Annotated in this window: 58 protein-coding genes and 1 tRNA gene (1 of these 59 only partly in view); 25 read left to right on the top strand and 34 right to left on the bottom strand. The window is 40.7% G+C overall.

The window, feature by feature from the left end:
• Positions 1–1,091, top strand: partial view of a WGR domain-containing protein gene (locus tag PseudUWO311_RS15165; protein ID WP_142656085.1) — the 3' portion only. 331 nt of this gene lie to the left of the window's left edge; the window shows 1,091 of its 1,422 coding nt (coding positions 332–1,422); the start codon falls outside the window, past its left edge; it ends in the stop codon at positions 1,089–1,091.
• A 315-nt stretch (positions 1,092–1,406) separates the two neighbouring features.
• On the opposite strand, the gene menE is transcribed toward PseudUWO311_RS15165, so the two are convergent.
• On the bottom strand, positions 1,407–2,897 hold the full coding sequence (menE, locus tag PseudUWO311_RS15155; RefSeq protein WP_142656084.1) for an o-succinylbenzoate--CoA ligase: 1,491 nt from the start codon (positions 2,895–2,897) through the stop codon (positions 1,407–1,409).
• Positions 2,898–2,946: 49 nt separating this feature from the next.
• Between menE and PseudUWO311_RS15150 the strand changes: the two genes are divergently transcribed.
• Both PseudUWO311_RS15150 and PseudUWO311_RS15145 read left to right on the top strand, forming a co-directional pair.
• Complete coding sequence (locus PseudUWO311_RS15150) at positions 2,947–3,348, top strand: phasin family protein (protein ID WP_223807596.1); 402 nt, start codon at positions 2,947–2,949, stop codon at positions 3,346–3,348.
• Positions 3,349–3,385: 37 nt separating this feature from the next.
• A complete protein-coding gene (locus tag PseudUWO311_RS15145) occupies positions 3,386–5,044 on the top strand; it encodes a tetratricopeptide repeat protein (protein ID WP_142656083.1) in 1,659 nt (552 codons plus the stop codon).
• A 122-nt stretch (positions 5,045–5,166) separates the two neighbouring features.
• On the opposite strand, the gene PseudUWO311_RS15140 is transcribed toward PseudUWO311_RS15145, so the two are convergent.
• Both PseudUWO311_RS15140 and PseudUWO311_RS24060 read right to left on the bottom strand, forming a co-directional pair.
• On the bottom strand, positions 5,167–5,904 hold the full coding sequence (locus tag PseudUWO311_RS15140; RefSeq protein WP_190303517.1) for a P63C domain-containing protein: 738 nt from the start codon (positions 5,902–5,904) through the stop codon (positions 5,167–5,169).
• Complete coding sequence (locus tag PseudUWO311_RS24060) at positions 5,870–6,082, bottom strand: hypothetical protein (protein ID WP_190303516.1); 213 nt, start codon at positions 6,080–6,082, stop codon at positions 5,870–5,872. Before PseudUWO311_RS24060 ends, PseudUWO311_RS15140 begins: the two co-directional genes overlap by 35 nt.
• 131 nt (positions 6,083–6,213) lie before the next feature.
• Between PseudUWO311_RS24060 and PseudUWO311_RS15135 the strand changes: the two genes are divergently transcribed.
• The gene (locus PseudUWO311_RS15135) at positions 6,214–7,146 is read left to right on the top strand and encodes an IS1595 family transposase (protein WP_142656081.1); all 933 of its coding nucleotides are present in this window, start codon (positions 6,214–6,216) and stop codon (positions 7,144–7,146) included.
• An 11-nt stretch (positions 7,147–7,157) separates the two neighbouring features.
• Here the strand turns inward: PseudUWO311_RS15135 and PseudUWO311_RS24055 are convergent, their stop codons facing one another.
• The 8 genes from PseudUWO311_RS24055 to PseudUWO311_RS15100 all read right to left on the bottom strand — a co-directional run bounded on the left by PseudUWO311_RS24055 (position 7,158) and on the right by PseudUWO311_RS15100 (position 11,568).
• Positions 7,158–7,298 carry a hypothetical protein gene (locus tag PseudUWO311_RS24055; protein WP_190303515.1) on the bottom strand — a complete coding sequence of 47 codons (141 nt, stop codon included), beginning with the start codon at positions 7,296–7,298 and terminating at the stop codon, positions 7,158–7,160.
• A 70-nt stretch (positions 7,299–7,368) separates the two neighbouring features.
• Positions 7,369–7,722: a hypothetical protein gene (locus tag PseudUWO311_RS15130; RefSeq protein WP_142656080.1), complete on the bottom strand. Its 354-nt coding sequence runs from the start codon at positions 7,720–7,722 to the stop codon at positions 7,369–7,371.
• Between the two features lies 1 nt (position 7,723).
• The gene (locus tag PseudUWO311_RS15125; RefSeq protein WP_142656079.1) at positions 7,724–8,239 is read right to left on the bottom strand and encodes a hypothetical protein; all 516 of its coding nucleotides are present in this window, start codon (positions 8,237–8,239) and stop codon (positions 7,724–7,726) included.
• A gap of 1 nt (position 8,240) precedes the next feature.
• A complete protein-coding gene (locus tag PseudUWO311_RS15120; protein WP_142656078.1) occupies positions 8,241–8,714 on the bottom strand; it encodes a hypothetical protein in 474 nt (157 codons plus the stop codon).
• Positions 8,715–8,803: 89 nt separating this feature from the next.
• On the bottom strand, positions 8,804–9,049 hold the full coding sequence (locus PseudUWO311_RS15115; RefSeq protein ID WP_142656077.1) for a hypothetical protein: 246 nt from the start codon (positions 9,047–9,049) through the stop codon (positions 8,804–8,806).
• Between the two features lie 2 nt (positions 9,050–9,051).
• Entirely contained in the window at positions 9,052–9,372 is a 321-nt protein-coding gene (locus PseudUWO311_RS15110; protein WP_223807595.1) for a hypothetical protein, read from the bottom strand.
• Positions 9,373–9,451: 79 nt separating this feature from the next.
• Positions 9,452–9,640, bottom strand: a complete 189-nt coding sequence (locus PseudUWO311_RS15105) for a hypothetical protein (RefSeq protein WP_142656075.1) — start codon at positions 9,638–9,640, stop codon at positions 9,452–9,454.
• Positions 9,641–9,882: 242 nt separating this feature from the next.
• The gene (locus PseudUWO311_RS15100; RefSeq protein ID WP_142656074.1) at positions 9,883–11,568 is read right to left on the bottom strand and encodes an alpha/beta hydrolase; all 1,686 of its coding nucleotides are present in this window, start codon (positions 11,566–11,568) and stop codon (positions 9,883–9,885) included.
• 275 nt (positions 11,569–11,843) lie between these two features.
• Here PseudUWO311_RS15100 and PseudUWO311_RS15095 point away from each other — a divergent pair.
• A tRNA-Thr gene (locus PseudUWO311_RS15095) sits at positions 11,844–11,915 on the top strand.
• Positions 11,916–11,958: 43 nt separating this feature from the next.
• Here PseudUWO311_RS15095 and PseudUWO311_RS15090 read toward each other — a convergent pair.
• Positions 11,959–12,414 (bottom strand): single-stranded DNA-binding protein, encoded by a 456-nt coding sequence (locus PseudUWO311_RS15090; RefSeq protein ID WP_142656073.1) that lies wholly within the window; start codon positions 12,412–12,414, stop codon positions 11,959–11,961.
• 407 nt (positions 12,415–12,821) lie between these two features.
• Here PseudUWO311_RS15090 and PseudUWO311_RS15085 point away from each other — a divergent pair, with 407 nt between their 5' ends.
• Both PseudUWO311_RS15085 and PseudUWO311_RS15080 read left to right on the top strand, forming a co-directional pair.
• On the top strand, positions 12,822–13,403 hold the full coding sequence (locus PseudUWO311_RS15085) for a hypothetical protein (RefSeq protein ID WP_142656072.1): 582 nt from the start codon (positions 12,822–12,824) through the stop codon (positions 13,401–13,403).
• 291 nt (positions 13,404–13,694) lie between these two features.
• On the top strand, positions 13,695–14,699 hold the full coding sequence (locus tag PseudUWO311_RS15080; RefSeq protein WP_142656071.1) for a zinc-dependent alcohol dehydrogenase family protein: 1,005 nt from the start codon (positions 13,695–13,697) through the stop codon (positions 14,697–14,699).
• A gap of 50 nt (positions 14,700–14,749) precedes the next feature.
• Here PseudUWO311_RS15080 and PseudUWO311_RS15075 read toward each other — a convergent pair whose 3' ends face one another.
• The 6 genes from PseudUWO311_RS15075 to PseudUWO311_RS15050 form a co-directional block, all read right to left on the bottom strand.
• The gene (locus PseudUWO311_RS15075; RefSeq protein WP_142656070.1) at positions 14,750–15,433 is read right to left on the bottom strand and encodes a Crp/Fnr family transcriptional regulator; all 684 of its coding nucleotides are present in this window, start codon (positions 15,431–15,433) and stop codon (positions 14,750–14,752) included.
• Between the two features lie 67 nt (positions 15,434–15,500).
• A complete protein-coding gene (gene fabI / locus PseudUWO311_RS15070) occupies positions 15,501–16,277 on the bottom strand; it encodes an enoyl-ACP reductase FabI (protein WP_142656120.1) in 777 nt (258 codons plus the stop codon).
• A 69-nt stretch (positions 16,278–16,346) separates the two neighbouring features.
• Positions 16,347–16,622, bottom strand: coding sequence for a YggT family protein (locus PseudUWO311_RS15065; protein WP_142656069.1), 276 nt, complete (start codon positions 16,620–16,622; stop codon positions 16,347–16,349).
• Between the two features lie 84 nt (positions 16,623–16,706).
• Positions 16,707–17,024, bottom strand: coding sequence for a hypothetical protein (locus tag PseudUWO311_RS15060; RefSeq protein ID WP_190303514.1), 318 nt, complete (start codon positions 17,022–17,024; stop codon positions 16,707–16,709).
• Between the two features lie 298 nt (positions 17,025–17,322).
• Positions 17,323–18,165 (bottom strand): DUF928 domain-containing protein, encoded by an 843-nt coding sequence (locus tag PseudUWO311_RS15055; protein ID WP_190303513.1) that lies wholly within the window; start codon positions 18,163–18,165, stop codon positions 17,323–17,325.
• 99 nt (positions 18,166–18,264) lie between these two features.
• Positions 18,265–19,128, bottom strand: coding sequence for a DUF928 domain-containing protein (locus PseudUWO311_RS15050; protein ID WP_190303512.1), 864 nt, complete (start codon positions 19,126–19,128; stop codon positions 18,265–18,267).
• Between the two features lie 1,416 nt (positions 19,129–20,544).
• On the opposite strand from PseudUWO311_RS15050, the gene PseudUWO311_RS15045 reads away from it, so the two are divergent.
• The 3 genes from PseudUWO311_RS15045 to PseudUWO311_RS15035 all read left to right on the top strand — a co-directional run bounded on the left by PseudUWO311_RS15045 (position 20,545) and on the right by PseudUWO311_RS15035 (position 22,718).
• Positions 20,545–21,555 carry an RNA polymerase sigma factor, RpoD/SigA family gene (locus PseudUWO311_RS15045; RefSeq protein WP_142656066.1) on the top strand — a complete coding sequence of 337 codons (1,011 nt, stop codon included), beginning with the start codon at positions 20,545–20,547 and terminating at the stop codon, positions 21,553–21,555.
• 338 nt (positions 21,556–21,893) lie between these two features.
• Complete coding sequence (locus tag PseudUWO311_RS15040) at positions 21,894–22,244, top strand: NAD(P)H-quinone oxidoreductase subunit M (RefSeq protein WP_103667867.1); 351 nt, start codon at positions 21,894–21,896, stop codon at positions 22,242–22,244.
• Between the two features lie 63 nt (positions 22,245–22,307).
• Positions 22,308–22,718: a DUF2996 domain-containing protein gene (locus PseudUWO311_RS15035; protein WP_142656065.1), complete on the top strand. Its 411-nt coding sequence runs from the start codon at positions 22,308–22,310 to the stop codon at positions 22,716–22,718.
• Positions 22,719–22,745: 27 nt separating this feature from the next.
• On the opposite strand, the gene PseudUWO311_RS15030 is transcribed toward PseudUWO311_RS15035, so the two are convergent.
• The 6 genes from PseudUWO311_RS15030 to PseudUWO311_RS15005 form a co-directional block, all read right to left on the bottom strand.
• Positions 22,746–23,537: a hypothetical protein gene (locus tag PseudUWO311_RS15030; protein WP_142656064.1), complete on the bottom strand. Its 792-nt coding sequence runs from the start codon at positions 23,535–23,537 to the stop codon at positions 22,746–22,748.
• A 5-nt stretch (positions 23,538–23,542) separates the two neighbouring features.
• Positions 23,543–25,327: a peptidoglycan-binding domain-containing protein gene (locus PseudUWO311_RS15025; RefSeq protein ID WP_142656063.1), complete on the bottom strand. Its 1,785-nt coding sequence runs from the start codon at positions 25,325–25,327 to the stop codon at positions 23,543–23,545.
• A gap of 83 nt (positions 25,328–25,410) precedes the next feature.
• Entirely contained in the window at positions 25,411–26,607 is a 1,197-nt protein-coding gene (locus PseudUWO311_RS15020) for a peptidoglycan-binding domain-containing protein (protein ID WP_142656062.1), read from the bottom strand.
• Positions 26,608–26,787: 180 nt separating this feature from the next.
• Positions 26,788–28,272 (bottom strand): DEAD/DEAH box helicase family protein, encoded by a 1,485-nt coding sequence (locus PseudUWO311_RS15015; protein WP_142656061.1) that lies wholly within the window; start codon positions 28,270–28,272, stop codon positions 26,788–26,790.
• A 393-nt stretch (positions 28,273–28,665) separates the two neighbouring features.
• Positions 28,666–30,240 carry a family 10 glycosylhydrolase gene (locus PseudUWO311_RS15010; RefSeq protein WP_223807594.1) on the bottom strand — a complete coding sequence of 525 codons (1,575 nt, stop codon included), beginning with the start codon at positions 30,238–30,240 and terminating at the stop codon, positions 28,666–28,668.
• On the bottom strand, positions 30,227–30,868 hold the full coding sequence (locus tag PseudUWO311_RS15005; protein WP_142656060.1) for a M23 family metallopeptidase: 642 nt from the start codon (positions 30,866–30,868) through the stop codon (positions 30,227–30,229). The genes PseudUWO311_RS15010 and PseudUWO311_RS15005 overlap by 14 nt, the downstream gene beginning before the upstream one ends.
• Positions 30,869–31,007: 139 nt before the next feature.
• Here PseudUWO311_RS15005 and PseudUWO311_RS15000 point away from each other — a divergent pair, with 139 nt between their 5' ends.
• The 3 genes from PseudUWO311_RS15000 (at position 31,008) to PseudUWO311_RS24915 (ending at position 32,544) form a co-directional block, all read left to right on the top strand.
• Positions 31,008–31,952 (top strand): tetratricopeptide repeat protein, encoded by a 945-nt coding sequence (locus PseudUWO311_RS15000; protein ID WP_142656059.1) that lies wholly within the window; start codon positions 31,008–31,010, stop codon positions 31,950–31,952.
• Positions 31,953–32,140: 188 nt separating this feature from the next.
• Positions 32,141–32,401 carry a hypothetical protein gene (locus PseudUWO311_RS14995; RefSeq protein ID WP_142656058.1) on the top strand — a complete coding sequence of 87 codons (261 nt, stop codon included), beginning with the start codon at positions 32,141–32,143 and terminating at the stop codon, positions 32,399–32,401.
• Positions 32,398–32,544, top strand: coding sequence for a putative toxin-antitoxin system toxin component, PIN family (locus PseudUWO311_RS24915; protein WP_142656118.1), 147 nt, complete (start codon positions 32,398–32,400; stop codon positions 32,542–32,544). The genes PseudUWO311_RS14995 and PseudUWO311_RS24915 overlap by 4 nt, the downstream gene beginning before the upstream one ends.
• 302 nt (positions 32,545–32,846) lie before the next feature.
• On the opposite strand, the gene PseudUWO311_RS14985 is transcribed toward PseudUWO311_RS24915, so the two are convergent.
• The gene (locus tag PseudUWO311_RS14985) at positions 32,847–34,463 is read right to left on the bottom strand and encodes an RluA family pseudouridine synthase (protein WP_142656117.1); all 1,617 of its coding nucleotides are present in this window, start codon (positions 34,461–34,463) and stop codon (positions 32,847–32,849) included.
• Between the two features lie 39 nt (positions 34,464–34,502).
• On the opposite strand from PseudUWO311_RS14985, the gene PseudUWO311_RS14980 reads away from it, so the two are divergent.
• Positions 34,503–35,930: a protein adenylyltransferase SelO gene (locus tag PseudUWO311_RS14980; protein ID WP_142656057.1), complete on the top strand. Its 1,428-nt coding sequence runs from the start codon at positions 34,503–34,505 to the stop codon at positions 35,928–35,930.
• Between the two features lie 31 nt (positions 35,931–35,961).
• On the opposite strand, the gene PseudUWO311_RS14975 is transcribed toward PseudUWO311_RS14980, so the two are convergent.
• Entirely contained in the window at positions 35,962–36,678 is a 717-nt protein-coding gene (locus PseudUWO311_RS14975; RefSeq protein ID WP_142656056.1) for a hypothetical protein, read from the bottom strand.
• Positions 36,679–37,256: 578 nt separating this feature from the next.
• Here PseudUWO311_RS14975 and PseudUWO311_RS14970 point away from each other — a divergent pair.
• From PseudUWO311_RS14970 to PseudUWO311_RS24420, 6 genes are all read left to right on the top strand, one after another.
• Positions 37,257–37,754, top strand: a complete 498-nt coding sequence (locus tag PseudUWO311_RS14970) for a GNAT family N-acetyltransferase (protein WP_142656055.1) — start codon at positions 37,257–37,259, stop codon at positions 37,752–37,754.
• Between the two features lie 99 nt (positions 37,755–37,853).
• Complete coding sequence (rpmE, locus tag PseudUWO311_RS14965) at positions 37,854–38,090, top strand: 50S ribosomal protein L31 (RefSeq protein WP_094535981.1); 237 nt, start codon at positions 37,854–37,856, stop codon at positions 38,088–38,090.
• A gap of 72 nt (positions 38,091–38,162) precedes the next feature.
• Complete coding sequence (gene prfA / locus PseudUWO311_RS14960) at positions 38,163–39,269, top strand: peptide chain release factor 1 (RefSeq protein ID WP_142656054.1); 1,107 nt, start codon at positions 38,163–38,165, stop codon at positions 39,267–39,269.
• A gap of 82 nt (positions 39,270–39,351) precedes the next feature.
• Entirely contained in the window at positions 39,352–40,851 is a 1,500-nt protein-coding gene (locus tag PseudUWO311_RS14955) for an isochorismate synthase MenF (protein ID WP_142656053.1), read from the top strand.
• Between the two features lie 16 nt (positions 40,852–40,867).
• Positions 40,868–41,275 (top strand): Fic family protein, encoded by a 408-nt coding sequence (locus tag PseudUWO311_RS24425; RefSeq protein ID WP_223807592.1) that lies wholly within the window; start codon positions 40,868–40,870, stop codon positions 41,273–41,275.
• A gap of 21 nt (positions 41,276–41,296) precedes the next feature.
• Positions 41,297–41,653 (top strand): Fic family protein, encoded by a 357-nt coding sequence (locus PseudUWO311_RS24420; protein WP_223807591.1) that lies wholly within the window; start codon positions 41,297–41,299, stop codon positions 41,651–41,653.
• Here PseudUWO311_RS24420 and PseudUWO311_RS14945 read toward each other — a convergent pair.
• Together PseudUWO311_RS14945 and PseudUWO311_RS14940 are read right to left on the bottom strand one after the other, a co-directional pair.
• Positions 41,633–42,160, bottom strand: a complete 528-nt coding sequence (locus PseudUWO311_RS14945; RefSeq protein ID WP_142656052.1) for a hypothetical protein — start codon at positions 42,158–42,160, stop codon at positions 41,633–41,635. The two genes, PseudUWO311_RS24420 and PseudUWO311_RS14945, sit on opposite strands and share 21 nt — an antisense overlap.
• Positions 42,147–43,262, bottom strand: a complete 1,116-nt coding sequence (locus tag PseudUWO311_RS14940) for an AAA family ATPase (RefSeq protein WP_142656051.1) — start codon at positions 43,260–43,262, stop codon at positions 42,147–42,149. Before PseudUWO311_RS14940 ends, PseudUWO311_RS14945 begins: the two co-directional genes overlap by 14 nt.
• A 409-nt stretch (positions 43,263–43,671) precedes the next feature.
• On the opposite strand from PseudUWO311_RS14940, the gene PseudUWO311_RS14935 reads away from it, so the two are divergent.
• On the top strand, positions 43,672–44,406 hold the full coding sequence (locus tag PseudUWO311_RS14935; protein ID WP_142656050.1) for an SIR2 family NAD-dependent protein deacylase: 735 nt from the start codon (positions 43,672–43,674) through the stop codon (positions 44,404–44,406).
• A 393-nt stretch (positions 44,407–44,799) separates the two neighbouring features.
• Positions 44,800–46,005: a hypothetical protein gene (locus tag PseudUWO311_RS14930; protein ID WP_142656049.1), complete on the top strand. Its 1,206-nt coding sequence runs from the start codon at positions 44,800–44,802 to the stop codon at positions 46,003–46,005.
• Between the two features lie 208 nt (positions 46,006–46,213).
• On the opposite strand, the gene PseudUWO311_RS14925 is transcribed toward PseudUWO311_RS14930, so the two are convergent.
• Positions 46,214–48,631 carry a PAS domain S-box protein gene (locus PseudUWO311_RS14925; protein WP_190303510.1) on the bottom strand — a complete coding sequence of 806 codons (2,418 nt, stop codon included), beginning with the start codon at positions 48,629–48,631 and terminating at the stop codon, positions 46,214–46,216.
• 36 nt (positions 48,632–48,667) lie between these two features.
• Between PseudUWO311_RS14925 and PseudUWO311_RS14920 the strand changes: the two genes are divergently transcribed.
• Positions 48,668–49,951 carry an FAD-dependent oxidoreductase gene (locus tag PseudUWO311_RS14920; RefSeq protein ID WP_142656047.1) on the top strand — a complete coding sequence of 428 codons (1,284 nt, stop codon included), beginning with the start codon at positions 48,668–48,670 and terminating at the stop codon, positions 49,949–49,951.
• A gap of 33 nt (positions 49,952–49,984) precedes the next feature.
• On the opposite strand, the gene PseudUWO311_RS14915 is transcribed toward PseudUWO311_RS14920, so the two are convergent.
• The 4 genes from PseudUWO311_RS14915 to PseudUWO311_RS24050 all read right to left on the bottom strand — a co-directional run bounded on the left by PseudUWO311_RS14915 (position 49,985) and on the right by PseudUWO311_RS24050 (position 53,750).
• Entirely contained in the window at positions 49,985–51,163 is a 1,179-nt protein-coding gene (locus PseudUWO311_RS14915) for an Era-like GTP-binding protein (RefSeq protein ID WP_142656046.1), read from the bottom strand.
• A gap of 7 nt (positions 51,164–51,170) precedes the next feature.
• On the bottom strand, positions 51,171–51,752 hold the full coding sequence (locus PseudUWO311_RS14910) for a Uma2 family endonuclease (protein ID WP_142656045.1): 582 nt from the start codon (positions 51,750–51,752) through the stop codon (positions 51,171–51,173).
• A gap of 79 nt (positions 51,753–51,831) precedes the next feature.
• Positions 51,832–53,454 (bottom strand): photosystem II high light acclimation radical SAM protein, encoded by a 1,623-nt coding sequence (locus PseudUWO311_RS14905; protein WP_223807590.1) that lies wholly within the window; start codon positions 53,452–53,454, stop codon positions 51,832–51,834.
• Positions 53,455–53,594: 140 nt separating this feature from the next.
• Complete coding sequence (locus tag PseudUWO311_RS24050; RefSeq protein WP_190303509.1) at positions 53,595–53,750, bottom strand: hypothetical protein; 156 nt, start codon at positions 53,748–53,750, stop codon at positions 53,595–53,597.
• Between the two features lie 129 nt (positions 53,751–53,879).
• Here PseudUWO311_RS24050 and PseudUWO311_RS14900 point away from each other — a divergent pair, with 129 nt between their 5' ends.
• Entirely contained in the window at positions 53,880–54,242 is a 363-nt protein-coding gene (locus PseudUWO311_RS14900; RefSeq protein ID WP_142656044.1) for a DUF1830 domain-containing protein, read from the top strand.
• Positions 54,243–54,301: 59 nt separating this feature from the next.
• Positions 54,302–55,747, top strand: coding sequence for an MBOAT family O-acyltransferase (locus tag PseudUWO311_RS14895; RefSeq protein ID WP_142656043.1), 1,446 nt, complete (start codon positions 54,302–54,304; stop codon positions 55,745–55,747).
• A 273-nt stretch (positions 55,748–56,020) separates the two neighbouring features.
• Here PseudUWO311_RS14895 and PseudUWO311_RS14885 read toward each other — a convergent pair whose 3' ends face one another.
• Complete coding sequence (locus PseudUWO311_RS14885) at positions 56,021–56,941, bottom strand: Rpn family recombination-promoting nuclease/putative transposase (protein WP_142656042.1); 921 nt, start codon at positions 56,939–56,941, stop codon at positions 56,021–56,023.
• Between the last annotated feature and the right edge of the window lie 179 nt (positions 56,942–57,120).

Below are 57,120 nucleotides of genomic sequence, written 5' to 3'. Positions count from 1 at the left end.
TTGGTGTCTCTGTCGATGAAATGGGCTGCTGGGTTGGTAATCAAGATGGGCGGATCTATACTCTCACTCACGATGGTCAAGTTACGAATCAGTTCAAACTACCTGATGGCGTGAAGTGTATTGTTAGCGATCGCGATTGGCTATATGCGGGATGTGATGACGGCAAGGTCTATGATTTGGGTGGAAAAGTGCCGCGTGTTGCCTATGAGATTGCGCGTGATGTTGATATTTTTTGGCTGGATATTAGCGATGGTATTTTAGGGGTCTCAGATCGAGATGGCGGAATTACCACGATCAATCATGAGGATGAATCGAAATGGACAAAGCGCAGCAGTGGCAATGCTGGCTGGATGGTGCGTTGCGATGAGATTGGCATCTATCACGGGCATAGTCAAGGCGTAACGATGTATGACTGGGAAGATGGACAAGTGATCTGGAATCAGCCCACCCAAGGCGATGTCCTATTTGGTTGGCAAGAGGAGTCCATGATTTATGTTGGTACTTATAACAAGTTAGTCCAAAGCTTCACCAAAAAAGGCGAAATCGGCACTGCCTATCAATGTGATGCTGCCATCTATTCCTGTGCTACCGCAGGCGATGGTGAGTATGTATTTGCTGGTGATAACTGTTCTTCGATCTATTGTTTTAATCGTAATGGCGATCGCCTCTGGAAATTGGGAACTGGTTGCGGCTCTGCTTATTCAATGCAGTTCTTTAATGGGAGGTTATACATCGTCACAACTGACGGCTCTTTTGCTTGTATTGATGCTAGTGAATCTGCAATTCAAGCTGCTCAAGCAGGGACATTCACTCAAGCCGTTAATATCAAGTCTCCGAAATTAGAGGACATTTTACCATCTACGACATTGGAAACTACTTCAGATAGTAGCCGTGGTGTATTGTTAGAATGTTTCCAAGAAGGAAGCAAGTTAAGAATTCGAGTCATCTCTGATGGCTATGACCAAAATTGGAAGGTGCAATTCCCTAAAGATATTCGCGAAGCTGGCGCACGTTACCTCGTTGACGAAATTCGCGAATCTTCCAACGGCAGCTTTTATCGCACCTTTGGCGATATCAAAAAGCTAGTTTAACCACACATAGTAATTTGTACTAATGAACTTTATCGCACTACCGAATTGGCGTAAAGAATGGAACCGTGGCTCAGCTTCTCATCGACGATCTTTAATGGAAACGACGATGTTTTGTTTCAAGAACATCTTTGGTGGTACTTTGTGTTCTTTTATAGCTGTCGCCAAGTGTACTAGGACATAAAACCCAATTCTTGGGTGGCGGCGCTAAGCGCCGCCACCCAAGAATTGGGTTTTAATATGACAAGTATTAGCCATAAATTTGACAATCAGGCTGTCGAGTTGATCATTGTAGCGCATCGCTATAATTTGTGGATTTTATGCAGGCTCTAGGCGATCTCGAATTTCTTGACGCAATAATTTGCCAGAAGCAGTTTTGGGCAAAGACTCCCAAATATATATAGACTTGGGTAATTTATATCGTGCTAAAGATTTTTGCTCACAAAAGCTTCTAATTTCTGTTAGTGATAATTGCACATTACTCACGATTATGGCTGTAACTGTTTCCCCCCATTCGCGATCGCATATGCCTACAACACAAACCTCTGCGATCGCAGGATGTTCTAGTAAAATCGCCTCAATTTCCGTCGGATAAATATTTTCACCACCACTAATAATCAAATCAGAACGACGACTGACCACATAGAGATAGCCATCGCGATCGAGATAGCCTAAATCACCTGTATGCAGCCAACCATCTTGAATAGAATCATTCGGCTGATTGAGATAACCATTCATCACGCTTGCACCTTGAATGAGAATTTGCCCGATCACACCAACATCAAGATCTTGCTGTTGATCATCGACAATCCGCAGTCGATTGCCAAAAAGTGGTAAGCCCGATGATCCTCTTTTTTGAGGTACTTCATGGGATGAAAGCGTAGTTATTTGCGAAGCTGTTTCAGTCATGCCATAGGTAGGACTTATTGGTAAATTCAATTGCAGGCATTGTTCAACTAGTTCTGGACTCGCTGGTGCGCCACCCAATAAAATCACACGTAATTTCTGAAGGCTTTGCCATTGGGGATGTGTCAGCAAACGGCTCAGCATCGTTGGTACCAGAGAAATGATTGTCACTTTCTCAATGGCGATCGCATCTAAAACTTCCTGCTCATCAAATTTTGGTAAAAGCGTAATCGTCGTTCCATTAATCACACTTCGCCATGCGATCGCCAATCCGCCTACATGAAACAATGGCATACAGAGCAACCAATTATCATTTGGCTCTATACCTAAATTTAACGCCGATGCGATCGCGCTATGGAAATGATTGTTATAAGTTAAGGGAACTCCCTTGGGCTTACCCGTTGTTCCCGATGTATAGAAAATACCCTGTGTATTTTCCAGATCTATACTTTCGCTGCAAGGTTTACAGCCATTTAATTGAAAATTTAGCAGAGAAAAACTAGATATTTCAGAAATGATTAAACGATCGATTTGTTTATCCAGATTGTTTACAGTTGATTTAGTAAGCTCATCACAAAGCAAATATTTAGCTTGACTATCTTCTATCTGCCAACGCAATTCTTCAGTAGTGAGGCGAATATTGAGGAAAACTGCGATCGCTTCACACTTCACTAATGCATGAACAAGTATGATATATCTCGGATGATTGGTAAGTAACAATCCAATGAGATCGCCAGATTTTATCCCCAATGTTTGCAAGTGTTCTACCCAGCGATTAACCTTGGCTTCCAATTCCGCATATGTCCAGCGTTCTACTTCTTGATCAAAAGGCGCTCTAAAGATGAGCGCGATCGCATCTTTCTTTTGCACCGCTCGTTGTGATAGCCAGTTGGGAAATTTCATAATATCGAGATATGATAGTCATTATGGAGATTGCTTTGCAATCTCCATAATGACTATCATAAAATTTTATGGAGTAATGGCAATGAATCCATTTGGTGGCATCGTCCAAAAAGCATTTTATCTAGGTCTAGGCTTGGCGACTGTCGCAGGTGAAAAGGCTGGTGAGACTCTCGGTGAACTTCGCACACAGGCTAGTAAATTAGCTGACGACCTAGTTGAACGTGGCGAGATGACAACCGAAGAAGCGAAAAAGTTTGTAGATGACCTAGTCCGTAACTCTCAAAAGCCGATTGGGGAGAGTGCTCCAAATCCTAGCAGCAAAGATGCCCCACGCACAATCTCAATTGATGATGAGGAAGATGGTGATTCTAATCAAACTGTAAGCGATGTGGATTCTCTCAAAAGCAAAGTTCAAGCCTTACAAGATGAACTCAAAAGGTTACAGAAATAAAATCTCATTTTTTTAGCCTAGAAACAAACAAATTGCTATGTATAAAAATTTAACTTCGCCGATCGCATTTTCATTGCTACTGTTGGTTTCTTTACCGAGTACATCCATGCTAATTCTTGAGAGCAAAAGTGCAGCATGGGCGCAATCAGTAGCAACAATTCAAGATCAGAAATCTCTGGCAGATAACTTACTCAAGCAAGCGAAGCAAAATCTTGAGGTTAGTCAAAATCTGGAAGCCTTTAAAGCCTATCAAAAGGCTTTAAAGATTTATCGGCAGGTGGGAGATCTTCAGGGGGAAGCTGAGTCTCTGAATGGAATGAGCACGGCTTACTATAATCAGGATGCATTGGAAATAGGTTTGTATAGGTATAAGCCTGTTTATTTTGAGGGTTTTGGTTTTACAGAGAGAGAAAACCATTTCAAGCAAGCTCTAGCGATCGCTAAAAAAATTGGTAATCCAAAACTAGAAGCTGAAGCTTTAATTGGATTAGGTCGTCATGTTGATAGAACGAGTTTTTATGATCGAGCAATAAAATATTACGAGCAAGCTTTAGCGATCGCTAAAAAAATTGGCGATCTTCCATTAGAAGGTAGAGTTCTTAAATATCTTGGTGTTACTCATAGTAACGGATCGTATTTTCAAAAAGTCTTAGACTTATATCAGCAATCTTTAGTGATCGCTAAAAAAACTAGCGATCATCAATTAGAAGCATCTGTATTAAAGGAACTCTGTAGTTTGTATCATAAAGATGACTCAAGTTATATCGATAAACTATCTCTGAGCAAGATAGAAATGTGGCAAAAATCGATTAACTACTGTCAAAAATCTTTAGATGTTTTCTCTCAGATTAAGGATGTCCCAAATACAATTAAGCTTTTACATTTTTTGTCTAGCAGCTATGAAGATGTAATTAGTAAAGAGCAAGTAATCAAATACTATCAACAAACATTATTGATCGCACAACAAACTAATGATCGCGATTTACAAAAGGGAACAATCGCTAGTTTAGGTAATACCTATCATGAATTGGGACAATATCAAAAAGCAATTGATTTTTATTTTCAAGCTTTAAAATTTGAGTCGCCAGTTTTAGAGACAGCTATCCATTCAGAAAATCTCGGACTATATTATTTGTTTAAAGATATTGCTCGATCCTATGGCGAATTAAAGCAGTATCCACTAGCAATTGATTACTATACCCGCTCTTTAGCCATTGCAAAACTATACAATAAGAATAATAGAGATAATGTTAAATCTGTTTCCTTTACTGAAGAAGATGTACTTTGGAGCTTAGGTGATGCCTACTATGATAGTAAGAATTATCAGAAGGCAATTGATAACTATCAAGAAAGTCTTTCTATTTATGGAAAAATTAAGCGTGATCGAAGGAGTGCAGGAGCGATTCTCTGGAATCTAGGAAATTCTTACTTCGCGCTAGATAATTATCAACAGGCGATCGCTAGCTATCAAGAAAGTCTATCTATCTTTAAAGAATTTAAAAATTTTGCAAGTCAAGCTAGTTTATTATCTAATCTAGGTAATTCTTTTTTTGCAATTAAGCAATATCAAAAAGCAATCGATGCTTATCAGCAAGCTTTGACGATTAAAAAGAATTTAGATGATCGTCAAGATGTACCAGAATTAATACAAAATCTGCTTGACGCAAAGGAAGCTTTAATGAACCAAAAAACTTAGAAGCAATTCATGAATTGCTTCTAAGAAACCATTTAAGAATTGTCTAGATCCACCCAGCCGCCTTTATAAAGGCGTTAATATACTTGACACACCAAGCTTAAAATTTTAGTCTTTTTTCGTTTTTACTTGTCCTCTGGGAAATCTTCTGGTTTTAATTCAAGTTTTAAATCCAACTGATGATATCCCTGCCTTCTTGCTACAACTTTGTTGAAGTTTTTTATAAATTCATCCCATGTGTCAGATGCTTCCATGAGTGTAATAACGGAATCTAATTGGGATTTTAAATGAGGCTCTCCAATATCACTCGTTAAACTTTGATGCAATCTTGCGGTATAGTTGCCACTTTCACTTTTAGGAGTCTTTTTCTTCAGCTCATCTACAACTCCTTTTGGAAGCTGATCATAAATCAGCTTAGTTGTCCATGTGCCAACAACTCCTGGTCGTTTTTTTATACCTGATACGGTAAAATCCCATCCTCTCAATCGAAATATTTCTTTGTAGTAAGTATCTTTAAAGGTATGGCTCCATGGTCTTAACTCTTCAACAACGTAGATATTGATCAACCTTTGAAGTTCATCTTTCTCCCTGTCGTATTGATAGCCTGTAGCTTCATCAATAAGAGCTATCAAACCTAGTTTCGCAAATCCCATTACAAGGACTTCACATTGATCGGCTATTATTTGCTGCCTAGAAGAAAGCTCAATAGTTCTTCGTGCTTCTAGAAAAGCATCACAAATATCAATAAGGATCGTAGCTTCAAAACCATTGATTTTTTGATTACCTTTATAGCAATCAATCGGGCTGAAGTGGTCTACCTTTTTATCCTTATATATAAAGGGTTCTAGCGTTTTTTGATTCAAATATCGGTCTAAATCTGGCCCCCGACGTTTTCTTGTTTTCTGGTGTCTCATCAACCATTTTCAAGGCTGATTGCATCCCTCTACCAGACAAAACCCGTTTACCATCTTCAAGGACATAGCAAGGAATTGAAAAATCACCTAGCTTTATTTCACCTTCATGCGTAATTTTGTTTTTCATTAGATTTACCGCTAAAAAAAATATTTTGATAATTTTAGCAATAATTTAGGATTTTTCTATGTAAACTTATTGTATTTAATACCACTATCGTATATAATTAATTATATTAAACGAGGGGTTAAAAGAATTAAATGAGCGAATTACCACAAACATTACAAGAAGCAGTTTTATACTTTGCAGATCCAGAGAAAGCTTTTGAAACTGTTGTTAATCTTCGTTGGTCTGATGGTGTTACTTGCCCCCATTGCGGCTCTAAGGAAGTTGGATATACTTGTACTCGTAAAATCTGGAAGTGCAAAAACAAAGAATGTCGCAAGCAGTTCTCTATTAAGACTGGTACTGTTATGGAAGATAGCCCTTTAGGGCTTGATAAGTGGTTAATCGCTATCTGGATGATCGCTAATTGTAAGAATGGTGTTAGCTCCTATGAAATCCATAGAGCGATCGGTATTACTCAAAAAACAGCTTGGTTTCTACTGTCAAGAATTAGATTAGCGATGCAAAATGGTAGTTTTGAAAAGATGTCTGGTGCTGTAGAAATTGATGAAACCTATGTAGGCGGTAAAGCTAGATTTATGCACAGAGCTAAACGCGCTAAGCTTGGAGGTCGTGGTACTTCTGGCAAAACTATCGTTTTAGGTGTTTTAGATAGAACTACTCGCAAGGTAAAAGCTAAAGTTATCTCTAGCACCAAAAGAGAAGTATTAACAGAAGAAGTTAAGGAAGTTGTAGAAACAGGCTCTACCGTCTATACAGATGCTCATTCTGGCTATGATTTGCTAACTGATGAGCAATACATCCATATGATTATTGACCACGCTAAAGCTTATGTAGATGGTCATATTTCTACCAATGGAATTGAGAACTTTTGGAGCTTGCTGAAACGTGCTTTAAAGGGTACTTACATCAGCGTAGAACCTTTTCACTTATTCCGCTATTTAGATGAGCAATGCTTTCGCTTTAACTATCGCAAAGCTAATGATGGCGAAAGATTTGTTTTTGCTGCTAGCTCTTTGAGTGGTAAAAGACTCACTTATAAAAACTTGACTGGTAAAAACGACTAAGAATTTATGCCTTAGTTGGTTTTGCGCTTAACTACTCTTATTGCCTTTGCTTGGACTTCTGGCTTTGGTACTGCTAGTAATTTTTTGGCAAAATCAGCAAATTTGTTAAATTCAGATAATGGCTTATCTAAGTTTTTATCTTGGTTATCCATATCCTTCCCTGCCTTTTGTAGGTGTATCTAAAAGTAAATATTCTATAACCCATCTATAATAATTAGCTACTCAAACAACTTTTGCTTTTTTAGCTAATTTTCTTGCGGTATCTGTGGCGGTTTTAAGATCTTGTTGTATTCCTATAATACTTAAATGAGTTTTAGAATCTCGAATTACATCAAGACCTAAAGCACGAATATCTTTTACTTGAATTTCAATAAATCCATAAGTAGTGAAATTAGAAGGCTTTTCAGGAGATATCAAAACAGAAAGTTTTAGTTCTGGAGGGTCTCTGCTAAGACGCAACTCGAAAGCTGCATAGGTAACATCATTTGTTTCAGGATCTATCCATCCTTTCTTTCTAGCAATTGCACGATAAACTTTTTCCTCATCTGATAATGGGGGAAATTCTTGGTTAATCACATTATTGATATAAAAATTGCAAAACTGTAACTAATACTTGAATTGAAGGATTGATCCAAAGATTACTTTTTTTGTCTGATAAATCTCCAATATATAAGGATATATTTTCATTTTCTGTTGAAGGGATAAATACTATAACTTCATTTTCTGTTTTGCGATTTTTCCATATTAGATCAATACCACCAGTACTCGCCAAATTAGCAAATCCTAATGGGAAATTGGATTTCATATATTTTTCTATTTCCTGTAGAAGCTCTAGGCTTTTTTGCCATGCAAAGTGAGTTGGACGAGTAGCACCCCAGTCGTCTTCATTATCTTCACAGCTTGTATCATCAATATCAAGAAGACGCTGTTTAGTTATTTGATAACTACTATTTATATTAGAGGAGTTACTAACAACACTAGGCATACTTACAGCCACAAACAATTTAATGGATTTACCACTATTATAAGAAGGTTTTGCGTTAGTCGGCAGATAAGATATGTTTTTTTGATTAGCAGATAAAATAGTATTCATATTATTTATTGTCCAATAATTTAAATTTAACTCTTACTGGCATTACAACTCTTCCCAATTCTTGCTCTTTTAATCTGTAAATAACTTCAAAGTTATACTCAGAAATATCTAATGAAGTAGTCAAAAGTAAATTCCCTAGATTAAGGTTTAGAAAAGTAGAAGACTCTATACTTTTTATTAGAATATCAACCTGCATAGATACGGACGGCAATCCAGTTTGCAATAATTCAATATTTAATTTTTCATTAATTTCATCGTCTGAACAATCTACTTTTTCAAATAAAGCAGCTACATAAACTTGTCCTAAAGACGCAATAATCTTTTGGTTGTCATTTTCTAGCTTAATTTGGGAAACTTGCTCCACATTTAATGCTGGAATAATATCAATTAAAGATACTTCTTCTGTATCTTTATCTATAATTACCCTGCGGCAGAATGTACCCCAAGAGAACTTGATTTGTAAATTATTATCCATATATATTTCTAGATTTAAATCTCCTTAATTAATAATTTAAATACAATATCTTATAACACAACAACGATCCTAGTAATCACCCGATACGCCTAACCCTCAGAAGAGCGCGATCGCCTAGCGTATTCCTTACGCTGGACATTGCGCTCTTCTCTATTTTCCTCCTCATAGCGTTGTTTGGCTAGTCTTGCAGCATCACTAGCATTAGTCTTAGCGATCGCCTCAGCTGTCAATTTTGACTTGTTATAACAGGATTTACACATACCTTTTGAGTAAGCTACGCGATCGGTGTGAGGGCAAGCGCTAGCAAAAGCCTTTTCTTTCTTTGGACGTGCCATAGCTACCTCTCTACCTCACGCTTACCAATACCTAGATCTAGCAAGGTTTCTTGAACGTCTTGCCAATTAGAACCACAGTAGTGATATTTTTTGTCGCGCAAGTTAGCCAGATAGTAGCCAGACTTACCGCCGTGCAAGCGAAACAGTTCAACTACGACTTTTGAAGCAGTTAGCCTAAACCGATGAAATAAGTCGTCTACTGTCTTTGGAGTAGGACAATTGCGTGAATTATAAAAAACTTCAGATTCATCAAATTTAAAATACCAAGTTATTCCTTGCCTCTCTACTACTAAATAATGTAGAGGGTGAACAATACTTTGCATTAAGATATACTCCTATTAAGCTACAAAGGAAGAAACCCCTAGTTGCTAGCTAGGGGCGGTAAATTGAGTTAGTTAGAGGTTAGTCTTCAGATTCGGATTCTTCATCTTCATCTAGGGCTTCTAGAACCTCTTCGGTATAAGCGACGCTCTTGCCAGCTTCGCTACTTTTGACCCAAACATCGGCATCTAGGTATTCAAATTCGACTTCAGGGTTATATTCCTTTTGTCCATTCCCGTTACCTTTGCCGTTGTTTTTGGATTCATTCATTTAATCACCTCCTTTTGTATTTATTTTGTAAGGCGTTTTCCTTACCTCTCTAATATATACGATAGTGGTATTAAATGCAATAGGGAATTAAAAAATAATTTCTAATTACGAGAAATATCTAAAATTTTAAGCTTGGTGTGTCAAGTATATTAACGCCTTTATAAAGGGGTGATTTCTTAGATTTTTTGACTTCAGAACGTAATTCTTAAATGGTTTCTAAGTTCTGAAGTGTAATCCCTAAACTATTTTGACGACATGTCCAGAGATTGCAAAAGTTGTGCTTCTGAGAAGTTAGTTGTCAATGAGGCAGGAAAACGAGGGGATGCGATCGCTTGCACATAAGCATTATTGAGATAAGCCCCAAATTCAGGGCGGTTATTGAGATGAGTTTGAAAAAAAGCTAGGCTTAACGCTTTTGTATAGGGATGTGTAAATTCGGGCTTTTCACCTAATATGGTTGCTGGAACTACCAATACTCCGCGATCGCTTCTTTCTAAAAAAGAGAAATGCGTTCCTTTAGGAAAAGTTACTAGATACTTATGGGGACTAGTTGACCATACAAAAGGGAAAAACTGTTCAGGAACAGCAGGCGTAAATAAGTCATCTCCACTAGCAAAAATCGCTACAGGAATCTTGATATTTTGAATTCCTTCTTTACCCAGTAGCGTACTGCCACCGAGCGGATTGAGAGCTAATATTGCTTTCACTCGGCGATCTCTAAGATTAATATTATTTACATCTAATGAACTAAAGCGGCATTGGAGAATCTTAGACACATTAAAAGAAGAGACATTGGGTTCGGGAATACTGCATTCTTTATTGATTTGATTGAAATTAAGTTGAGCACCTCCCAAAGTCAAAACAGTATAGCCACCGAGTGAGTGCCCTATTAAGCCTACTTGCTCTGGGTTGAAGCGATCGCGCCATTGGGGATCAGTTTTAACCTTTTGCGCCAATGCATCTAGTAAATATTTCACATCATAGGGGCGTTGCACTGCTTCTTCAGTCTGGGGCGCTTTGCTGAAGCCAGATAGGAACGCCGCAAAGTCGCGACTACCTGTTTTGGGATGCTCTAATGCGGCTACAGCAAATCCATGAGAAGCAAGGTGCTGCGATAAATATTGCAAAGTATCAGGATTAGAAGCCAATCCATGGGAAATCACAATTAGCGGTGCTGGAGTTGCTAATCCTTGGGGTATATATACATCAGCCGATATTTTGACATTGCGATCGCGTTGCAAATAGGTAAATTGCTCTTTTGTCCATTTTACATCCCCCGCAACCCGTAGCTCTTTTTGAGGGTTTACTAGAGCTTTATTCTCGTTCTGATTCTGAGATTCAGACATTGCTTGTTTTTCGATGGCGGCGATCGCTTGTTCTTTTTTGTAGAGCAATTGTGAGACTTCTGCATAAGCCTGAAGTCCGCGAGATAAGTCTAAATAGATAACTGGGACGGGATATCGTCGCAATAGATTAAGAATGCTGAGCCCTTCCTCACTTTGTGCAGAAAGAATCAACGAAGCTCGCAATGCCGAGAACCCATTTAGCTCAGGAGTCATCTGCAAAATCTTACCTAAGCGCCGTAATAAAATCTCGCCAATGGGAGAATAGGAAAATTGCGCTGCTGTAGTATGGCTGAGGCTATAGCGGGTTGTTAGAGCTTCACGAAGTTGAGTTTGTTGTTGAGGTGATAATCTTTCTAGATAGAACTCTAAACGCTTGGTTAGTTTCCCCTCTTTCGCAAATTTTTCTAAATCACTAACATAGATTGTAAATTCACCAAAAGGGGCATACCAAAAGCGAATTTGTTCAGCACTATGCACTGGTACTGGATTAGCAAAAATATTGCCAATGGCGATCACAATTCCAAAACCTAGGGATGCAATCACCGCTCTGCGATCAATCAACTTTAGTCGTAGTCTCCCCATAACAATCCAGTAAATATTAATTTTACAAAATTATCTGGCACTTAAGAATAGGCGGCGCGAAGCGCCGCTTATCCCTAGAACAGCAATTCTCATTATGAAACCAATTTTGGCTCTGGAAATGCATTTTTTTTGAAAGTCCGCCTACGGCGGACTTTCAAAAAAAATGATTTTTATAATGAGAATTGCTGCCTTGGCAATACTGAATTATGTAATATGTGCGATGATGCTATAATAGCAATCGCAAAAAATTTGTATTTGACCAAATTAGCTAACTTGCCGATGTAGCACAGGGGTAGTGCAGCTGATTCGTAATCAGCAGGCCGTGAGTTCAAATCTCATCATCGGCTTAATAAAAAACAAGAGAGAGTGCCTTGCACTCTCTCTTGTTTTTTAAAATGGAATATCGTCATAATCAGGTGCATCGGCTGCGGGTGCTGATACAGGCACATATGTTGACATTGGGACAACGTTTGCAGCGGGAGTAGGATTATTGGCAATTCTTTCTGTGCGTGCAGGAGCAGAAGCATTGTTAGCTGTACTACCACCAACTCCAAAACTGTGGACACGCTGAGCAATTAGTTCTGTACGCTTTTCTTTGTAAGTACCGCGATCAACTGTATCTAGACGCAACCGACCTTCTACGACAACTTGATCACCCTTATGATATTTCTCAACCATCTCATCGGCTAAACTATTCCAGCCAACAACTTTGATCCGATAAGGAGAGTCTTCAGCACGTCCACCTGCAAACTGAACCAGAAATGAAGCGATCGAGCTTTGATTGTCAGGAGTGCGGCGTAGCTCAGGATCGGTCAGGACTTCAGCCATTAGGACAATAGAATTCATAGGTTTGTATCAAAAGCTTACGGCTTATTTTTATTAATCATCATAATATCGCGATCGCAAAGGATCGTAAATTAAATAAAAGCCAAAACTGTGGTGAAGAGCAAAGCTCTTCACCACAGTTTTGGCTTTTCAATTGCACAAATTATTTAGTTAGCACTCGCTATCCCCTTCCTAGTTTAAGAAATAGCCAGTGAAGCCCAATAGTTAATGGTGCGGCGCTCCGCGCCGCACCATTAACTATTGGGCGGGAAAGGAAGTAAGCAATCATCCAAAATTCTGATCTAAAACTACCAAAAAGCTAGGTATGTTATTTCAGGCAAAATCTTGAGTGCAATAGTCTGCATCAACATGTATACTTTTGCTGATTATCAAGCTGCTATGCTGCTATTAGGATTAGTCACGCACATATGCTGACCGTCAATGCAATCATCATCAGTACAATCATTCTCGATGTTGGGATTCAGTCCGTGATTATCGACAGAATATTTCGAGCAAAACAAGGTAATAGACGGCGGGAAGAAGTGGAAGAAGAAAACCTTACTCGCTACGAGTCCAACACATCTAGCGATCAGCCTAAGGGCTGGGAATTTAAAATCTTGCGTACCAGTAGCGGCGGGTTTCGTGGGCGCAAGGTATTGAACAAAGTCTGCACCGAAGAGTCCCAAGCAGGCTGGATTTTATTAGAAAAGCTGGACGATCATCGATTAAGGTTTCGCCGTCCCATAACTGCTCGCGATCGCGACACTAATTGTAAAATCGATCCCTATCGCACCCGTTATGGCATCGCTGAGAGTGTGGAAACTTTGACAACGATCATTGTGTTATTAGCGATCATGAGCGGTGCAGCAGCCTTAGGTTTTACAACATTAAATCGATTTTTTGGAGATTGGCAAACGCACTCTGTGCAGAACGCTCCCCGTTCTGGCGACAATAACACCATGCGTCAGCCACCTAGTCCGATCGCCAAACCTACTACGCCCCCACAATAAACTCATTCAAGATTGGAGGTAGTGTGAAGCGCTTCATCGCATCTTTATAGCTAATGTCACTTGTCTTTGGACTAATCAAAACCCAATTCTTTGATGGCGGCGCGGAGCGCCGCCATCAAAGAATTGGGTTTCATGTCTTATACCAATTCACAAAAGTGTGGCAACACTTCTGTGAATTAAAACCCAAACCCCATAAGGGTTTTAAAAACACAAAATGGCTACGCCATTTTGTGTTTTGGTATTAGTACACTTGGCGACAGCTATAAAATGGGTGATTATGAGGATAAACCTATGAAAGCAATTTTAATGACCGCAGCAGGTGAACCCAATGTGCTGCAACTTGCCGATATCCCAGAACCAACTATTCAATCTCCGACGGAGATTTTGGTACGCCTCAAAGCCGCAGGCATTAATCCCATTGACACAAAACTACGGAGCCGTGGCACATTTCAGCCCGATCGCTTGCCATCGATTCTCGGTTGTGACGGTGCAGGAATCGTAGAAGCGATCGGCTCAGAGGTTACTAAGTTTAAAGTAGGCGATCAGGTTTATTTTTGTAATGGTGGGTTAGGTTTTCATCAAGGTAACTATGCCGAACTAACTACGATAGACGAAAAATTTGCCGCCCATAAGCCCAAATCTCTCAGTTTTGAAGAAGCTGCTGCTGCTCCTCTTGTATTGATTACTGCATGGGAAGCCCTATACGATCGCGGCAATCTACAATCAGCATCACCCAGTCGCAATGTCTTAATTCATGCAGGAGCAGGCGGTGTGGGTCATGTGGCGATTCAGTTAGCAAAACTTAGAAACGCAAAGGTCTGCACGACCGTTGGATCGGAGGCTAAAGGACGATTTGTAAGGGATTTGGGAACAGATTTAGCGATCGCCTATAAGCAAACTAATTTTGTAGAAGCAGCGATCGCGTGGACGAACAGCGAAGGTGTAGATATTGCCTTTGATACTGTCGGGGGGAAACTGATCGAGCAGACTTTTCCTGCCGTCAAAATCTATGGGGATCTTGTCACCATTCTTGAACCACCTACCGATATTAGCTGGAAAGTTGCCCGTACCCGCAACTTGAGATTTAGCTTTGAACTAATGCTCACGCCGATGTTACTCGGAAAGGCTGATCTGCAAATTCAACAAGCCAAAATTCTTAGTGAATGTGCAGATTTATTTGACTCAGGCAAGCTCAAAATCCATGTCAGTGAAGTGTTTCAGCTTGCGGATGCAGCTAAAGCCCATGAATTATTAGAGACAGGATCAATGACCGGGAAAATTGCGATCTCCATCTAAACCCAAAAGACGAGTGGCGGCGCAAAGCGCCGCCACTCGTCTTTTGGGTTTTAGCGAAATGTTGCTAGTTGCAACATTTGTTTTTCGTTGGCGATACTCATCACCTGACGTTTAGGATCGATCGTAATCCAACCCTTTTCTTTAAGTTTTTCTAAAACCTTGGTAGTGTCGTCTGGACTTACCTCTGTGAGATCCGCAATATCTTGAACAGGTATATTGAAAATATCAATCCCTACCTCAGTCTTACTGCCATAAGCCTGAGCCAAACTAGTCAGAATAGTGGCAATCCTCACCGCAGGAACTTGTTGGCGTAACTGGATGCGCTGATTGGTTTTGCGCAACCGTCGCACCATCAACTGCAACATACGGTGATGCAATTGCGGATCTTTAAATAAAAACTGGATAAATTTTTGAGCAGGAACACTCAGAACACGTACTGGTGTAAAAGCAACTACATCAGTAGATCTTGGAGACTCATCCAGAATCGCCATTTCTCCAAAAAAGTCACCATTACCAAGTATTGCAAGGGTTGTTGCATCCTGACTTCTCAAAAATCTAACTTTTAACCAGCCAGAAAGAATGAAATATACAGCATTGCCCCAAGCATCTTCCATTAGCACGGCTCGCCCAGGAGGGTAGTCACGTTCTACTGCTTCAGCGAGGAGCCACTCCAAAGTTTCAACGCTAGCAGCATCGAATAGTGGAAATAGCTCTTTGAAGATATCCGTTTGCATGGGAATTTTTTAAAAAACTTATCTGGTGAGCAAGAATTTTGGCGATCGCAAGAGACAAGGGAGTTTATTAAGCACCCATGACTTCATAACCAGCATCCACATAGATAATTTGCCCAGTTACAGCACTTGACAGATCGCTACCCAAGAAAGTTGCCACATTACCCACATCATCAGGGGTAACTAAGCGACGTAAAGGCGCTGTTTCTTCATAATGGTGCAACATTTTGTGGAAGTCACCGATCGCAGCTGAAGCAAGGGTGCGAATTGGACCTGCAGAGATGGCATTGATCCGAATATTATCGGGTCCCATATCTGAAGCTAGGTAGCGCACATTCATTTCCAATGCGGCCTTAGCGATCCCCATCACATTATAGTTAGGGACAACTTTTGCACCACCGATATAAGTGAGGGTAATCACACTACCACCATCTTTTAATAGAGGTCTTGCGGCACGACATAAATGGATCAGAGAGTAAGCACTCACATCAAGGGCAAGTTGAAAGCCTGAGCGAGATATATCGGTAAAGTTGCCAGATAAATCTTCCTTGTTTGCAAATGCTAGACAATGCACCAAAATATCAATTTTTTCCCACTGCTCAGCAACTGAGGCAAACAGTGAATCTACTTGTGCATCATCCTGAACATTGCAAGGCAACAGAAAGCTCGGTGTCAAGGAATCAGTCAACTCAGCAACTTTACCTTTGTTGCGATCGCGATCGTCTGGTAAATAAGTAATACCAAGCTTAGCGCCAGCCTGATGTAACTTTTGGGCAATACCCCAAGCGATCGAACGATTGTTGGCAATCCCAGTCACAAGAGCAGTTTTCCCGCTCAAATCTAACAAACCCGTCATGTATATTTCCTAACGTGAACGCAGCGTAATTCGTAATTTGTAATTAGAAATAAGCTTACCCTAAAAGCCCATACTCGCGCTTGTAGCGAATGGAGCAAGGGCACGTTGCAGAAAACTAAGTGCAAGGAAAGCAAGCATGGGCGATAAATCCATGCCTCCTAGAGGAGGAATAATCGAACGAAATATATTGAGATAAGGATCGGTAATCTGAGCAAGGGCAGCAAAGGGTTGGTTGTACCAATCAATGTTTGGGAACCAAGTCAGTAAGACCCGAATAAATAGCAAACCCAAATAGATCGTGATAAATGAGCTGACTGTGCCAAGAATAACTGCCATAGTAGTTTGTGAGGTTATAGAACAATTAGAATAATTATAGATGCCACTATTCTACTGAATACAGCAGAAATCAGGATTTTATCATCACTTATCATCAACGGTCATGTCTCGTAATGATTCAACTGATATTTGCTTGCTGCCATTTTTCCCTTCAGCCGAAGCCAATTCTTGACTAACTGAATCGATCGCAGCGTTAAGTTGAGCAATTTTCTTTTCGAGGTTACGACGAGCAAATTCATTAGAGGTTTGAGGTTTATCAATAAGGCGATCAAGATCGGATGGCTGATCGATCAAACCATCTTCAGGCTCACTGAGCTTAATTGCTACCAATGCGCCAACTACGCCGCCCACAGCAGCACCGAAGAGAAAACCTCCCCAAAAATTACCTGAATTATCTGCCATAGATTTGCCCTAACGATCTCATCAACAACATTGACATAATGCTTAAGCGTTACTTACAACAAATTCCGATAGAACTAAACCTATATTCTTTATTTGGATCAAGCAAAGTATGTCTTTCATAAAAAATATAGTAGTTTTTATGTTCGCGATTTGCTGTAAACAGTATGAATTTTTGCACATCATATCATTTTGGTTTACGTTGATGCATAGCGATTCTATAAGCTCCAAAAAAGTTATAGTTGGTGCGAAGCACCAACTATAACTTTTTTGGAGCTTGGAGAACCTCAAAGCGCTGTAATTAACGAAGAGGTTTATGCTGCAATGCAATTGATATTGCACCTTTGCTTTCATCAAATTTGCTCAGGAATTTGGCGAATTTTGCTGGGTCAAATTCTTCAGTATTCACCTTCGCAAATGCTCGATGATTTTGCAAACCTACCTTTAATAAATTACTGCGCTCAGCATTAGCGACCTCGTCTTTAGGATTTTTGGATAACCAACTGGTATAAGCATCGATCGCATCATACCAATATGCTTTCTTCGCATAGATTTTGGCTTTTTCTAAATCATTTTTGGCTGTAGCGATCTCTTTTACAAGCACAGGATCATCATCGTAACGGATGGCAGCGTTAACATCAACCTGCGCTGTACCACCATTACCTTGCCAACGAATTTGCCAACGCTGTACTTTTCCTTTAACTAGCTCAGGCGCATTTTCGGGCAGCGTAAATTTATAGAGTCCCGACTGTTCTCCTTTACCTTCAGCCATAAAGATAGGCTTTGACTCTCTCCCGTTACTATCACGCAAAATGAAAGTTACTTGAAATGGGCTTTTGCCATTATCAATCTGAGGAACTGTCGTTGAGTCAGTTGGCGTAACATCGGGAGGCGCAATATACCAATAAAATGTTGGACGAGATGATAAAGTCTTTCCGCCGTCGTCAGGCACAAGAATCGTCAGTAGAGGTAAGTCTCCCCTAGTTGCACCACCCAAACCTGCGGATTTGGGGAGACCTAAACCATATTGCGCAAAAGTAGAAGGCACAAAGATCGACGAACTAGCAATAGTGGCTATACAGACCGTACTAATGGAGATCGCATTTTTAATGCTGTTTTTAATTCGAGTCTTAGTTGAAGTCATGGTTGTCATCTTCCCAGTGTTCCTAGTTTGTTTTTACTAGCTTCAGCAGAGCACAACTTGGGTTGTGAGAAAGAGTAAAATTTATAGTCTCTGACTTTGTTAGTTTTTTTTAGGCTCTAATGCAATAGATAGGGCACTCTTGCTTTTATCTAATGTAGTCAGAAAGTTTGTGAACCTAGCTGGAACAAATTCCTCAGTTACACGCCCATTCTCATCTTTATTTACATTTATAAAAGCTGGATTATTCGGCAATCCTGCCTTTAATAGATTACTGCGCTCAGCAATAGCTACATTGTCCTTAGGATTTTTGGATATCCAACTAGTGTAAGCATCGATCGCATCATACCAATATGCCTTTTTCGCATAGATTCTTGCTTTTTCTAAATCGTTTTTGGCTGAGGCAATCTCTTCGGCGACTAGAGGATCATCATCGCGACGGATGAGAGCGTTAACATCAACTTGCACTGCACCATTAGTACCTTCCCAACGAATTTGCCAACGCTGAACTTTTCCTTTCTTTAGCTCAGGAGCATTTTCGGGCAGGGTAAACTTATACAGTCCTGCACCTTGGGCTTTACCTTCAGCCTTAAAAATGGATCTTGAAGCTCTTTCATTACCATCACGCAAAAAGAAAGTCACTTTAAATGGGCTTTTCCCATCATCAGCTTGAAGAACCGTTGTTGGGTTAGTTGAGGTAGTTGCGGCAATATCTTGAGGAGCGATATACCAGTAAAATGTCGGACGAGATGCCAAGGTTCTTGCCCCATCACCAGGTACAAGAATCGTAACATGAGGCAAAGAATCGACGCTTCTAGTTGCACCACCCGAACCTGCTGATTTTGGTAGACCTAAGCCATATTGGGCAAAAGCAGAAGGTGCAATGATTGTCGGACTAGCGACAGTGGCTATACAGAGCGTACTAAGGGCGATCGCATTTTTGATACTGTTTTTAATTTGAGTCATAGTTAAAGTCATTGAAATCATCCCAGTTTTTTCTAGTTTGTTGTTACTAGCTTCAGCACAACATCACTTTATCAAAGCCTAAATTTTCTATAGATTTAAGGTCGAGAGTTGGGGATAACAAGTTCCTTAAAATACAAATTTTTTTGTTTTTATATGAACTAACAACCAAATTTTTTGTTGAAAGAGCCCCTCCGTAGCAATTTTAACAAAAAACTTGTGGCTCTCTAGAGCTTAAACAGCTCTTATGTAATAAAACTAAATTTGCAATTGTAAACGCTATCGTTACCGACAATTGCGAATTCAACAATATTATGGGGCAGAAATGGATGAGATCGCCTCAGCCATTTCTTGAGTACCAACAGACTCAATAGTAGTAGGCGCAAAATCATAAAAAATTTTACTTTGAGATGCTAGTTTTGATGTTTTACTTCACCCAGATGAGTGATTGCATTTTATCGATTTTATCTAACAATAAAGGTTATTAAATTACGTGATCGCACAAATGAATCGTTTGTGACAATTAATCATAAGGGGAGTGACTAGAGTTTATTCTTCAGGTTATTGAGACTTGCAAGCAAATTTATACCGCTTTCTTAAGCAAAATTAAAGATAAGTAAAGGTGAATGCAGGGAATAATTAATGCAAAGTTCACATCATGTTAATTATTATCGAGACACTTTAGATTTAACAAGCTTATACGGTTAATTCCAGAAGCCTAAGCATTGGGAACCTCTAGTTTGCTAAACCCGTCCCATGTAATTTAGCAGTCAGTACGATAGTTTCAATATCCTAATTATTGCTCAGAACTTGTGTAAGGAATTCCTACTATGTACTTTGAGTTTGTCAATTCGGGTTTCAGTTTTCCCTATATCTAGATTTTGATGTCTCAACAATTGCCCTAAGCACCTAAACAATTGTAACTATTACTTACTTATTAAATCTAAATAAGTAGTTACATACGTAACTTTATTTGTATTTGATTATATTTAATTTTTAGAACAACATTGTGGCTCCTTAGCTGCTTCTGACATCAAGGCTTTCTGATTTCATTAACAACAATAAATGTAAGTTCTGAATACCATAGGATCCCCCAATCCAATGAGTGTAAATACTTATTCAAACCTTGTCAAATCTTTAGAGAGATAGTGGTAGCCGTCCTTTGACTTTTCTAGTTGATTCGTAATAATATGTAACTCTAGACGCAAGATAAAAAAAGGTTAATCCTGTATTATACAAATCAACTTTGGAGCAAATGACGTATTAGTACATCAACTTTATAAAACTTAAAGATTGCGATTTTAATATACTGGACTAATAAATTTAATTTTTAAAGTTATGAAGTCCCCTTTGTCTCAGTCTTCTGGTCTTGGAGAAGCACTCTTGAAAAACGCTTAGTTTAAAAAAATGAGGAGCGATATGTCTGAAGAACCATTGATCCAACCCACACCAAAGACAGTGGATAGGCAAGCTAACAAGCAGGTCGGCCTGTCTGCTGACATGGTTCGCACGTACTTGCATGAAATCGGGAAAATCCCCTTACTCAGTAATGAAGAGGAGATTATCTATGGAAAGCAAGTACAACAGATGATGGCGCTGTTTGAAGTACAAGAAAAGATCGCTCAAAATAGCGATCGCCTACCAACTGAGCAAGAATGGGCTGAAGCTGTTGGTCTAGAGCGAGAGATTTTGCTTAGCCTTATTCGCGTAGGCACACGTGCTAAACGCAAAATGATCGAGGCAAACCTCCGCTTAGTAGTATCTGTGGCTAAGAAATATCAAAAAAGAAACTTAGAGCTTCTAGATTTAGTACAGGAAGGAACGCTCGGATTAGAGCGTGCGGTAGACAAGTTTGACCCTACCAAAGGCTTTAAGTTTTCAACTTACGCTTATTGGTGGATTCGTCAGGCGATTACGAGAGCGATCGCTCAACAAGCACGCACTATTCGCTTACCAGTTCACATCACTGAGAAGCTCAACAAAATCAAAAAAGCTCAACGCCAACTCTCTCAGGATCTTGGTCGAGTTGCCACGGTAGCAGAGATTGCCTATGAGCTAAATATCAAGACCGATCAAGTGCGTGAATGTTTGTCGCTATCGCGTCAGCCAATTTCCCTTGATTTACGTATTGGTGATAACCAAGATACTGAACTTGCTGAACTTCTAGAAGATACAGGACGTTCTCCTGATAACTACGTAGAAAGGGAATCTTTGCGAACAGATATCCAGAGCTTACTCAAGGAGCTACCCGAAAAGCAACGTCAAGTGATGATTTTGCGCTATGGACTAGAAGATGGACAGGAAATGTCGTTAGCTAGTATTAGCAAGCGTATGGATCTTAGCCGTGAGCAAGTAAGGCAATTAGAGCGTCAAGCTATGGATTATCTTCGCAAGCGCAAAGCCCGTATGCAAGAATATTTGGCTAGCTAAAACAAATAGGAGGTGCTTTTGCACCTCCTATTTGTTTATATGCAACTCCTCACATAAAAAATCGATTTCACTATTAAAATTGCTGGGGGTATAGCTGCCGCACCCAAAATCTGTACTGCATGTCTAGCGGGCGGTACAGATTTTGGGTTTGTTTTTTGAATTTTGCTGAGTTACTTAAAACCTAAAGAGTGTGAGGCAGCGCGAAGCGCTACCTTACACTCTTTAGGTTTTGATAGAATTGATGTATACACATAGAGAAATTGTTTGGTTAGGAATCTCTAAAAATTTGCAATAATCTAAAGTTAGTTCTTCGATACTTACCCAAGTCACATATCTTTATGCCGCTCAAATCTACAACCCGTCATATTCAGATCTATGCTGCCATTGTTGAGGAGCAGAATGATGAGCTGATCGACAGTGAAAATACTTTGACTATAGATGTTGATCCTGACAATGAACTGAACTGGACAGATGGTGCTTTGCAAAAGGTTTATCGCAAGTTCGATGAGCTGGTAGCAGACTACAAAGGAGCTGATTTGACAGATTACAACTTGCGTCGCATTGGTTCAGATTTAGAGCATTTTGTGCGATCGCTATTGCAGCAAGGCGAAGTTACCTACAACCTCAATCATCGATCGCTTAACTACAGTATGGGACTACCCCAGATTGTTAATACCGAAGCCAAATAGAGACATAGACAACGCTGCGCGTTGTGTATTCTTGTTATAAAATTTAGCAATATTTTAAAAATTATGTCTGAAACCACTGCACCAACTTCTGAAGAGCCAAAGGCTAAACCTGCCGCAAAGCCCAAAGCCGAAAAGCCACCTGCGATCGAAGAGTTACCCTTTGACGAATTTATTAACAAGCATTATCTACCCGCCCTAACCAAAGCCTTTGGCAAGCAAGGCGTTGATGATTTGCAATTAGAGTTTGGCAACTCGCAAGTGCGTGGGATCTGGGCGCAAGGTTCACGCCAGTTTACAGTTTATTTTTCTAAATCTGATCTCAATGCTCAGAAGGCTTTTTCCTGTGCTGATGCTGGGCGATCGCCTAGTACGATTGAGCCATTTTTGATCGATGAGCGCAAAGCACCTCTCGACTTACTCGTATTCGGTGTAATTCAACGGTTAAATGCCCAGAAGTGGCTAACAGCAAACTAAATAAAAAAGGGCGCGTTGCGCCCTTTTTTATTTAGCAACCACAACTTGTTGACCATTTTTAATCTCAATTTTCATGCCCAGCTTATCTAGCTCTTGAGCAACAATTTGGACAGTTTTTTTGTCTGTAGCATTTTGCAAAACTAGTGACCAAGCGCCAACTTGAGCCTTAGTCAGATCCCGAGCTTCTTCGAGCCATTGTGCCGATTGGCGAGATAATTCGGCAGATACTTTCGGGTCTTCAACAAGTGTTTTTCCTGACAAACTCGCTTTATCAGCCCATTCAGCAGATCTCAAATAGGACTCCCTAGCACCTTTAGCATCCCCTAAAAACAATAGTTGATCGGTTGCTTTATATCTCCAAACCGTATATGCAAGTGGTTGTTGATCAGGATTTAAAAAATTTAGACCCTTATTATAGATTTCAATTGCTTTACTAGGAACTCCTGCAAACAGGGAAACACTAGCAGACATATATATGTAACTACGAGTAAATCTGGGATCACGCTCAATAATGTTGTCAAAATAAAGCGGACTGAGGCTATATCCAGTTTGAAAGTCATTTCTGGCAATATCATCACCAAAATATTGCAAAAATTGTAAAAAAGCAAAGTTGGCAATCATATTGTTAAAGCCAAATCCGCGTGGCGGTAATTGCCGAATTAGCTTAAGACGAGCCTCTTCGTCTCTAACTGCTTTACGAGTTTCTTCTTGAGTTTGCCCACTTAATCTTTGATTGAGCTTGGGCAACTGTAAACTGAGGGTGATCGCTCCCAAAATCGCGATCGCCCCCAAATTAATGGCAAGGTTTCGGAACCGCATCTGACTTAATTGCCTTCAGAAATAAATGTATCTTTGCTAAGACTATCAATCAGTTTATTGCTTGGTGAGCCATCGGCAGGGCTAATCGTGTAAAAGTTTTGTGCTCTGATGATCGCATTTCGAGTTTCACCACTCAATACACCATCGACTTTACCAGTGTAGAAACCTCTCTGAGCCAGTAATCTCTGCAATTCTGAGACTTGTGTGTTGGCAGTTGCGGCTGGAGTCGTGGGCTGTGCTACTGGTGCGGTTGTGGGCTGGACTGCTGGAGTTGTCGGTTTAGGAGTAGGAGTTGATTGGAGCGTTGGTTGAGGTGTGACTGCGGCTTGCGGTTGCGGTGCAGGTGTTACCTGTGATTTTGGTTCAACCCGAATAGCTGGTGTAACATTAGCTGGCGCTGGCGTGGTATTAGCGGCAGCAATTGGTTGTTTTGGAGCACCTGCTTCTAGCGCGGCAATCGTTCTTGCTCCCGCCACACCATCCGCAGTTAAACCATAGGCTTTTTGTGCAGCAATGATTGCTTCCCTAGTACGTGTACCTAAAAATCCTGTAATCGGCCCATTATAAAATCCGCGATCAGTTAGCAAATTTTGTAAGTTGGCTACTCCACCGTCAATAGCTGGAATCACAGTATTCGCAGCTTGATTACTTGTGGTTGGCTTAGGGGATGCTGCCGATGGTTTTGCATCGGTTTGCAACGCAGCTATGGTTTGAGCGCCTGCAATGCCATCGACTGTTAAGCCGTAGTTTTTCTGAGCAGCAGCGATCGCGGCATTAGTCTGAGCTCCCTTGACTCCATCAATCGCACCATTGTAAAAACCGCGTTTGGCTAGTAACTGTTGCAATGCAGCAACATCCTTGTCACTGGTCTTTGCCGCGACGGTTGCAGATGTAGTTGTAGGATTTTTGGCGGCAATAGTGACGGGACTAGCTCCCGATTCCAGAGCCGCAAGGGTTTGACTACCTGCAATACCATCAGTGACTAAGCCATAGTTTTTTTGAGCCGCGATGATCGCATTACGAGTCTGTGATCCCATGATGCCATCCACCGCACCATTGTAAAAACCGCGCTTGCTTAGCAACTCTTGTAGGCTGGAAACCTGTTCACTTTTGGTGCTAGTTGTAGAGCTGCTAGTTGCTGTGGATGCTTTAGCTCCATCCGACTCTAGAGCTGCCAAAGTCTGTGGCCCTGCAACACCATCGGTAGTGAGGTTATAAGCTTTTTGAGCCGCGATGATTGCTGAGCGAGTCTGCGATCCCATGATGCCATCAACAGCACCGTTGTAAAAGCCACGATCTGCAAGTAGTTTCTGGAGATTCATCACAGTTGATGAAGCACTACTCGTAGTTTCGCTGACATTAACTTTGGTATCAACGACATCGACTTTTGTAGCACTTTCATCTACGGATTTGCCATCTTCGAGAGCAGCGATCGTGCGACTACCAACAATTCCGTCGGGAGTGAGTCCAAAGGCTTTTTGAGCGCGAAGAATAGCATTTTTAGTTGATGCTCCAGCGACACCATCGATCGCCCCGGGATCAAAGCCGTTTTTTGCTAGTAGCGATTGCACATACTTCACATCCGATGATGGGGCTTCGGCGGCTAAAGTATTTAAAGTCGATCCTAACCCAATCAGCAGGGTTGTACCTGTTAAGAGTATGTTTAAGCTGAGTTTGGCGGAATTAGTAGTGAATTTCTTGAACCATGTTTGGAAGGTTTCAGGTATTTCACTAGCGATCGCATCGTCAGCATGGATAAATTCTTCTTGGATATATGCTAAGAGTTCCATAATTAGACCTTGTTGAGATTGAAAATTAAGATTTGCGATTGAGAAAAATTCGGTGGAATTGACGAGATTTGTTCAGCTTTTATTTAGGAAGAATTAGCATTTTTGGCTGCTGGTGCATTTTGACTAGAGGTTGGCACTTGGGTTCCATTACCTAACGGAGTACCGCTAGGACTGCTAGGAATTGGCTGAATAGTTTGATTTGGGCTACTGGAAGGGATTTGAGCAATATTCTGAGCAGGATTTTGCGATTTAAGGGCTGTCAGCAAATCTGATGTCAAATCACCTGTGGCAGTCTGTCCGTAAGCAAGTTGAGCTTTCAAAATACTTGCCTTAGTCTGAATGTTGTATAAACCACTAAGATCTGCATCATAAAAGCCTCGTTCCTTCAGTAATGTTTGGATTGCCAAAACATCTTGTGTTGTCGGCAGTCGGGGCAAAGCAGGCTGAGTGAAGGACAGATTGTTGCCACCAGCCAACAACGATCTCATTGTCAATGGTCCAACGAAGCCATCTTGAGATAGAGCATAGGCTTGTTGTGCTTTCAATATGGCGTTAGTCGTGGTTTGCCCTAGCTGTCCATCAATTTCGCCTTGATAAAATCCCCTTTGTTTCAGAAGCATTTGTAAATTCCCGATCTCGCTTATCACTGGCTGCTGAGAGCTGCTGACTTGAGCATTATTTGATCGCACAATCACAATTGTCTGGTTTGGTGACTGGCTTGATGATGGATTTGGGCGATCGCTCGTAATTGCCCCTGTTGGTTTTCCTGTAGTTTGATTTGGGCGCTGAGATGCTAAGGGCTGCCCCCCTGATGAATTTCGCAACAATGCTAAGGTTTTTTCCCCAGGAATCCCATCGGCAACCAGATTAGCTTGAGTTTTCTGAAAATCAATTACAGCTTGCTTGGTATATCTGCCATAAACCCCATCAATTTCTCCGACCGCAAATCCACGTTGAGCTAGTAAAGTTTGCACCTCTAACATATAGCTGGTATTGCAGAGATATAACTGATTGCACCAAGGCGCAACATTGACCGAAGGCTCTAACATATGAGCAGCGACCGCAGGAGCTAAATTCCAGCTCAACCCACTGAGACTAGTAAAGGCGATCGCTGATAGTAAATAGGCTTGCTGTTTCATTGCAGCAAAATTCCAGTCAAGCTTATTTAACTGATGCTCATCAGCATCAAGCACATCACAAGTAGGCAGATTGCGATCTGTCGCTCCTTGATTGGCTTGTTCATATGCCCATGCATCATATATATATGCTGCAAGTTCCATAATGGCTACCAAATGATTGCGGTCTAACTTATTTTAAACGATTTTTTCTGGTTTCTTACGTCAAAAAATGTATACATTTTTTTGTTACAGCGCTTTGCGCTGAAATAAAAACCAATATTTTTGTTGAGAGTGTTGCAAAGCAACACTCTCAACAAAAATATTGGTTTTTATTTTTTGGGTTTAGATATCGTAATCATTTGGATTTTCGGCGGCGATCGCCTGTTTCTTATGGAGATCTTTGTTGTACTTAATTCCTATTTGCACGACATTGTCCTGAGGAAGCTCTGAACGAGATCGCTCGATGCCTCTGCGTCGCTCTGAAGTTCGTATTTCGCTAGTATCTTCAGTTACCACTTCATAGAGAATTGCTTGCTTATTTGCCTCAGTCCCCCGCCGCAACACTCGCCCTAAGCGCTGAATATATTCACGGGCTGAGCCTGTACCTGATAGCAGGATGGCAATTCTTGCATCAGGTACATCGACACCTTCATTTAAAACATGGGAAGCAGCTAGGGTTTTATATTTGCCTTCACGAAAGAACGTTAAGATTTCGTGGCGTTCCTTCACAGGAGTTTGATGCGTGAGTGCTGGAATTAATAAATCTTGCGAAATACGATAAACCGTGGCATTGTCGTTCGTGAAAATTAGAATCCTCTCACCGAAGTGTTGAGCCAATAAATCTGACAAAACCCGTAATTTCGCTTCTGTTCCTAAAGATATATCCTTTGATTCTCGATGGGCAAGCATTGCTCTTCTACCTGCTTGTGATCGCGCACTCGCCTGCACAAATCTTTGCCATCCTTCGAGACTGCCAAGGGAAATTTTTGATTCCTTGAGAAACATATTACGACTTTGAATTAGAGAATCATAGCGATCGCGTTCTTGCGTTGAAAGAGAAACTTTAATCTGGACAATTTTATGTTCTGCTAAGGCTTGTCCTGCCAAATCTTCGGAGGATTTGCGATAAACTTCTTCGCCAATTAGAAATTCTAAATCTGAGTGTTTACCATCACTACGTTCAGGCGTAGCGGTTAAGCCCAGTCGATAGGGCGCGATCGCATATTCCGCAATCACACGAAAAAAATCCGTGGGTAAATGATGGCATTCATCGAACACGATCAAGCCATAGAGATTACCTAGAGATTCTGCTTGAATGGCTGCACTATCATAAGTTGCTACTAAAATCGAGGTGTGATCGCGAGAACCTCCTCCCAATAAACCAATTTCCACATCAGGGAAAGCTGCTAATAAATGGGCATACCACTGATGCATCAAATCAAGGGTGGGCACGACAACTAAGGTGCTGCGATTTGTAACTTGCATCGCTAGCTGTGCTAGATAAGTTTTACCTGCGGCAGTCGGTAAAACAACCACACCACATTTCCCGACTCGCTGCCATGCTACAAGAGCTTCGCTCTGGTGCGGATAAGGCTCCATTTTGGTATGAGAAATCAACTTAACTTCTTGATATCCCCGTGACTTATCTTCGATCGCAATTCCTTCTGATCTCAAAGTCAAAATCAACTCGCGATAGCAATTAGCAGGAATCCGAAATTTCTCAATGCGATCATCCCATGTGGCAAATTCAATCCATGCTTTACCCTTGGGTGGTGGATGAAGAATTAAGGTTCCGCGATCATAAGTTAGTTGAGGAATGCGGGGCATATTTTGTTGTTTTGTTGTTTTACCTAGTCGTCTAAGGTTTTGAGTTGATCTTACAGCGCTGTGCGTTTGAACGGAAATTTCTTTGTAGTTTGGGACTACTGCGTAAGTCCTAAACTCAAGTGCGATGCTCAAAGCTCAAAACAATTGGAACGGGTTGATTAACAGTTAGGACTTACGCATCTGCCCTGCAATAAATTGCGGGCTAAAAGCTTAAACCAGTTGAAACAGGTTAGCTTGAGGTTTTCTTTAGTCAGTTTTAACTGACTTGAGCTTTGAGCCAAGAACTTTAGTTCTTGGTTGATTTGCATAAGTCCTAACAGTATTCTGTAGTCCACTGAAGTGGACTTGAGCTTTTAGCCAAGAACTTCAGTTCTTGGGTTGTTTGCGTAAATCCTATAGCTTACATATTTGGCGCGATCGCGAAAATTCAATTTCTTGTGTTTGCCAACCAAAGGCAAAATGGCTAATAGAAGTAATCGCAGGTACGGCTGATCGAATTGCTTGCATTTGCACTTCCAAGGATGGACGATTTGTAAAGGGTTCATTCCATTGACCGACTAAAATTGGTGCAATTTTAGTTCCACTTGGCGCATAGTTCGCAGCCCTGAGTACTTGATTCACAATACAGTCTGACCTACCGCAGACAGCATATGCCATCGGTTGCCACTCATAGGAACTAGTGAACAAATGCCAAGGCTGCATTCGCGAATCAAATCCTTCGCCTACGGGTTGATTGCCATCGGAAAAGAAGGCAATACTAGCAGGAATTTTTTGCTGAAAAACAGGCTTGGAAACAGTATCTAAATAATAGGTCACACCAATAAAAGCATGACCAACAGCCAGTTGCCATAGTTCTTTCTGCCAGTATGCGATCGCAGGCTCTTTTTGACCAGATTGATCGGATGGTTGGCGACCTTGCCAGAGAGGTTCTGTTTCTTGGGGATAGAGTTTTTTAACGAATTTAAGATCATTTGGGGTGACGTAGCCCTGTTTGAGAAAGCGATTGATAATTTCTCGACCTTGGAAATTCTCAGCGCGATCGCGAAAAGCCTGTAATGATGAAGCTCCATAAATCCACAGGTAGCGGACATTGCTTACCACGGAAGCAGCACCCGCGCCGCGCTTGTAACGCACATAATCAAATGCCACACCGTCAGGTTTGCGCTTAACAACCTCATTCACTGCCAAATACAAATCACTTTGAGCTTGATAGTTGTAGGGATCGACAAATAGCTGATCCTTAGTTGGAACTTCTCCCGCACTATTTTTTCCCAAGTTCTCAACTATAGAAATTGTACTGTCACCATTGGCATTGCGAGCGATCGCATTTTGACGAGCCACTGTTGATTTCGACAATCCATTACGATCTATGCCTCTTCCATAGCCAGTACCCACATTCAAAGTAAATATCCATGCATGAACCTTAATACCGCGTTCTTGCCCCTTAGCGATCGCCAGTTTCAATAAATCTGCATTTTTATACTTCTCCGATAGAACTAGAGAATTCCAAGCAGTCGCATTCTCTGATAGTGGCAACAGAATCTTGCCGTCAGAGAGAACCTCTATAAAGACTTGGTTATATCCCTTATTCACGATCCGATCCATCACTTCATCAAGCTTGCCTGACAGTAGATCACAGGGATATAGGCGCAGCCAAATTCCTTGGGTTTTGAGCCAAGATTTCTGCCGACAAGTGTTTAGCGATTGGCTATGCTCTTTGATAATCGCTTGATATTCTTTAGTAGCCTCTAGATTTCTACTTTTACTTGTGTCTTGAAAAACAGCATTACGTAAATTTTCTTTGGTAGCGATCGCCTCACGTTCAAATTGACAATATTCACCAACTTGAGCAAAGGTAGGGTCATAATAAATACTCATCCCCAATAAGTTGGTGACTAAAGCAAGGGTAAAGACTTTAGTTGAGATTGGTGCTGACATAACCAGATTATAACGGTTAGCGATCGCCATTTAGAAACACTACTGCTGGATTGTAAACGTATACAAAAGATTTCGCTGGTTCACAAGAATTGAATTTAATCGCAACACCCAATTCAAAATGAAGATGCCTCGTATCACTCCGACCTGAGTTTCCCATTTTTGCTAGCTCTTCCCCACGACGAACTTTTTGTTCAACCTGAACTTGAATGGTATCAGGATAAAGGTGAGCATACCTTGTAAATAATCCATTAGGATGCAAGAGTACAATATGATTCCCCCAACCTCCTCCACAGTTGTGCAATTTCTCATTAAAGCCAAATGGACTAGATTGAGGACAGCCACAACGAATATAAACAACTTTGCCGTCTGCAACCGAGCGCACTGAAACTTGAGTAATTGACTGATTAGTATTAATGAAGTCAATACCCTCATGTTCGGATAGTTGATAAGATTTGCCTATAAAAGGGAAGATTTCTGTATAATTAGCTGGCTGAAGCCAATGTAATTTTAGTTCTCTCTCGCTACGAGCAGTCCCGAGTCGCTGGACAGGAGCAACTTCCTCTAACGTCTGATTAGAGTAACCGTTCTTACAGATTTGACCATAAGCTGGTGCTAACGAAATATGTAATAACGTCGCAACCAAGATCGATCTTTTCATGAAATTAAATCAGACGTACCAATTTTTATAAATTTGGCTGAAATTGCAGCAATGTTTTGGGGAATTATGGTATGAGATTTTTGTCTTAGTGCCAAGCACTGTATCAGAAATCCAAATACTATAGCCGACTTTAATCGCCATGAATGATGTTATCCATCCATCAACTGTTGAATCCCCAGAGACATATCTACAATTTGGCGATCGCTATCGAAACTCTGACAATATTCCCCTCGCGCTAAAAAATTATCAACGGGCTTTAGCGATCAACCCAGAATTTGCTCCAGCACATGAACGCATTGGGATAATTAATCAACAGCAAGGAAATGCGATGGATGCGATCGCCAGTTTTAGTCACGCCGTACAGATCGATCCCAAATTGTTGGAAGCCCAGTTAGGCCTAGGCAATGTCTATCAACAGATGGGATGGGCTGAGCTAGCAATTACTCATTTTCAAAAAGCACTTGAATTTCACCCCGATCGATTTCTAGCGGAATATCACTGCAAATTGGGGGATAGCCTTAAAGAGCGCGGCAAAATCGCAGAAGCACTAGCTAGTTATGAAAGAGCGATCGCCACAAATCCCGATTATGCTGAAGGATATCGGGCGATCGCGTTAGTATATTTGCGCCAAAACGATCCTGAAGCGGTGCAGTCGATTTATGAACGTGCCGATGCTCATAATTCTGAACTGCTGCAAAGTAAGGACTACAATGCTCTTGGGGTGGCATGGATGTTTAAGTTTAACTCTCTAAGTGCTGATGGGAAATCTATGCCCAATGATTGTCTAGATAATGCGATCGCTTGCTTCCAGCAGGCAATTCAAATCGATCCTGCCTATGCTGATGCTCATTGTAATTTGGGAAGTGCTTTCATCCATAAAGATCAGATTAAAGATGCAATCATTGCTTACAAAGAAGCGCTCGATGTTGATCCAAATTTTGCTCAACCTTACTTTAATCTCGGTATTCTCTTAAATAACATCGGCAAAATCGATGAAGCGATCGCCTGTTTCCAATCTGCGATCGAGCTTGTTCCTGATTGGGTAGAAGCACATCAACATCTAGGTAAATTACTAGCTCGCTAGCTTATAGATATCTCAACAGAATATTGCGGCAGACTAAGCCTGCCGCAATATTCTGGAATCAATTATTCTGAGGTGGTGCATTTGCTATACTAAAAGCACAGCCAGCCTTAAAGCACTATATTTTTGCCATTGCAAGAATTACTTTCACGCAATATTAAGTAATTAAACACGAAAACTAGGTAAATACAATGCAAAAAACAATAACTATTAATCTAACTCCAGAAGGAAACTTACAACTTCCACTGGAGATTCGTGAACAGTTCTCTAATGGTGAACAGTATTTGGTTATTACAGGTAAAGATACAATTACATTCAGGAAAGCTCCTAAATCAGGTTGGCAAGAACTGAGAGAAAAAAGACAACTGCTTGGTACTGATCCAAATCCTCTCTCTAATGAAGAGATTTGCGAAATTGTGAAGGAAGTACGTAAAAAAGCAGTTAGACGATAGTAGTTTTAGATACAAATGTTTGGGTGTCAGCAATCATCTGGGGCGGTATACCCGATGAGATTGTCTTATTACATGAACGGGGACAAATAGAAATCGCTTCCTCTCAAAAATTGTTAAATGAATTAGAGAATACATTTAACTAGAAGAAAATCCAGTCAAAATTAGCAGCTTTACAGTTAACAATTGTCTCCGCAATAAACCTTGTCTATGATTCTATAAGCTTATACCCGATTGAGGAATTGATAGTTTCAGAGCTTCGAGATCCAGATGATGCAATTGTTTTGGCTACAGCGATCGCAGCTAATGCTGAAGTCATTATTTTATTACAGGCGATCAAGATTTGTTAGTTTTGCGAGAATATCAAAATATTCAGATTATGACAGCTAAGGATTTTTTGGAGCACTATTTTTAGCTTGGTATAAAGATATTTGCGATCTCAATTTGCTTAAAAGGGGACAGGAATTTGTAAATGAATTAGCTCTTGCGATCGCGGATGTATGAAAGTTATCTCGCGAGCATGAAGATGCAATCGATCAGTTGCAGCATCACAACCATAAAGGCGATCACCTAAAATTGTCGTGCCTAATCCTCGCGGATCGGCGGAGTGAACCCGCAATTGATGCGTTCTGCCAGTTAATGGAACAAATTCTATGCGCGGATAATTATCTTTATTTTCTAACAGGCGAAATTTAGTCACACTAGGCTTGCCACGGTCAAAATCCACCTGTTGAAAAGGACGATTTTCGGGATTACCCCACAATGGTAAATCAATCTCTCCATGCTCATGCTCTATCTTTCCAGAGAGTAAAGCCTCATATATTTTGTGAATTTGTCTTTGTGCAAATTGATGGTTTAAACTGCGAAGAGATTCTAAATCACGCACAAACAATAAAATCCCTGAGGTCTGGCGATCGAGGCGATGCACTGGATAAATAGGTATATCTGCGCCTAGAGATTGACGTAACCTACTGAGAACGCTGTCTTGAGTATCCAAGTACCTCCCAGGCACAGAAAGAAGTCCTGCGGGTTTGGCGATCGCAATTAGATGCTCATCTTCATAGATGATCTGCAAATCTTGCGGAGCAAGATTTGCAGATATATGAGGGGCTGTGGGCGATCTTCTTCCTGACAATAAAAATCCCATCAAAGGTTGGCATCTCTCCACACATGCACCATAAAACTCACCTTGAATTTTGTAACCATCAGCCGAAGGATTTCCCCACCAGAATTCTGCCATAGCTTTAGGTGTGAGATGGTTCGTTGCTGCATAATGCAACAACTTGGGAGCACAACAATCTCCCATACCCGTAGGCATTGCTCCTTCCGTAATTAATTCTCGTAGCGATCGCGTTTCTCCTGCGAAATTTGTTAATACATAAGCGCTATGCATCTGTGTTTGTAAAGTGCGTGATAGCTCTCGGCGTTGCTTTTTAAGGATTTGCATTTTTGCATCAGCTAAGGAAACTGCTTCTTTTAATGGCAACAAAACACGATCGCGATCGCGTTTGAAATCGCGTCTTGCCATCTTTTCTAATTGACTTTCACGATCTAATTTTTCTATCTCTTTTGCTTCTAAATCATTGAGATTTCTTTTTAGCTGTCTTGCTTGTTTGGAAACCTGATGGCGATCGCATAAAGCTTGAAATTGCAACTCATATTCTAGGGATCTTTTCTCATATTCTAAACCTTCAGGAATTTCGCTTAACTCAATTAGTTCCTGTTTAATTGTTGCTAACTTGCTCAGAGTAATGGATTCCTCGGTAGCAACTTTTTCTCGACCTGCGATCGGTGGAACCCATCCTTGGATTTGACTCTCTCCATTTAGCAAACCAGAAAAAGCTTTCAGAACTACTCTTTCCCCTGTTAATGATTCTGCTAGTAATACCCCATACATTTTGCCTTCTACATCATGGGGATAAATGCGCCCTAGTTCTTGCATTAAATCTTTTGCGATCGCCTCAGCTTGCAGAGTCCTTGGTAAGCTCAATACTTCACCACTATAGGGACAACGCCCCTCATACCAGTAGGTTGCATCTTGATCATGATCTGAACCAAGTATCATGGCAGAAGCCTTTAACATTTCGCTGCTTACTTCTTCGATATGAGTCACCCTAGCAACCCTTTCCTTAATCTCAACTACGAACCTGCGATCGAATCTTTAGCAGACTATCACGACATCGTTACTGCTGCCGAATATCCGATGCACAAACTACGTTGGCGTAATGACGATATTTTGCCGACCATTGGACTCGCCCCCTCAGAGGTCAGCGACGATGACTTTATCGAAGCCTTCGGGCATTTTCGTTCCGTGCGCCCATTTCTAGCCCTGCGTTATCATGGCTATCAGTTTGGAGAATATAATCCTCAACTCGGCGACGGACGGGGCTTTATCTATGGACAAGTACGTGGACTCGATGATGAACTTTATGATTTTGGAACAAAGGGCTCTGGACGAACTCCTTACTCTCGCTCCGCAGATGGTAGACTCACCCTCAAAGGTGGTGTCCGCGAAATAATTGCTTCAGAGGCTCTGCATCGCATGGGCGTGACAACTTCTCGCTGTCTTAGTCTCGTTGAAACAGGCGAAGACCTATGGCGAGGAGATGAGCCTTCACCAACTAGATCGTCAGTAATGGTGAGGTTTTCGCGATCGCATATTCGCTTCGGTACTTTCGAGCGCCTACGCTGGATTGGACGTGCCGATCTCACCCGCAACTTACTAGATCATGTTCTCCAAATTTACTATCCACATATTTGGGGTAAAGAGAACCAAGATGGCATATTTTATTTAGAACTTGTCGAACGAGTTGCTAATCTTTGCGCTCAATGGATGGCAGCAGGTTTTTGTCATGCAGTTCTCAATACAGACAATATGTCGATTACTGGTGAAAGCTTTGATTATGGGCCCTTTGCCTTTATTCCTACTTATGATCCGCGATTTACTGCCGCGTACTTCGATTATGCAGGACGCTATAGCTACGCCAATCAACCCGCCGCTTGCTATTGGAATCTCGAAAAGCTGCAAGATCCTCTCAGCATGGTGATGGACAAAGATGATATGCGTTCTTCTCTAGAGAAGTTTAAGGACTTCTATCGCGAAGCCTATTGCGAAATGATGTTAAAGCGTTTAGGGTTTATCACTCTCTCTGAGCCTGAAACAGAGGATTTAATTGGGGCAACTTTAGAATTGCTGTCAGGTGTGCAAGCAATCGGCTATAACCAGTTTTTTGTTAAGCTCCGCCAATCTTTCCAAACTAATTGGCGCGAAGATACAAACAATATTTTTGCTGAACATGATTGGCAACTAAGTGATGAGCAATTGCCGCTATTAGAAAAATGGCGCGTCGTTTACCATCAATTGCTAATCCGTCAGCCGATCGCAGAAATGGAAAACATTGCCCATCAACTTAAACAAGCTAATCCCACCATCATTTTCTTGCGTCCTAAAATTGAAGAACTCTGGGAGAGGATTACCGTTGATGATGATTGGCAGCCTCTATATGATGCGATCGCGCAACTCAAAGACTAAAAAAAGAGTGACGCAAAGCGTCACTCTTTTTTTAATAAGACAACCGCTGCTTGAGGCTTTCCGCAATTTTTGTTCCTAAATACTCAGGAATTAAATTTTCGTTTGGCCCCAACAGATACAAAATCAACCTTGTGCGTCCTCGCCAAACCAGCAAATTGGCATTCACTACTAATAAATCTTCTTGCCAAATCGCATTCATCACTTTATAAAACAACCCAGGTTGGCTATCTGCCTCTACTAACAATGCTGGTAAATGAAACACGCGATCGACATAAAAGTTTGTCTCTACTTTCTTAAGCCCGCTATCAAGGTTAAACTCTAGCGCCAACATTTCCTCAACCTCAAAACGACCTAACAGAGTCTCCTTGATCGCCTTCCGCACATTTTCCGCCGTCTTCTGGGGCAGAGATTTCCCCCCGCGAGAAATTACCAACTTGATAAATACCAACATCGGTGTGTGGATTTGCCCATACAAGCTAAGACTATGGATCGTCAAGCCATAGGCAGCTAGTACCCCAAAAATATCACTTAGCAAAAAAGACTGATTGCGATAGGCAAAATACAGCACACTCTTGCTGCTTTCAGACTTTAACTCAATTACTGCTTCCTTAGTTTGATAGAGCTGATAAGCCAAACGTAGATTTTGCAGTTGAATATCACTACTAACAAATTGCTCGTAAAACTGAGGAAAGCTCATGTTAAAGCGTTTCAGTAATTCGACCGTTGAGGTTTTTAGCCCAAACGTCATAGCCAACCTCCTGAGCGCTCACAATCGCATTTCATGATCCAGAATATAGCCAAAAATATTGCCGCACCTATTGTTTTAGGCGCAATTGCTGATATTGGATGACTATAACTTTGAAATATTGCGATCGAATTTAACATTGCTTGTTTCAGAAATTAAAAAAATAAAAGCTAATATTTCGGGGGATTAATTAAATGCAGCAATGCTGGCATAATTCTACCAACATAGAGACAAGACTGGATATGCCTAGCATTTATATCTGTTGCCAGTCTTACAGAAAACCTAAGATATTGGAGACGACGCGAAGCGTCGTCTCCAATATCTTAGGTTTTCTGTCTCAGCAATATCAATTCACAAAAGTGTCGTGATACTTTTGTGAATTAAAAGCCAAACCCAGTAAAGGTTTTAAAAATACAAAATGGCTACGCCATTTTGTATTTGGGTAGTAAGACTAGCAAAAGCTATAAACAAGAGCATTTTAGTATTTGCGATCGCCTGAATTCAACAAAAGCAGATACAATACAAAGGCGTTTAGAATATCTGTAACGAATTTGTAATAGACAAGGCGATCGCTTACACAAATGGGGTTCTGGAAAAGCTTATTTGGTTCTGACACCCTCGAACCAACCAAAAAAACAAAACTTCGCCAAGTACCAAACCAAAGCGGACAGATTTTCTTTAGCACTGAAAAAGATCTTGATCTATATGAACTAGAAGAATTATGTGACTCTGTAGGCTGGGCGAGAAGACCTATTCGTAAAGTTCGTATTGCCTTACAACATAGTTTTGTCGTACTTTCAATGTGGGAGCATCGCGGCGGTTTTAAACGTTTAATTGGTTTTGCTCGCGCTACCTCTGACTATGCTTTTAACGCCACATTATGGGATGTGGTAATTCACCCCGAATTTCAAGGCAGGGGCTTAGGCAAAGCAATGATGGAAGAAATGATTAAAGAGTTACGCAAATCTGACATTAGCAATATCAGTCTGTTTGCCGATGCCCATGTAGTCGAGTTTTACAGTCAGCTAGGCTTCAATGCCGATCCCGAAGGCATCAAAGGCATGTTTTGGTATCCATAAAAAGCAAGATGTAGAGCTTCGCTCTACATCTTGTTTTAGATTGCATAATTCTATGCTAGTCTAGAAAAGCTTAATTTTTGATTTTTTATAGCTAAGACTATGCCTAAAGCTGGAATTCACCCGAAGTGGTATCCCGAAGCAAAAGTAATTTGCAACGGTGAAGTGGTAGCAACCATTGGTTCTACTCATCCTGAGATTAATGTTGATGTATGGTCGGGCAATCACCCCTTCTACACAGGCACACAAAAGATTATCGATACCGAAGGTCGCGTAGAACGCTTCTTGCGTAAGTACGGTATGTTTGACGAAAACGCTGCTGTGGAAAATCAGGTCTAGCCAAAGGGATAAGTCTAAGATTGACCTCTAGCTTGCTAATTTTTCATTTTCTTTTGCGGTAACTCAAATTCCATGCCTGCTGTTTACTTAATCAAAAAGCTCGAATCTGTTGAACAAACCTTCAATGAACTGACTCGTCGGATGGGTGACCCTGACGTGGCGACCGATCATGGCGAGTTTCAGCGCATTGCTAAGGTGCGTGCTTCTCTAGAAGAGACAGTTTTGACCTACGAGACTTTTCGTAAGGCTGAGCAAGATTACAAAGAGTCACAAGAAATCTTGAAGGAGTCGAATGACCCCGAACTGATGGAAATGGCGGCTTTAGAAGTTGAGGAGTTATCAGCGAAACTAACAGAACTAGAAGCAAAGCTGCAAATCCTGCTACTGCCCCAAGATCCTAATGATGATAAGAACATCATGTTGGAAATCCGTGCGGGTACGGGTGGTGATGAAGCAGGAATTTGGGCTGGAGATCTGGTGCGTCTATATACGCGCTATGCCGAGCGTCAAGGCTGGCGAGTAAAAATGATCAGTGAGACTCTTGCCGAAATGGGTGGCTTTAAAGAAGCGATCATTGAAGTTCAGGGAGATCGCGTTTACAGCAAACTTAAATTTGAGTCGGGAGTGCATCGGGTGCAGCGTGTTCCTGCAACAGAGTCACAGGGGCGGGTGCATACTTCAACAGCAACAGTGGCGATTATGCCTGAGGTTGATGAAGTCGAGGTTCATATTGATCCCAAGGATATTGAAATGTCAACAGCGCGATCGGGCGGAGCTGGTGGTCAAAACGTCAACAAGGTAGAAACTGCCGCCGATTTATTTCACAAACCGACGGGGATTAGAATTTTTTGTACTGAAGAGCGATCGCAGTTACAAAACAAAGAACGTGCGATGCAGATTTTGCGGGCTAAGCTCTATGAAATTAAGTTGCGTGAACAACAAGCAGAGATCACCTCGATGCGCCGATCGCAGGTTGGCACAGGTTCTCGCTCCGAAAAAATTCGTACTTACAACTATAAAGATAGTCGTTTAACCGAGCATCGTTTGGGGCAGAATTTTACTTTGCCGCCGATTTTGGAGGGGGATCTCGAAGAAGTAATTCAAAGCTGTATTTCTAAGGATCAACAAGAGCGTTTACAGGAATTGGCGATCGCAACTGGTGACGATCTAGTTTCTTAAATTAAAGGGTCGCTTTGCGACCCTTTAATTTAAGAAACTCTTTTATTGTGGCTGAACGGCGTTGTATGGATAAAATATAATCATGCAAGTTCGTCAGAGTGTCACCTATAGCAGTATCGATTCTAAATCTCTGCACGATTGGATTGTTAAAGCGATCGCTCAAGCGCAGATCACAGGGTCACCGATTTTATTTAGTTACTCTCAAAGCTGGGAGTGCATTAATCCTTTATTGTTGTTGGCAAGTAAGTCAGATCCCCAACAGCCAAAATTTTATTGGGAACAGCCAAATGCCGATTTAGTATTAGCGGCGGCTGGTTCGGTAGCGGAAGTTTCAGTTCCTAATCATGATTTAAGCGATCGCTTTGACTGTGCCAAAAAATTTATCAAAAACCATTTAGCTAATGCGATTATTGCTAAGATTGCTGATCTTGAATCGCCAGAACTTCAAATTCCTATACATTTTTTTGGTGCATTTTCGTTTTATCGCAATGGTAGTAATGCGAGTGACTACCTCGATTTAGCAGAACCAAGCGATTATCAACCAGCGATCGAGTTTCCGACTTTACTCTTTTTTATTCCCCGTTGGATGGTACGACGCAAAGATAAAAGCTGTACTTTAACTCTAAATCACTACATTCAGCCTTGGGACAAGCCAGATGAAGTATTAGAGCGTATAGAGACTTTGCGATCGCATTTACAAGAAAGCTCCCACTATGAAGCGCCAACAGTGCATGAAGTGAGTAAAATCGTCGAGGTTCAAGGTCAACAAATCTGGACAGAGATCGTCGAACGTGCATTGGCTTTAATTCATCAAGGACATTTTGAGAAAGTGGTATTGGCTAGGGCGTTGGATGTGTTAGCCGATCGCAATTTCGATCCGTTTCAGGTGCTGCATGTATTACGTTGTGAATATCCTGAATGCATTTCTTTTTTGCTAGATTATGGTGTGGGCAAAACCTTTTTGGGTGCGACTCCTGAAGTGGTGTTGCAATTTAAAGCTCAAAGCGATCGCCTTTGGTTACGTAGTGATGCGGTGGCAGGTTCGATCGAGCGTGGCAAGACTGTCCAAGAGGATCTGATGCTCGGCGATCGCTTGCTCAATAGCGAAAAAGACATGTGCGAGCATCAAATTGTGATTCGCTCGATCTGCGATCGCTTGCAAAGTATGGGTGCGGCGATCGATCCGCAAGCGGAGACTAGTTTACTAAGACTTTCTAATGTGCAGCATTTATATACGCCGATCACTGCCCAAATTGATGATTCTGACTGGTTAATTGCTCTTGATATTCTGCAACAGTTACATCCAACGGCGGCAGTTGGTGGTGAACCAAGGGATCGTGCAGTATGTTTTATGCAGCAATGGGAAGCCTGCGATCGCGGTTGGTATGCTGCGCCCATCGGTTGGCTAAATGGTAATGGTGAGGGGACTTTTGGTGTGGGGATTAGAGCGGGTTATATTCAAGGCGATCGGGCAAGGATTTTTGCTGGTGCAGGAATTGTCGCTAATTCGCAAGTTGAAAACGAGCAAAGTGAAACTACGATTAAGTTCGCAGCTTTGTTAAAGGCTTTGGGCGCAATGTAATTTACATTCTGAATTTATGAGAACCATCGAATCAATCCTTGCTGATATTGATCAACTCAAAGTAGAGCTAGATATTTTGCGTCAATCTTTGGACAATTCCACGATCAAAGAAGCGTTAGCAGTCGAGTTTTTGTATGAAAGTAATCGTATCGAAGGTAATACTTTAACGTTACGTGAAACTCAGTTAGTCATCAATGAGGGAATGACGATTAGTGGCAAAAGTATGCGTGAGCATTTAGAAGCAATTAATCATAAAGAAGCTATTTTATTTATTGATGATCTCGTTTATCAAAAGTTAGATTTATCAGAATCTATCCTCAAGCAAATTCATGGAATTGTCTTGTATGGAATCGATCGCGAAAATGCAGGAGTTTATCGAAAGCTGCCTGTTGCGATCGCAGGAAGTAAACATTTGCCACCATAACCCTATTTATTACAAGATTTGATGGAGGATTATTTTCGATTTTATAATCAGGAAAAAGATAATCTGCATCCAGTAGTTTTAGCCGCCGAAATGCATGAGAGGTTAGTGACTATTCATTCTTTTATTGATGGTAATGGTAGGACTTCTCGCTTAATCATGAATCTAATTCTGTTGCAATATGGTTTTCCATTAGCAATTATTGGTGGTTATTATGATAGTCGAATGGCTTATTATGACGCTTTAGAAAAGGTACGGATTGAGAATAATAAAGAAGATTTTATTTTGTTAATTGCCGAAAAGGTTTTATTTGCTTTAGAAAGATATATAAATATATTAAGTCCCCAAAGAATCAAACAACTACTCAATGATTCGCTTTAGTTCAATACAAGCATCATGCATTGATGGCGGTGCATTGGAAGGTAAACCTAGTACACATTGCTCGGCTAACTTTTCAACAAATGGCCTACATTCTCCTTGATTTGCAAGCTTGCTATAAGCAACAACTTCATCAATAGATTCTCCTGACTGGAGGTAATATATCCAAGTTTCAATATTTCTCTTCGGAACAAATATCGCAATCCTTTCTTTGCGATGACGTTTTTCCTCAAGAACTGAGTCCAACTGTTTTATGCGTTCAGCTACAGTATTTCTATCAGCATCTATTACTACTATCAAGCAAATATTGAGGTAGTTTTTACTCCGATGAGCCTTAACTTCTGATGCATAACGTTCGCGAACATATTGCTCTCCAGCTTGCCTACCACTAGGACAACTTTTATCAATAAAATTTCCAGTTAATCCTTTTTTCTTAAGGAAGTAACGAGCAAAGACATATTGTTGACGATCTTCACACAAAATCACGATAGTTTGTCTATTCTGGGTCATAAAGCCAACCACGCTCTACTAAATCAGAAATTGGTAATCCAGTATCATCCTCGTCTTTAATTCTCTTAACTCGTACTGGAGAATTGCCCTTACGTTCAAACCAATAACCTGCATCTGCTGCAAGAAAATTAATGAGTTTAGGATGATGAGAAATGAGAATAGCTTGTAATTTCTTCTCACTACAAAAATCATAAAGTCGATCTAGCCAAGGCTGCACTTCTGGTAATGCTAGAAAGTTTTCTGGCTCATCAATACATAATGTATAATCTTCATTTTGAGTGCCATAAATTAATGTATATAGAGCTATAATTACTTTCTGACCGTCAGATAATTCATTAAAGTAATATTCAATTACTTTTTTATTGTCAGACTCATTTTCAAATATTAGTTTTAACCCATAATTAGCCTCACTAACTTTTTGAAATCTGAAATTCACAAATCCATCTAAGATATCTTTTAAAACATTTGTAATCTCAAAAATTTTTCCTTGATCTTGTGAAAGATACCTATACCAAGATACATAGTTTTCCATTCTAGGTGTTATAGAAAAGCTTTCTTGCTCACTGACACCGTTTATTGCAAAAGGTGTAATTTGTACAACTACTAAACGATCTATACGATTTCTAAACCAAGTTAATTTTTTATTGGTATTTGTTGGAGAAAGGAATGAAAGGAACGACTGTGATGAATCGAAATTAGAGATTTTGGATACTTCCGAATGATCATCATCATATATGTAAGCATTACCTAATTCAAATTTTAGCAATGGCTGACTATCAAACCATAGTCGTTCATTTGCAATGAATGGTTTTTGTTGTTCGTTATACTGTATAACTAACTCATATCTATACTTACCTCCATTTCCATCTATTTCTATTTCAAAATTCTGAGTGTTAGATATTTGCCAGCGACAACAGTCAAACATGTAAAAACATTTTTCCACCTTAATTCCTTTAGAAATCAAAGTTTTAATTGCTTCTATAGCTTCAAAAACGGTTGATTTACCTGAACCATTTGCACCGAGAAATAGGTTAATAGAATCAAATGAAAGCTCAAAATTTACTAGAGAACGAAAATTATCTATATAGATTCTGTTCAACATATATTGGTATAGACTGTCTTTAATATTATTGGTTATATCGTTGCCAATTCATTATAGTTGTTGCGGTTAAATGGAATCATACAACAGTTGGTTTAAGCATTAACAGAAATTAGAAATTGCAAGATAGCCGTTTTGCCTGAGCTATTCGTCAAAAAAAAACAGTCAGAGGAGCCATCCGAAACTCGCCTGTATCTGCCCATGACTTAAAATTCTGAATGCGTAATTTCGTAAACATTGTGGCTCTTGGCTATAGCTTACTCACGCTTTAATCTTAGCGCGATCGCCTATTTTGTGATGTAATTTAACGATTATTATCTCAACTGGCTAGGTTATTGGTGAAGCGAACCAGTCTAATTTGGGAATACTATCTGTCAACCCATAGCTCAAATAGATAAGACCAGCTATATTCATGCAAGCCATAAACTTTTCTCGTTTCCGTAAAATAGTCGTTTTAACTGGCGCTGGAGTATCTGTTGCTTCGGGAATTCGTCCTTTTCGAGGTAAGGGCGGATTATGGAATGAAATTAATCCAATTGAATATGCCGATAGTTCTCTACTTCAAACCAATCCAAGAGCAATCTGGCAACTAGATGGTGCTTTGAGAAAGCAATTAGCAACAGCACAACCTAATGCTGCTCACATTAAGCTGGCAAAGTTTGAAGCGAACTTATCTCTAGACCAGCAATTCACACTCATTACTCAAAACATTGATGGATTACATCAACTTGCAGGTAGCTCTAACGTTATTGAGATCCACGGTAATGTTCGTCGTACTCGATGCAGTAACTCTAACTGTAGTCTGACACCTTATCTAGACAGCAACCCTTATAATGATGTGCTGCCTGTTTGCCAGAGTTGTGGTTCCCCATTACGTCCAGATACTGTACTGTTTGGCGAACAGCTACCAGTTAAAGAAGAGTGGTTATCGAAACGAGCCTTACGGGATTGTGACCTGTTTATTGCGATCGGTACGTCAGGGACTGTCTACCCAGCTTCTGGATTTGTCAGATCAGCCGATTATGCTGGAGCTAGAACTATCTTGATCAACTTGGAGCCAATGGAACCGAAGAATCCTTATTTTAAAGAAGAGTATTTAGGATCTGCTGAAGAACTTGTGCCTCTATTGTTTGGTGCAACATCATAAAATCGTGACAAACTTTTGCACTGCCATAGCGGTTTTCAGTTAGGTGGGAAAAATGTAGGGGCAATTCATGATTTGCCCCTACATTTTTGTGTTTTCTTTACATCAGTAATTTAAAAACCACGATACCTCTGCTGATGTGGATTGGCAGCATGAGTAACCGATCGCAAAAACTTGTTAAAAATTGGTTGAATTTGCTACGGGGCTAACCAGCGATCGCACAATAAGCTGTTCAACCAACTGTCAATGGCGATAGCTGTAAATACTGAAAAAATCAGCCATTGTCATTAAAACCAAGCTTTGTGACAAGAATTACTGGAAAAGAATTGCAAACTTGACAAAGTCTGTTAATGTTTGTCTTGTAAAAATGCCTCGGTATTGTGGGTGAGGTTATACGTGAGTGAATTGAAACACGAATCAGCACTACGAGAAGTTTCGGTTAGCGCCGTAACCGTTAATGATGACGATGACCTTGATGCGCTCTTAAGTAGTGGTGGACTAAAAGAAAAAGAGATCGCTGAGATTGCCAATATGTTGCTAGACAACCTAGATGACGTAGATGCTTTTGCCGTTGATGCTTTTGCTGATGAATGGCTTGTAGATAATCAGCAGCCTAGTACATCCAACCCCCCAGAAATTATCGAATCTAATTATTTGGCTAATGAATTAGCAGCCGATCGCGATCGCATTCAGAAAGAGTTAGAAGATCTGCGATTGCAACACCAATTTGAATGTGAATATGTCGATCAGCTTGAGCAGGAAATTACTAGTGTTAGCAACGATCGCGATCGGCAAGTCGCAGAACTCACTACCAAACTTGAACAACTGCAAAGTCAAGTTGCTAAGTTGCAATCTCACCCCCCAGCCACAGATGATCGAGATTTAAGCGATCGCCTTGCCATCCATGTTTTGCAACTAGAGGAAGAATTTAAACATCGTTTAGCGATCGCCTTAGAAATTGAAACCCAGAAAGTTACCCAGAAATATATTCAAGAGATCAATAGTAAGGATGAATTGATTTATCAACTGCAATATCAAAACACAGAGCTAGATATTTCACAGCAAACCTTGACTACAGAGTTAGAGTCAACTCAAGTTTTCCTCAAAGAGTCCACTAAAACCCTTGAATTAGCACAGACTAAACTATCAGAAGTCTCGACTCAACGGGATCAACTAGAAGAAGAACTAATTCAACATCTCTCTAATCGAGCACAATTGCAGCAATCTTTGCGAGGGCTTGAAAATGAATATGTCACTGATCTGACAAGAGTACAAGAATTAGAGCAGCAAATCGAAGAATTGCAAAATCAAGTTCTACATCAAGCATCTAAAGCATCTGAATATGAAGCGGCGATCCAGCATTGGAAAGAGCAATCAGTGCGTCATCAGCATCATGCCCTCCAACTTAGTGGTGCATTAGATCGTCTGCTAGTCGAAAGACCCGTTAAGCATTTAACTGAACCGATTCAGAATGAATCTACCTATGTTCAAGGTTACAGAGCAGAGCGATCGCTTGAATCTTTACCAGACCCAACACCAGTGCGATCGCTTCGCCCAAATTCAAAAGTAGATTTACCCTCTTTTCTGGTTAGACATCGTTAAAAGGGTTAGCTACATTACAGCAATTACCGATCAAATGAGCCACAAGATAAATTTTGAAAGCGTTGCGAAGCAACGTTTCAAAACTTATCTTGGTTTTGGTTTGAGAGCAAAACGCTGTAAGACATAAGACTCAAAGAAGAGTTGCGGCGCTTCGCGCCGCAACTCTTCTTTGGGTTTTGATATAGCATTGCCATTTTGAGGATTATTTTTATCCACTTTCATAGGGAAAGCTGACAGTAAAGCAACTGCCTTCACCAACTTTGCTACTAACATTTACATTTCCCCCATGTAGTTCAGCAAGTTTCTTCACCAAATTCAACCCTAACCCTGTCCCTGCATACTGACGACTGAGGCTACTGTTGATCTGTACAAAGGGCTGAAATAGTTTGTTGATATCCTCCATAGAGATCCCGATACCAGTATCAGACACGGAAAAATGAAGCTCATGTTTAAAATTGTCTTCGGAATTTGCTTCTGATAAACCTATGGCAACATTGGCTAAATTTGCCTCGAGATTGACTGTTCCATTTTTTGGGGTGAACTTTACCGCATTACTCAATAAATTAATTAGCAACTGTCGCATTCGGCGCTCATCAATCACGATCGCTGTTGGTACACCATCATGAATTATGAGATTTAATTGAATATTCTTTTGAATAGCTAGATGTTTAACAAAGCTAAGACTACTGTCGCATAGATAGCGTACCGAGACCGAAGTTAGATCTAGGGTAAACATACCTGCCTCAATTTTGGCAACATCAAGAACATCGTTAATTAACTCCAAAAGATGTTGACCACTTTTTTGAATTGTTTTTAATGAACCCTGTTGACGCTGATTCAGTTCACCAAAAGCCTGCTCCAGTAGACCTTCTGAAATCCCTAAAATGGCATTGAGCGGAGTCCGCAGCTCATGACTCATTGCGGCAAGAAACTCATCCTTAAGATGAGTAACCCGTTCTAGTTCTTTATTAGTTGCAATCAGCCTTTCATTACTAAACTGGAGAGCTTCTTCGGCACGTTTGCGATCGCTAATATTTCTTACTAATACGAGGACTTCATCTTCACCACAGGGACTAACCCGAACTTCCTCATAAACCCATTCGCCATATTTTTGGAGTTTATGTTCATAAATTTGCACCTCACCAGTGATAATTGCTTTATTGAATACTTCGAGTTGTTCAGCCAAAACTGTCGGCGATAAAACTTCAGAAATATTTTGCTTGATCGGTACAAATACTTCTTTGTCGGGGACAATTGGCAACATATAATCAAGACAAATCCCATCTCGTCTAAGGCGCAGTAATAAATCGGGAATCGCATTGAGTATTTCTTGTTTGCGAGTTTCGCTTTCCGCCAGATCAGCAGTTCTCTGCTGAATTCTAATTTCTAATTCTTGGTTGAGTTTGCATAGTTCTTGTTGAGTAGTTTTCAGCTCATTGATATTTTGAATCAGTGCAATATCGTACATAGGCTGATTTTCAGGGTCACGAACGATGGAAACACTCATCAATCCCCAAATAAATTGTCCGTTTTTGTGACGAAATCGCTTCTCAATATGAAAACTATCAATCTCATTGCTAAGTAGTTTCTGATAGTGATAGAGATCGATCTCCAGATCGTCAGGATGGGTGATCTCCTGAAATGTCAAAACTTGTAGCTCATTCTCTGTATATCCCAGCATCTGACATAGAGATTGGTTAACGGCAAGATGTTTCCCCTCAAGTGCAGCTACTGAAATTCCCACTGCCGCATTGTCAAATACACTTCTAAATCGCATCTCCGACTCGCGTAGTGCTTCTTCTGACTTCTTGCGATCGCTAATATTCCGAATAATTGTCAAAACTTCTTGGTCGTTAATTTTAACTATCTGCACCTCTTCATATTGTATTTGCCCATTAATATTCCACTGCTGCTCAAAAGACTGAATCTTATCAGTAGCGATCGCCTGTTTGATTGCATTTAATTTGCGATTTGCTAAATCATGGGGCAGTACATCTGAAAGATGTTTGCTGATCGGATCAAAGTCAGATGGGAGTAAATCAACGACATAGCTGCTTGAGAAGCATTCTAGATAAATGCCATCAACACTAAGACGATAAATTAGATCGGGAATTGCGTTTAAGACTGCTCTTTTTTGAGCTTCCACATTGGCTAGAGTATCTTCAGCCAGTCTGTTTTTTGCGAAGAGAATACTTTCTTGCGTAGCAACTCCAATTATTTTGTCAAAGTCATCAATCACAGGTAAATGGCGACATCGAGATTGGTTTAAGAGGTTGAGCAGTGACTCTAAATCTTGAATTTGCGATCGCCGAACTATCATTGGAGAATCCGCAAGCACGTCAACAATCTTCAAGTTCTGTAAATTTACTTGTTGCTGCACTAGATTTAATATATCCCACTTAGACAAAAGCCCAATCAACCTATTTTCGTCAACTACCAAAACACACCCTGCTCTAGCTTCAATCAAGCTGTTATGGTCGTTGGGATGATTGGAGTCTGATGAATGAAATGATTGAGCCAATTGATTCATTAGACTAATCGCTTCTAATACCAAGCTTTCTGGCGCAACCACGATTGGGTAGCGATCAATTGCAAGATCAAGATAAATGCTGTTTTGTACTAGCATTGGTTTAGTCGTTAATTGATTAAGAGCTTGTCTAGAATGTCGGTCGATTATGACCTCGTTGTGATTGGCATGAGCGCTCATGCTTATAAATTAGTTAGCCTTGCGGCTCAACGTGGAGCCAGAGTAGCTTGGGTCTTGGAGCATCAAGTCAAAGATGCTTATCTAAACATTGTCCAGATTGATTATATTTTACTGTTATTGCAAAATATGATCAGAGATCGCCCTAAATCTGAGCGTTTGCACCTTTTTAATAATCGGATATCCTCAATTCGTGATAATTTTTGGCAGGAAGAAAGGTTAGAAATACTGCAAAAAAATGGGGTTGATGTAATTATTGGGGAATGTAAATTTCAAGGTAAAATCCAAAATTCTCATGTTTTAGAAGTTAGCGAAAATGCCCTCACAGAAAGATCTAGAGCATTTTCTCATCGCAGACTCAGTTCACGCACCTACGCGATCGCCCATGACATCACACCACATCGGAAAATCTTTGGGCTTGCTGAACATAATTACTTAACCGCACATCAGCTCCTAAATTTAGAAGATCTACCTCACTCGATCGCTGTTCTAGGTGATGATTCCTATGCTTGTGCGATCGCGCAAGCCATAAATTTTCTGGGTGTAAATACAAGCTTAATCACTGACCGTAATCATATTCTACCAAACGTAGATGTGGCGATCGCCCGTACTTTGCAAGCTCAACTAGAAGCTGAAGGGATTGAGATTTATACCAACACCCAAACGACTGCGGTAAGCCAGGCTGAGCATAGCCGCACAAAGATTTGGATAGATAACCAAACGATAGAATGCGATCGCCTTTTAATACCCTTAGCGCCAAAAGAGTTTTACTTTCCTAGCGATCGCCATATTTATCAATGTCATGGTGATCGAGATATTGCCAAGATTGTGAAACAAACCTTGCAAACTGATTTTTGGCGATCAGTATCTATTCCTCAAGGTCCGAAGATGATCAATGTATCAACAATGCCAACCGTCGCTCAGGTTGGCATGACTGAACTATTGGCAAAACAAAAGTATGGGCAAGCTCTGTATATTTTAGAAAGCTCTACAGAGAATAGCTTATGCAAAATCATTTGTAACTATAAAGGGCAAATTCTTGGTGCAAGTATGTTTGGCGATCGCGCCAAGTTCGTGATCGAGGCGATCGCGATCGCCATGCAAGGAAAAGTCAAAATCCAAAATATCGCCGTTTTACAAGAGTTACAGATTACAGAGCAATGGGAAAAACTCCATCGTGATTGTCGCCAGCAAGCGAAATTCAAGAGCTGGTTTGCTTTTCGGCGTGATTGGAACATTTAGAGATAAAAACAGGGCAAATCCCTATTTTTATCTCTAAATGTTCTGAAATCTTTTTAATATCGAGCATTCGGGGACATCTCGAATAATTTCGGTGATTAATGTTTTTGCACCAAGCTTTCCAGAAGCTTGACTTTGATCGATATCAGCGATGAGGCTCCTAAATAGCAACAATAAACTCAATCCCGCCCCAACAATTTGAATATAGCGAGCAACTTCATTATTGAGCCCTGAAGCTCCAACAAAAACAGCGATCGCTAAAACTACTATTAACCATAAATACTTCTTCTGACTCGGATATTTGCCGATCGCCCAGCTCACGAATAGACCAGTAGAAATACCACTAATCAAGCCATCGACCCATCGCAATGGTGATATCAACATTCCGATCACCTCCGATATAAAGACCAAAGCTGCGATCGTAGTTGATGCTTGTAATTTTTGGATATGTCTTTGCGTGACTGCATTTTGGATTTCTAATAGCGATCGCAATACATTCACCGCTAACAATTCTTTCCCTTCAGTATTCAGCAAATCTAGAATTCGCTCTTTTAAAGATTGGATGTTAGGCTTCGGCTGTTCCCAAACTTCTTGACTATCGCGCCCATCACTATATTGGAGCCTTACCTTAAAAGGCTTCGGCTCTGCTGATGTCAAGACAATCTCTTGCGGTGAGATCAGCTTCTGCATGTCTATATTTTGTAACGCCTGATGAATGGCATCGCGATCGCACTCAGGATAAAGATCGGTTTTATTAAAAATCAACAAAATCGGCTTATAGTATTTTTGTAGATTAGCGATCGCTTCTTGTTCTAACCGCGTCATATCTCCAGCAATTACAAACAAAATTAAATCAGCTTGTTTAGCTGATTCCAAGGCAAGTTCTCCTCTTATTTCGCCACCAATCTCATCAATCCCCTGTGTATCCATTAATCGCAGTTGAATTTTTCCACCAGCATCCCACGCATACACTGCAACATCTTTAGTTGTGCCATGAGTAGCGCCCGTCTCGCTTAGCTTCTGTCCCAGTAAAGCATTAATTAATGATGACTTTCCCCGCGATACCATGCCAAAAACTGCGATCGCGATCGCGCTTTTATCAAGTTTCTCTTCAAGACCTAATATTTCTACTAGCTCAGATTCTGTTAATTCTTTTTGGAATAAATTGCGATAATTGATTAGGCGATCGCGCACCTGTTGTGGATAATCCTGCATGAAAAAGTTAACCCAGAATATCTCTCAAATCAATCTCAATTTCTGGAATTACGCCACTTTTAATCACTACATCACCTGTATAAATAGCTTCTTCATAAAAGCCTTCAACCCAAGATAGCAGCGTAATCTGACTACGCACAGGATCGACTATCCAATACTCAGCAATCCCTCTCGCTGCATATTCAGAGCGCTTAAAGCGATAGTCCCTTGATTCATTCTCATGTCCAGCAGATACGACCTCAATTACCACCAATGGCGGTGGCATATCATGGGTAATTGTTCCTCTCTTCGTCATCTCTAAAGCTATCCGACATTCTTCGCCCAAAATTATCAGATCAGGTATTCTGACCTTAGCTCTACGACCACTTACCTCAATCGAGACTTCTTTATATCTCAATAAATGGGCAGGAATAAATTTACCTAATGCGAACAATAGTCGCATTGATACATCAGAGTTAAAAATTGATTCTGGGGGCATTGCAACTAATTCTCCATCCTCTAGCTCATAGCGAGTATCACTGCCGTCATCATAGGCATAGTATTCTTCGTAGGATAGATACTTGACTTGGGGAATCGCGGCTTGAACCATAAATGTTATTCCATTCGCTGATTACATATTATAAACCCGAAACGGGAGAGGTGGCGCTACGCGCCACCTCTTGCTTTAATTAAGCATTTACTAGTTCTTTCATCGGCGCAGCGAGAGCTTCTTCCAATGGTGCGCGTCCAAGGCGCTCTTCGAGAATATCCATTACCGTCCGCCCGAAGTCGTCATCATCGCGCTTCCATGCTTCTAGACATACTTCCCCAAAGAATGAACCTAGAGGCTCAGGATTCCAAAGTAACTTCTTGGCAGTCCAAGGCATCATACTCATTGGGTTATAGCCTTTCTTGAGAATGTTATTTTTGAAAGCATAATCTTCCAAATGTGTATGTGGTTGTAACCCAATGAAGAAGATCGCAGGTTCCACTTTATCCGCACCGAAAATAGCTTCCAATTCTCGGTGATAGGCGATCGTCTGACGTACTGTTTCTAGAGTCTCATCGATCACATTAAAAGAATAGTTAACGGAAACTAATTCATTAAAACCTGCGGCTCTGAGATCGCGGCAGTTTTGTAATACCGACTTGAGGTTGTAGCCCATTCGCATTTTCCGAACAAGTTCTTGAGAGCCGCTAGTAATACCAATTTCGAAATAGCTCATACCTGTCTCTACCATTAACTGACAGAGATAAGGCGTGAGATTGTCAGCACGGATATAGGCTGCCCAATGAATATCAGTCATGCCTGATGCTTTGACTTTTTCGAGAAGTTCTACAGCATCATCAATGAATTTTTTCGCAGGAATAAACTGAGCATCGGTGAACCAGAAATTACGAACGCCGCGATCGTAAAGTTGGCGCATTTCCTTGATTACTTCATCGGTGGGATTGATGCGAACTTGCTTACCTTCAATTACCGTATAAATGCAATAACAACAGTTGTGCGGACAGCCTCGCTTAGTTTGCACACCGATATAAAAGTCGCGATCGCGGAAGTAGTAATTAAAATCTTCCCAAATCGATTCAATATATTCGTAATTGCAAGCACTTTTTTCAATCGGTGCGGGTTGCTCATGGATTAATCTGGCGCGAGGCTTAGTTTCTCCGACCACATAGCAGCGATCGCCTTCGATTTCACGTCCTTGCACCAAACGCTCTAATAAAGATTCACCCTCGCCAACAGAAATAATTGTTCCTTTGGGTAACACGTTCCCTAACTGTTCATAAAAAACACTGACCGCGCCACCACCAATTACGGCTCTGGCTTCAGGATGATATCTTCTAGCTCGACTTAAGCCTCGCTTGATTAAATTTGAGTTGCGCCAAAGCTCAGTGTAATAAGCCGTAAATAGTCGTAGTCCATTGATAGCACCACGAAATTTCTTAAAAGGATTTTTGGCATAGTAAAACTCAAACGCATTTTGCAGGGGATTGCCACCTCGCCCACCTACTGGAGCATAAATCTGAATATCTCTCCAAGAAAATACTAATAAATTTGGCTGAAACTTATTGATCGCCCGATCCAGAGCTGCATAAAAATCAAGGGGTGGCACAGTGCCTAAATCAAAAATATTTTGTTGCACATGCGGCGCAACCTTATGAATGTGATCTGATAAATAAACTACGCCAATCGGAAAAATCGGGTTGCATGGTAGGCGGATGTAAAGAATGCGATCGCAGCCTAAGGCTACACCAGATATGTCACTAGCTAAATCTTGGGGATCTTTTATGAAATCAGTAGTAGACATAGAATTTTATCTTTGATCTAAATTATTTATTATTGTTTTTATTATTTTTGGGGCTTTTACCACAATTTTCATTTGTGTGAATTGATGGTTATTTACCCCTAAGTCTTTACATATCTTAATTATATTCACTTTCTCACCAGTTAGGTAATCATGGGGATCGATAAATCGGGGATCAAACAGGGATCAAATTGGCGATCGCTGAATTGATAGTTGGTAGTAGTGTTTACAATCGCTAGTTGGTCTTGAGTGTTAGCTTTATGTACGGGCAAAATGGCGAGATTAGTATTCTTGTTCATTCCAAATATATCGGCAGGGTTTATTTGATTTAATTAGGAATATTTTTGGGTTAATGACTAACTAACGCTGGTTTAATGTCCAAAAAATCTTGTTAATTTTTGCTTAAATAACTTTATATAAAAAATACTATGTCCATATTTGATCCTTTACCTGCTGATTTGCACGACAAAAAGATTGTCTGCTCTTATGTAAATGCAACCAGCAAAATCCAAATAGCTCGGATTACCGATGTCCCTCTATGGTATTTCGAGCGGGTTGTATTCCCTGGGCAAAATCTTATATTTGAGGCGATCGCCTCGGCACATGTTGAGATTCATACAGGTATGATGGCAAGCTCCATACTTTCGGATACAATTCCCTGTGTCCAATTACAGGTAGAAGAAGCTAGCTGCGCTTTACCTGACTGGGTTCCCATCAAACATATTGATGATGACTCACTTCACGATCCATCGGCGCTGCTGAACCTACCTGAACCTGAAGTAGTCTCCTAACAATGGATTTTCTGGTCTTCAATTTTTCCCAGTTTTTGAATTATTTGAGTAGCGTAAAAATGGACTTTTTGTCCCTTGATTATGCTTTATTCCTGCTCATCGTTACAGTTATTTATTGGCTCTTACCAAATGTGCAAGCACGCTTGTTAATTATTTTGACAGCAAGCTTACTGTTTTACTCATTTATTCAGAGGCAATATGTTTGGCTGTTGTTAGTGATGTTGGCAATTAATTTTTGGTTGGGAGGAGAAATTCGCAAAGGCGACAAATTCCTGAAGCAGTGGCTGCTTTTTGTGGGGATATTTTTTGATGTGCTACTGCTATTTGGGTTTAAATATATTCCTTTCGTCGCAACGGCGATCGGCAATATTACGGGTTTGCCAGTGGGGAGTTCGCTAGCGATCTGGGCGAAGGCAAACATCGTACCGCCGATCACGCTCAGCTTTTTTGTGTTTGAGTTAATTGCTTACTTAGTTGATACCTATCGCGGTAATAGTCCCGCCAAGGATTTTCTAAATTTTGCAGCTTATAAGTTATTTTTTGCCAAACTACTATCTGGTCCCATTACCCGCTATCAAGAATTTGCACCACAACTAATCACGCGATCGCGTCCCGTTTTACCAGATATTGCTGAAGGTGTATGGTTATTTGCTTGTGGAGCCGTCAAAAAAGGGATCATTGCAGACAATCTTGCCCGACTAGTTGATCTTAGTTTTCGGAATACTGAACGCGCAGGCAGTATCGATCTATGGTTGGCTCTATTTGCCTATGGCATTCAAATTTATTGTGACTTTAGCGGCTATATCGATATGGCTAGAGGTAGCGCTTTGTTATTAGGTTTCAAGTTGCCTCAAAATTTCGATTTCCCCTATTTCTCAGCAAGCATTTCCGACTTTTGGCGGCGTTGGCACATGACCCTCGGCGCATGGATGCGAAATTATCTGTATATTCCTTTGGGGGGTTCTAGGGGTGGGCTTTGGCGGACTTGCCTAAATTTGATGATCATCATGCTTGTAGTCGGAATTTGGCATGGTGCAAACTGGGGCTTCATTATTTGGGGTGTCTGGCATGGTGCGGCGCTGGTGGCTCATCGCCTCTGGATGGAAGTTTGCAGGGTATTTGAAGATTTGCATAAAATCTGGAAGCCTTTGCCAATGAGACTCTTGGCAGTTGCAATCACCCAGTTGGTAGTATTTATCGGCTGGATTCCGTTCCGATTACCTAATTTAGTTGATACAAATATGTTTTTGCAAAGACTCTGGGGCTACGAGAGCGATCCTCAGTTCGGTGTAAAAATCTATGTAGAATCTCTCGGTATTACGGCAGGACAGATTGCGTTATTACTATTTGGTCTATGCATGTGTTCTCTAGTTGCCTATCGTTGCGATCGCGCCAAGTGGCAGCTAAACTGGCAAGTGAAATTATTTCTAGTTCCCGTCAGCCTTTTTCTAGTCAGCATCCTCAGCCCCGACAAGAAACTCCCCTTTATCTATTTTGATTTTTAAAAACTAGTTGTAGAACGCATGCTATTTAACAACTTTTACAAAGCCTCTTTGAGCATGAGCGCAATCCTGACCCAATGAACAAAAGCTTCACTTAAGTTCAGGAAGACATAATCTTTATTCAAGCTCCGCTGCTTACCAAGACGAGCAAAAGTACGTTCTATATCCCAACGACGAGGTTCTAACTTAAAGCCCAGATCTCTTTTTTCGCACAGTGTTTAAGTTGATATCCAAGCTATCCATCAAAGATTGAAATTTGCAATGCTATATCTTCAATCAACGTGCCAAATGTTTTTTTACCCAAGCGTTCAAATCAGCAGAAGTTTGAAAGTCAAAGATTGCTTCGGCTAAATCTTCTAGCTGTGCGACAGATAATTTAGAAATCTTAGATTTTATGCTTGGAGATATTTTGCCTAATTTTCGGGTTAGTTGGCGTTGTAGCATTGCAGACTGACCTTTCACTAAACCGCGTTGTTCGCCAATTTGTAAACCCTCTTGTTTGCCAATTTGTAAACCCTCTTGTTTGCCAATTTGTAAACCCTCTTGTTTGCCCTCTAGCACTGCATCTTGATAAACGCGGGTTTTCTTTAGATCGCTATGTGTAAACATGGCTTCAACCTCTTGACGACTTAGTTTTGGGAATTTGTATACCAATACTGCTTCTATAAATTCTACTATGTTATCCCTCAGTTCGGTATTGGCTTCTTGCTCAACTTTTTCAGCTAGTTTTCTGGCTAGTTTTGGGGCTTTCTTCTCTGATGCTAAGATTAGCTGAATAATTTCGATACCATGTGAATCTGTCTCTTGTCTTAGGTCTTCTAGATATACGCGCTTAATTCGTCCTAATGCGATTAGTTCTTGAGAAAACTTATCGGGTGCTGGCTCGCAGTTGTGTCTGGCGAATATGGCTACGGCTTGCCAGTCTTGGATGGGGCGATATTGGTTGAGATACAGGAATATTTCGGCTAGGAATTCGGAGTAAAAGTTTTCTTTGGGTTGAAATTGGACTTCTGCTAAGAATATTGGTTTGTCTTTAGTTTCGGGCATGAAGATGCCATCAAATCGAAATGCTTTTTCTTTGATCTCGACTGAACTAAATTTGTATCCTTCGGCTTCTGAAATAGGGTGATCGATTAGCTCGAATAGTAACGTGTGGAAGGATTGGAATAGTTGGAAAAATAACGTGTCCGTTCGCATAGCGGTTTAGTTTAGCATGGTGGCTATTTCTTCAACTAGAAAGAAATAGATGTACTAAGGAATGAAAAACAAATAACTTGTGCAAATTAGGATAATCTCAGATAAAGAAAGAAAAGGAATAATTTTGGGTTATTACAGCGAAGAACTTGAGACGGAGATGTTGAAATTTTACGGTTCAC

The organism is Pseudanabaena sp. UWO311 (assembly GCF_006937785.1).
In the GTDB taxonomy this organism is placed as follows: Bacteria; Cyanobacteriota; Cyanobacteriia; order Pseudanabaenales; family Pseudanabaenaceae; genus Pseudanabaena.
This window is presented reverse-complemented; position numbering and strand designations above follow the sequence as displayed.

Coding starts and splice junctions, on each gene's coding strand:
- menE (WP_142656084.1), bottom strand. CDS start 2,897: ATGAAATTTCCCAACTGGCTATCACAACGAGCGGTGCAAAAGAAAGAT.
- PseudUWO311_RS15150 (WP_223807596.1), top strand. CDS start 2,947: ATGACTATCATAAAATTTTATGGAGTAATGGCAATGAATCCATTTGGT.
- PseudUWO311_RS15145 (WP_142656083.1), top strand. CDS start 3,386: ATGTATAAAAATTTAACTTCGCCGATCGCATTTTCATTGCTACTGTTG.
- PseudUWO311_RS24060 (WP_190303516.1), bottom strand. CDS start 6,082: ATGAAAAACAAAATTACGCATGAAGGTGAAATAAAGCTAGGTGATTTT.
- PseudUWO311_RS15135 (WP_142656081.1), top strand. CDS start 6,214: ATGAGCGAATTACCACAAACATTACAAGAAGCAGTTTTATACTTTGCA.
- PseudUWO311_RS24055 (WP_190303515.1), bottom strand. CDS start 7,298: ATGGATAACCAAGATAAAAACTTAGATAAGCCATTATCTGAATTTAAC.
- PseudUWO311_RS15125 (WP_142656079.1), bottom strand. CDS start 8,239: ATGAATACTATTTTATCTGCTAATCAAAAAAACATATCTTATCTGCCG.
- PseudUWO311_RS15120 (WP_142656078.1), bottom strand. CDS start 8,714: ATGGATAATAATTTACAAATCAAGTTCTCTTGGGGTACATTCTGCCGC.
- PseudUWO311_RS15115 (WP_142656077.1), bottom strand. CDS start 9,049: ATGGCACGTCCAAAGAAAGAAAAGGCTTTTGCTAGCGCTTGCCCTCAC.
- PseudUWO311_RS15110 (WP_223807595.1), bottom strand. CDS start 9,372: ATGCAAAGTATTGTTCACCCTCTACATTATTTAGTAGTAGAGAGGCAA.
- PseudUWO311_RS15105 (WP_142656075.1), bottom strand. CDS start 9,640: ATGAATGAATCCAAAAACAACGGCAAAGGTAACGGGAATGGACAAAAG.
- PseudUWO311_RS15100 (WP_142656074.1), bottom strand. CDS start 11,568: ATGGGGAGACTACGACTAAAGTTGATTGATCGCAGAGCGGTGATTGCA.
- PseudUWO311_RS15090 (WP_142656073.1), bottom strand. CDS start 12,414: ATGAATTCTATTGTCCTAATGGCTGAAGTCCTGACCGATCCTGAGCTA.
- PseudUWO311_RS15085 (WP_142656072.1), top strand. CDS start 12,822: ATGCTGACCGTCAATGCAATCATCATCAGTACAATCATTCTCGATGTT.
- PseudUWO311_RS15080 (WP_142656071.1), top strand. CDS start 13,695: ATGAAAGCAATTTTAATGACCGCAGCAGGTGAACCCAATGTGCTGCAA.
- PseudUWO311_RS15075 (WP_142656070.1), bottom strand. CDS start 15,433: ATGCAAACGGATATCTTCAAAGAGCTATTTCCACTATTCGATGCTGCT.
- PseudUWO311_RS15065 (WP_142656069.1), bottom strand. CDS start 16,622: ATGGCAGTTATTCTTGGCACAGTCAGCTCATTTATCACGATCTATTTG.
- PseudUWO311_RS15060 (WP_190303514.1), bottom strand. CDS start 17,024: ATGGCAGATAATTCAGGTAATTTTTGGGGAGGTTTTCTCTTCGGTGCT.
- PseudUWO311_RS15055 (WP_190303513.1), bottom strand. CDS start 18,165: ATGACTTCAACTAAGACTCGAATTAAAAACAGCATTAAAAATGCGATC.
- PseudUWO311_RS15050 (WP_190303512.1), bottom strand. CDS start 19,128: ATGACTCAAATTAAAAACAGTATCAAAAATGCGATCGCCCTTAGTACG.
- PseudUWO311_RS15045 (WP_142656066.1), top strand. CDS start 20,545: ATGTCTGAAGAACCATTGATCCAACCCACACCAAAGACAGTGGATAGG.
- PseudUWO311_RS15040 (WP_103667867.1), top strand. CDS start 21,894: ATGCCGCTCAAATCTACAACCCGTCATATTCAGATCTATGCTGCCATT.
- PseudUWO311_RS15035 (WP_142656065.1), top strand. CDS start 22,308: ATGTCTGAAACCACTGCACCAACTTCTGAAGAGCCAAAGGCTAAACCT.
- PseudUWO311_RS15030 (WP_142656064.1), bottom strand. CDS start 23,537: ATGCGGTTCCGAAACCTTGCCATTAATTTGGGGGCGATCGCGATTTTG.
- PseudUWO311_RS15025 (WP_142656063.1), bottom strand. CDS start 25,327: ATGGAACTCTTAGCATATATCCAAGAAGAATTTATCCATGCTGACGAT.
- PseudUWO311_RS15020 (WP_142656062.1), bottom strand. CDS start 26,607: ATGGAACTTGCAGCATATATATATGATGCATGGGCATATGAACAAGCC.
- PseudUWO311_RS15015 (WP_142656061.1), bottom strand. CDS start 28,272: ATGCCCCGCATTCCTCAACTAACTTATGATCGCGGAACCTTAATTCTT.
- PseudUWO311_RS15010 (WP_223807594.1), bottom strand. CDS start 30,240: ATGGCGATCGCTAACCGTTATAATCTGGTTATGTCAGCACCAATCTCA.
- PseudUWO311_RS15005 (WP_142656060.1), bottom strand. CDS start 30,868: ATGAAAAGATCGATCTTGGTTGCGACGTTATTACATATTTCGTTAGCA.
- PseudUWO311_RS15000 (WP_142656059.1), top strand. CDS start 31,008: ATGAATGATGTTATCCATCCATCAACTGTTGAATCCCCAGAGACATAT.
- PseudUWO311_RS14995 (WP_142656058.1), top strand. CDS start 32,141: ATGCAAAAAACAATAACTATTAATCTAACTCCAGAAGGAAACTTACAA.
- PseudUWO311_RS14985 (WP_142656117.1), bottom strand. CDS start 34,463: ATGATACTTGGTTCAGATCATGATCAAGATGCAACCTACTGGTATGAG.
- PseudUWO311_RS14980 (WP_142656057.1), top strand. CDS start 34,503: ATGAGTCACCCTAGCAACCCTTTCCTTAATCTCAACTACGAACCTGCG.
- PseudUWO311_RS14975 (WP_142656056.1), bottom strand. CDS start 36,678: ATGACGTTTGGGCTAAAAACCTCAACGGTCGAATTACTGAAACGCTTT.
- PseudUWO311_RS14970 (WP_142656055.1), top strand. CDS start 37,257: ATGGGGTTCTGGAAAAGCTTATTTGGTTCTGACACCCTCGAACCAACC.
- rpmE (WP_094535981.1), top strand. CDS start 37,854: ATGCCTAAAGCTGGAATTCACCCGAAGTGGTATCCCGAAGCAAAAGTA.
- prfA (WP_142656054.1), top strand. CDS start 38,163: ATGCCTGCTGTTTACTTAATCAAAAAGCTCGAATCTGTTGAACAAACC.
- PseudUWO311_RS14955 (WP_142656053.1), top strand. CDS start 39,352: ATGCAAGTTCGTCAGAGTGTCACCTATAGCAGTATCGATTCTAAATCT.
- PseudUWO311_RS24425 (WP_223807592.1), top strand. CDS start 40,868: ATGAGAACCATCGAATCAATCCTTGCTGATATTGATCAACTCAAAGTA.
- PseudUWO311_RS24420 (WP_223807591.1), top strand. CDS start 41,297: ATGGAGGATTATTTTCGATTTTATAATCAGGAAAAAGATAATCTGCAT.
- PseudUWO311_RS14945 (WP_142656052.1), bottom strand. CDS start 42,160: ATGACCCAGAATAGACAAACTATCGTGATTTTGTGTGAAGATCGTCAA.
- PseudUWO311_RS14940 (WP_142656051.1), bottom strand. CDS start 43,262: ATGTTGAACAGAATCTATATAGATAATTTTCGTTCTCTAGTAAATTTT.
- PseudUWO311_RS14935 (WP_142656050.1), top strand. CDS start 43,672: ATGCAAGCCATAAACTTTTCTCGTTTCCGTAAAATAGTCGTTTTAACT.
- PseudUWO311_RS14925 (WP_190303510.1), bottom strand. CDS start 48,631: ATGCTAGTACAAAACAGCATTTATCTTGATCTTGCAATTGATCGCTAC.
- PseudUWO311_RS14920 (WP_142656047.1), top strand. CDS start 48,668: ATGTCGGTCGATTATGACCTCGTTGTGATTGGCATGAGCGCTCATGCT.
- PseudUWO311_RS14915 (WP_142656046.1), bottom strand. CDS start 51,163: ATGCAGGATTATCCACAACAGGTGCGCGATCGCCTAATCAATTATCGC.
- PseudUWO311_RS14910 (WP_142656045.1), bottom strand. CDS start 51,752: ATGGTTCAAGCCGCGATTCCCCAAGTCAAGTATCTATCCTACGAAGAA.
- PseudUWO311_RS14905 (WP_223807590.1), bottom strand. CDS start 53,454: ATGTCTACTACTGATTTCATAAAAGATCCCCAAGATTTAGCTAGTGAC.
- PseudUWO311_RS24050 (WP_190303509.1), bottom strand. CDS start 53,750: ATGAACAAGAATACTAATCTCGCCATTTTGCCCGTACATAAAGCTAAC.
- PseudUWO311_RS14900 (WP_142656044.1), top strand. CDS start 53,880: ATGTCCATATTTGATCCTTTACCTGCTGATTTGCACGACAAAAAGATT.
- PseudUWO311_RS14895 (WP_142656043.1), top strand. CDS start 54,302: ATGGACTTTTTGTCCCTTGATTATGCTTTATTCCTGCTCATCGTTACA.
- PseudUWO311_RS14885 (WP_142656042.1), bottom strand. CDS start 56,941: ATGCGAACGGACACGTTATTTTTCCAACTATTCCAATCCTTCCACACG.